Origin of the sequence: Rubrilithobacter danxiaensis, assembly GCF_047272945.1 — a bacterium.
GTDB lineage: Bacteria > Bacteroidota > Bacteroidia > Sphingobacteriales > Sphingobacteriaceae > Rubrolithibacter > Rubrolithibacter danxiaensis.
The window spans coordinates 1-51,122 of record NZ_JBKOPS010000018.1; the positions used below are offsets into that span (position 1 = coordinate 1).

A 51,122-nucleotide genomic window follows, 5' to 3' on the forward strand; every position below is an offset into this window, starting at 1 on the left:
TGTCCTTTTAAATAAGACTTATGTTTAAGAAATTTTCTGACTTCATATTCTCTCGCCCATAATAAAGTACTTTCAAATTTGCTTCAAAAGGTCCTATTAACTCTCCATTGTAAGATACTTTCATTAATCCAAATTTTCCTGGTGGAATAGGCTTTTTGGTCCAAGCAGGCACCGTACAATAAATTGACGAACCAATAGTTCTAATCCGAATACTTTTATCTGTATTATTGTAGATTCTAAAGATTTTAGCAACTGGAACATCTTTAGATATAATTCCAAAATCATAAAAAACAGTTGTAGAAGTATCACAACTAGACTTTTGTTGAATTGATGCAATTTGTTCAATATCAACTTTACTTAGCAAGAGAATTCCCACTAAAGACAATATTTTAATCATAGTAGTAGATATAACTTTGAAAAGAAGAATTAGAAAAGAAAATTATAATTACCTAATCTATTTTATAACTCATCTATATGCTTCCTATATTTTCAAAATTTACTTTGGTTGTTAATGCACAATCCAAATGTTCAATTACCATCAGGATTTTTTTCCCTTCAATTTTTACAACTTCCCCTAACTGGTCTGAAAACACGCCTTCTTTTATTTTTACTCTATCACCTATTTTTATATTTTGAATGCTGGTAGTTTCCAGATCAGGATATAAGTTTAAATATTTTTGAATATCATCAATTACATTTTCCCTCACTACTGCAGGTTTGCCGCAGTAATATATAAAATTGATTACTCCTAACGTTTCTCTAACAGATAGTTCCTCCTTGTGATTGACCTTAACAAAAATATAAGAGTTAAAAAGTGGAAACTCTACTGTTTTTTTCCTATCAGCCCATTGTCGTTCCTTCTTCACTGTAGGACAGAAAGACTGAATGCCTTTTTCATGCAACAATTGGTCAACTTTCTTTTCCCATTTAGACCTGGTGTAGATCACACGCCAGTTTTTTATTTTCGGGTTACTATAAACTATATTATCCATTCAGATATAATTTAAATTCTTTTTTATACAGCTTCGCCACTCCACTTACAGTAGCTTTTTAAAACGTATTATAAAACATCCAGCGCACTTATAGCTTCGCCACTCCACTTACAGTAGCACTCTTCACCGTCAATCAACCTGCACTTATAAATAAACTTGATACTCCTTTTTAATAAAATGTTGTATCAGGTTCTCGCTTACATTTAATTTTTGATGTAACTTCCCTGCATCACTAATAATTCAGTGATAAGTAGAAATTATAATCATCCGGCTAGATAGAGATCAGGTAGAGATCTCCTCTCTTTTAAAACTTACCCGATCAGTTTAAGTCTCTTACTATTATTACTGTTCCCGTATCCATACTCATAACCATAGCCCTTATAATTATTTATTTCTGCATCATTAAGCACCAGCATTGGGTTCTTTAAACGCTCAGAAATATCTTCAAGAATATTGAGTTGTGTTTTCAACGTATAATTATATCTTACAAGAAATATACTTGTATCACTGTATGGAACTAATGAATAAGCATCAGCAACTTGCCCTATAGGAGATGTATCAAGAATAATGTAATCAAACTCTTTTTTAAGAGCACTTATAAGTTCCCCGATTTTGTCATTCAGCAATAGTTCGCTTGGAGATGAAAAAACACTTCCTGCTCCTATCATAAACAAGTTATTGAACTCGGTAGATGGCCTCAGTAAATCATTAACAGAAACTCCTGATTCTGTTAGATAATTAACTATTCCTTTAGTGTATTTTACACCTAACCCTTCCAGTAATTTGGGGTTTCTAAGGTCAAATTCAATAAGGACAACCTTTTTCCCGGCTAAAGCAAGCGTAGATCCCAGGTTGGAACTAAAAAAAGTTTTTCCTTCGCCACTCATGCTTGAGGTTACTAATATTACTTTATTATCAATATTGGATGTATAAAATAGAAGATTAGTTCGAATGAGCCTGAAAAGTTCAGAAATAGTAGTTCTGCTATCCTGTTTAATTACCAGATTTCCTTTAATATCACTGTGACTAAGTTCACCAAGAATTCTTAAATTACTTATTGAGGATACATCCTGAATAGTTTGTACTCTGTTATTCAACAAATCTTTAGTATAAATACCCGCCACAGGAAATCCAATTCCCAAAATAAATGCACACAGATAAACGAGCTGCTTTTTAGGTGAAACAGGAATAGGATTAAAGTTAACATTATCAATGACCCTGAAATTAGAAACTGTTGCAGCAAGAGCCAAAGCAGTTTCTTCTCTTTTTTGTAAAAGGTATAAATACTGCCCCTGTTTAACACTTTGCTGTCTTTGAATTTGCTGCAATTCTCTTTCTACAGATGGGACGCTTTTTATCTTTGATTCAAATTCAGAAGAGTTTGATTTGTAACTGTTTCTTGTTATTGTCAAGCCTCTTTTAATATTATTTAAACTTTCAATAATATTTCTTCTTATACCGGCCAATTGCTCATCAATATTTATTACAACGGGATTATCAGATTGTGCTGTACGCAATAAACGTTGTTTTTCCAGTTGAAGTTCGTTAAACTTCCCTATAAGGCTTGTTAAAGTAGCATCTTCAATTCCCAATGAGCTTGGAACAAGACCCAATTTATTTGCAGGCTGTTTCACATAACGTTCTATAGATTCCAGGACACTTAACTGAACCTCGGCGTTACCAAGTTGCTGGTTATATTGCCCGGATTGATCTAAATAAGCTTTGGCATCTGAAGCAACATCCGTGAGATTATTTTGCTGTTTTAATTGCTCTACCCCTTTTTCAACTTCAGAAAGATCACTTGTTAGATACTTTAGTCGATCGTCAATAAACTTAATAGTGTTAACGGCAATTTTATTTTTATCTTCTAAATCTTCTTTGTTTGCAACCTCAATAAGTTTATTTAAAATATCTACTCCTTTCTTAGGTACTGAAGTATTGTATTTTATGGTAACTACATCTGCTTTTTCACTCGCTGAAGCAATTGAAAGATTATTTAAACATTGTTGCGCCAATATTGCGAGATTTTTAAACTTAACTTTTATGGGCGATGGTGTAACAGTAAAATTAGAAGTAGGTTCTACAGAAAAAACCCCATAACTCCTATGTACTTTTTGTCCAAACTTGTAAGTTGTCAATCCTCCATCGTCACTTAAATCAAAGGTTTCCTTATCCCTGATTTTTATAGTTGGCTCTTTTTCATAGGCTGTAGGGTCAAGGCTATTTATAACAACATGAATAGGAAGAGATTTACCATATAACTCTGTTTCGCGGAAAGAGCCATCAACAAAATAACTTGTTTCTAACGAAAGCTCTTTAATGACCCGCTCTAATAAAGTAATAGATTTTAATTCTTGGATTTTATTATCAACACTTTGTGAAGTCTTAACTAATTCCAAATCACCGTATGATGTAGTTTCTGATTTTGAAGATTTTGAATCTTCAGCCTTTATAAGTAATGAACTACTTACTTCGTACATCGGTGTAGCATAACGTAAGTATAAAAACGCTACAATTAAACTCAAAATTATACCTGCAACTATCCAATACCAGTATTTTAAATATTTATTTAATACCTCCTGAAAATTATCCTGATGTATTGCAGACGATGAATTTTTATCTGACATGTTATTAAACTGTTATAGTAGATTAATTTATTACCAATCTCGATATTACTAATGTTGCAACTGAAGTTAACCCTACAATTACCGAAATAAATCTATTAGAATTAGTCGCCTGATCAGCTCTGGCCTTTACAGGTTCTACATACACTACATCATTTTGCTGTAAATAGAAATATGGAGAATTTATGATATCCTTATTATTTAGATTTAAACGAGCCATTACTCTTCTTCCTTCTTTTTCACGTATAAGAAGAACATTTTCCCGTTTCCCAAATGGAGTCATATCACCTGCCATTCCTAATGCTTCGAGTAAATTTATTTTCTCATCTGATACTGTAAATGAGGATGGACGGGCTACTTCTCCGATAACAGTAACTTTAAAGTTTGCTAAACGTAAATTTACAATTGGGTCTTTTACATATTTCAAAAGTTCTTTAGTCATTTTTTCTCTCGCTTGCTCATTTGTTAAATCTGCAAGTTTAATTCGGCCAGCTATAGGAAAATTTATATATCCATCTTTATCTACTAAATATCCGACCGTGTTTGATTCTTGCCTATTTAAATTAGCGGTAGGGCCATTGAAAATAGCGTTAGATTCCGCATTTAAGCTACTTACCCGAATATTTAATATATCTCCTGATTGAATTTTTGGTTCTGTAAGATTTAAAATATTTGATGTATATGTACTTTGCTGGGGCAAGTCATTAAAATATACAAGATTTCTTCTACTACATGAACTGAATGCAAGAAAGCCAAAAAGGATAATAATGAGACCTGGTAGATGTTTTTTATTACTCATATTTTTTTTATTACTGCACTATAAACAATCAAACTCAAAAAAGTTTTCACAGAGTGAGAAAAAATTTAAAAAAACTCATTTACTTTAACTCTTGCACAAAGGTAGGAAGCCTCGGGTTAACTTAATATTAAGGGAAAGACTTGTATAATGAAGAGTGAAATAAGAGAAAAAAGTGAGAAAAAACAAAGGAAGTCTTCTCGAATAGAAGGCTTCCTTTCTCGTTTCAAATAAAAGCTATTTAAATGTAATGATTGTAATGATTATTTAAGATTCACGCTTTACCCTTATTTAGCGGCATATGGTAAAAAATCCGTTTAACCTTATTTTCTAAAATACACTTTTTCTATTTATAATATCCTTCGTTCATTTATGTATTAGCATAAATGAACGTCCTAATTTTTTTTAAGATAGTCCATTATGTCTTCATGAATTTATAAAGCAAGAATATATGGAATACTAACACTTTTCAAACCATATTTTAATTGTTTTTCTATGCTGGTGTATTTATATACTGCAGTTCCAGGAGCAGGTGCAATTTGGGGCCTTGTGATGTATACTTTTAATTCCGGATCCGTTTGAGACATCCATAAAGGACAACTTGTACTTAAGTTCCATTTTGGATCTATTGTTTTTATTACTCCAGCCAAATGGCCTCCGGTACTTTTCATTAAATTTGACACTTTAAAAGCATAAAAGGAACCAATATCAGTATGTTTAGTAATGGTAATGTCTATTTCTTTATTTGATGAACCATACAACTTGTCTATAGTAAGTTGTATTCCATGTCCTTCATTATATTCAGTAAGAGGACTAATAATATTAATATTTTTTAATTCCTCTGTAGAATTATTAGGTTCAAGATTGATACCGCAAGCAGGACGAGTTCCATTAGTATAACCGGCATACATTCTGTCTAATGTTAATCCATCAGCCGCAATTACAGAGATACCGTCTCTTCTGTTATTTCTCAAATAAGCATTGGTAATTACTATCGCTTTGCTAACTATTGAATTTTTCCCAATATATATTCCGTCTCCCCAACAATCAAATACACGTGCATTAGCTATACTAACATTTGTTGAAGAATAAATACCAATGCCATTTCCCCATTCACCTGTTGTTCCTAAATGTTTGTTCCTGTCTCCTATAATCTTAGGACCAATAAGTTGCACATTAGAAACTCTATCAATCTTAATTATGTTATATGAAGACTTGGAACTCGGTTTTAATCTCAATTCTGAACCTTCCAGAAAGGTAATCTTTCTGTTAGACGGAATTATGAGGCCCTTATCATTAATTAAAATGGGAAATCCAGGAAATTTCAACTCACTATATTTATTAATAGCGGATTGTATATATGTTGTATAATCTACTGAACCATCCTTAACAAATCCTTTTGGAAGATCATCCTGAATATTATGAGCAATAAAAGGACTGGGCGGAGGAGTTATAACAACAGGAACTGAAGGAGCTGGATTTACAGGTGTTGTTGGGGTTACAGGTGAAGGAGTAGTATTTACCTCTGCAGGAGTTTGGGTAGCTGGTGCAGGAGTTAAAACTACTGGTTTTTCGGGCGCAGGTGGTGCTGCAGGTAGTTGATTTGAAGGAATTTCGGTAGCAGGTGAAGGCGCCTTGGTAACTGGTGCAGTAGCCTCAGGTGTTTTGGTTGCAGGTGCTGGTGTTGATACCACAGGTTTCTCGGTTAAAGGAGATGTAGTTACTGGCGCAGTCTCTGGTGTTTTCGTAGGTGCAGGAGTTAATACAACTGGTTTTTCGGGCGCAGGTGGAGCTGCAGGTAGTTGATTTGAAGGAATTTCGGTAGCAGATGAAGGAGATTTGGTTACTGGTGCAGAAATTTCAGGTGTTTCGGTTGAAGGAGGCGTAGTTACTGGTGTAGAAGTTTCGGGTGTTTTCGTAGGTGCAGGAGTTAAAACTACTGGCTTTTCGGGCGCAGGTGGTGCTGTTGGTAGTTGATTTGAAGGAATTTCAGGTACTGTTTCCGGGGGTGTATTATTTGTTTCTAACTGCGGGTTAGTATCTATTTCCCCTGATGAGGGTACATTTATCGAATCTACCGGAACAGCTATTACTGAATCTATATCCGGAACTTTTATTGAATCTATAATTATTATTAAACTGTCGGGTTTTAAGTTTGTGCTGTCAGCTTGAACAATAGAAGTGTCAGGTAAAAAACTATTGTTTGGCGAATCAAGAACAGGATCATCTTTATCACAACTTAAAAAGAAAGCAAAAAGAAAAAGGAGAAAAAATAAGGGCAGATCATGAATGCGTAACTTGTTTTTAATCTTCATAATTTTTTTATGAGATTCTTACGCAACAGATTTACAATAAGTTACTAAAATTTCTTACAAGATTTTATACTTTCACACATAACAAAAAGCTTTCTTAACAGAAGAATAAGTCTGAACTTCAATAAAATTTAACTATTAAACTCTTCTGATTACCTAACCCAATCTATATCCTTTTTTAATAATTGTAACGTTTTTTCTTCTTCACTACCCGGCTCTGGTTTGTAATCATAAACCCAGTTGGCTTGGGGAGGCAGACTCATTAAAATAGATTCGATACGACCATTTGTTTCCAAGCCAAATTTGGTTCCGGCATCGTAAACAAGGTTAAACTCTACATAACGGCTGCGCCGCTGGTATTGCCAGTCCTTGTGCAATTTGTCAAATTCTTTTCCTTTATTCCTATTAATCAGCTCAGCATAAATCGGAACAAATGAACGGCCAACTGCTTTGGAAAACTCCAATATTTCCTCCCACCCTATTTTAGCAGAAGCAGGATTTAACCGGTCGTAAAAGATACCGCCTATTCCACGGGTTTCGTTTCTGTGTTTTATAAAAAAGTAATTATCTGCCCAGGATTTAAATTTCGGATAAAAGTCTGCCGAGTACCGGTCGCATACATTTTTAATATAAGTATGAAAGAATTTCGCATCTTCTTCTATAATATAATGAGGTGTTACATCAATACCCCCGCCAAACCATCGCAATTCATCATTCATCTCAAAATACCGGATGTTCATATGAATAATGGGAATAAAAGGATGGTTGGGATGAATTACAATCGAAACGCCTGTGGCAAAAAATTCATCATCAGTTACATTAAACGAATGCTTAATTTGCTGAGGCAGCTTTCCGTGAACTGCTGAAAAGTTAACCCCTCCTTTTTCAATTATCGATCCGTTCTGCAGCACACGGCTTCTTCCTCCTCCGCCTCCTTCCCGATCCCACAATTCCTCCTGAAACTTACCGGTGCCGTCTGCCTGTTCCAAACCGGTGCAAATCTCATCCTGAATCTGGCGGTACTCCGCTGCAATTTGTTCTTTACTGATCATGCTGCAAAAATGAAATAATCTTTGTTAAAGATCGCATCCTTAGTTAAGAAAGTACATTATACTGACCTGTACTTTCTTCTTCTACGTAATTCAAATCTTTGCTGAAACTTTCCTTTAACCTGCTTAATGAAAACAAAGCAACAGCACTCAACAGAAATATCATGATATACCCTGCAGTGAGTATGCCAAAACCTTTAACAAAAAGCTCGAACAAAAAAGTGATGGGGATTAAAGAACCTCTTACAAAATTAGGGACTGTAGTAGTTACCGTAGAGCGGATGTTGGTACCAAACTGCTCTGAAGCTATTGTGACAAAATTAGCCCAATAACCTACTGAAAATCCCATAAATAAACAAAGCCAGGTGAATTTCTCTTCGCTGATCCCCTGCGAACTCAGATAAAGGATTACGCTAAAAATTGATAATACCTGAAAAATCAGCATGGTTAAACGGCGTGATTTGGTCAACTGTGCAAGCAAACCCGCAAAAACATCGCCAATGGCAATTCCCAGGTAAGTGAAAAGTATTCCGGTTCCTGCATTTAATGGTTCTGTAGCGTTTAAAGCCTTACCAAATTCAGGTGACTGTGTAACCAATATACCCACTACATACCACAATGGTACTCCTATTAGTATGCAATGTAAATATTTAACAAATCGTTTTCTGTCGGTAAAAAGCAGGCTGATATTTCCTCTTGATACTTTAGTACCTGCCATCTCCTTAAACATTCCTGACTCAAAAGTGCCAATTCGCATCAATAAAAGCACAAAGCCCATTCCTCCTCCAACAAAATAAGCTGTTTGCCAGGAAAATTCTTTAGCTACTGTTGCTGCTGCGGCAGCACCAAAAAGTCCAACTCCTGCAACTATCATCGTTCCGTAGCCTCGCTTTTCCGTACTCATGCTTTCACTCACTAAGGTTATTCCTGCACCCAGTTCACCGGCAAGGCCAATACCGGCAACAAAACGAATGATCGCATATGCATTTATATCGGTAACCAATCCGTTTAAACAATTAGCGACGGAGTATACAAGAATAGATCCGAAAAGAACTTTTACCCTGCCAAATTTATCGCCGATTACTCCCCATAAAATGCCGCCTAAAAGCAATCCCGCCATTTGCATATTTAATACATACTCTCCGTCTACACGCATCTCCGATTCAGGAACCCCGATATCTCTAAAACTTTGAATACGTACCACAGAAAAAAGCACAAGATCGTAGATATCAACAAAATAGCCGAGTGCAGCTACAATAACCAGTAAGGTGAGATTTTTTCGGGAAGAAGCATTTGCGTTCATGCAGTAATTTTTAACTGCTGAAACTACAAATAAAAAAAGATTAAGTGCAAGATGAGATATTAAGATTTCCGTTCGATTTTTTAAACGGAAATCTTCGTGGAGCTTTTTATGGAAAACTACCTGGGGCTTGCTGGAGTTCCTCCTGTAGCACTGCCCCCTTCAGATCCCGCAGATCCAGTACCTGAATTATTGCTTTCGGTAGCGCCCGATCCGGAACTATTGCTGCCGGTGCCGCCATCTGTAGAACCACTGGTTCCTGTGCCGCCAGTGCCACTACCTGTTCCTGCACCTCCGGCTCCGGTGCCGGTTCCAGTACCACCCGTTCCGGTACCAATTGAATCAGTTCCAGTACCGGTTCCGTCAACACCTGTACCCATTGTTGTGTCCGTCGTCATTCCGGTATCAGTCGTCATACTCGAATCAGAACTTTCACTGGAATTGTTGTTGGAATTACAAGCGCCTAAAGCAAAGGTTAAACAGGCTGCCGTAAAAACGATTTTCAAAGTGCTCTTTTTCATAAAAATATGTTTAAATAGATAAGATGTACTTTTCTAACCCCCCCTATTTTGATTTGTTTAGTAAAGTTTAAAGTATCCTTGTAAAAAGATTTTTTTCTTGATACAACTTTCTGATATTCGTTTATGATGATTTCCGAAAGGATTTTAAAATGGGGAATGCGATTTTATCCTCCCTTATTTTTTCAACGGATATGGGTACAGACAATCGAAAAGAACTTCACAGGAGTTCGCGTAAAAATTATAAAGAGCCTCTTTAATATTAACTACAACAAATCGATTTTCGGTGGTACAATTTTCAGTGCTACAGATCCTTTTTATCCGGTCTGTTTTTATCAGATCTTAACAAAAAAAGGCTATAAGGTACTCCTTTGGACAAAAAGTTCTGAAATTAATTTCATTAAGCCCGGCAACTCCAGTTTATATTTTTCTATCAGTATTACAGAAACGGAAATAAATGAAGTTTGTAAAGAGCTTGAAGAATCAGGAAAATTTATAAAATCTTATTCCATCGAAATTGTTAACTCAAAGAAAGAGCTTTGCGCTTCAGTAATGAACGAAGTTTACATTCGTAAACTGCTGTAACTTTCTCTTGTAAAGAGATACTAATTTTAGCACGACAAAATGAATCTTTTAAAACCTTACAATATCAGACAACTTATTTTTGAAGGAGAAGGTGTAAACCTCGATTTTAAGAAAACCATTACCTCGTGCGAAAAAATTGCCAAAACACTGGTGGCCTTTGCAAATAATAAAGGTGGCCGCTTATTGGTAGGTGTTGCCGACGACGGAACTATAAAAGGCGTAAAATCTGAAGATGAAGAAAAATTTATGCTCACAAAGGCAGCGCATTTCTTTTGTAAACCTGCAATAGAGCCTCTTTTTCAGGAAGTGTATATGGATGATAAAATTGTTCTGGTGGCAGAAATAAAAGAAAGCGACTTAAAACCGCACTATTCCTTAGGGGAAGATAAAAAATGGTGGGTGTATATACGGGTTAAAGACAAAAGTTTGCTTGCCAGTAAGATTGTAGTTGATGTATTAAAAGGCAGCAACAAAGAAGAAGGGGTATTTATTGAATATTCATCTAAAGAAAAGGCACTGCTTGAATACCTGGAAATAAACGAACGAATAACGGCACGTGAATACAGTAAAATGCTTAATCTTTCAAGAAGACGGGCACAGAAAATTCTTGTAAATCTGGTACTATCAGGAGTTATAAGGCTTCATACCACAGAAAAAGAGGAATTTTATACAGCTTCCTGATTTAGACCCGAACGAACACATCTTATATTCTATTTGTGAAACAGCTCTACATCAAATACAAAAATCATTATACCAGCAATTTAAAACTTGCCGTTCCGGTAATGATCTCTCAGCTTGGACACACCTTAGTACATACCGCAGACAGTATTGTTGTAGGGCATTTTGCCGGCACCATTCCTCTTGCAGCTGTTTCGCTTGTAAATAGTGTTTTTACCATTGTAATGATGATCGGTATAGGAATAGCTTATGGCCTTACACCCCTTATTGCACAATCGAACGGGCGAAATGAAAGTAAAGAATGCGGCGTACTACTGTTAAACAGCCTGATTATAAATCTTGTTGTTGCCGCACTTTTATTCCTTCTTATCTACTTTGGCCTTTTGTTATTTATTGACCATCTGGACCAAGCTCCTGAAGTAGTAGTGCAGGCCAAACCATATCTCGGACTTCTGAGCCTTTCGCTGATCCCATTAATGATCTTCAATACCTTTAAGCAATTTGCTGAAGGTTTAGGATTCACTAAACAAGCCATGAGGATTTCCATAATCGGCAATATCCTTAACATTTGCCTGGGTATTATTTTCGTAAAAGGAATGTTCGGAATACAACCGATGGGAGTAAGAGGTGTGGGTTTAAGCACATTGATTGACCGGACATTAATGGCAGTAGTAATGTCTTTTTATGTATTTAAGTCAGAAAAGTTTAAAAACTACCTCCGGGGTTTTAAATTGAGCAGCGTCAACAAACTAAAATCGATGGGAATTTTAAAAATCGGAGCTCCGGTTGCTTTACAATATACTTTTGAGATCAGTGCCTTTAGCGGCGCTGCAATTTTAATGGGAACCATCGGACCGGTACCGCAGGCAGCCCACCAGGTGGCTATTGCTATGGCTTCTATGACCTATATGATGGCTAGCGGAATTTCTGCAGCTGCCACAATTCAAACCGGCCATAACTTCGGTAGAGAAGATTATGCAGAACTGCGAAAATCTGCAATTTCAAATTATCATATTGTGCTGGCGTTTATGAGTGTTACAGCTATTATTTTTATAGCCTTAAATTCATATCTACCGTGGATATACACTTCCGACAGGGCCGTTATTTCCATTGCTTCACACCTGTTAATTATAGCAGGAATTTTTCAATTATTTGATGGCGCACAGGTAGTAGGTCTTGGAATTTTACGGGGGATTGGCGATGTGAATATACCTACATTTATTACTTTCCTCGCTTATTGGGTTGTGGGAATACCCATTGCGTATATTTTAGGAATTATACTTAAGGCCGGGCCGGTGGGTATTTGGTTTGGACTAACTTTTGGCCTGTTGGTTTCGGCGGGATTGCTTTTTATACGCTTCCATCGTTTGTCAAAATCAATGGAAAGAAGCGGCCGATATAGTCAATAAAATAAAAGGCCGAACCATTTTTGATTCAGCCTTTTATTACGTTACCGTATAAAATTAATGGCCCGAATTGCCATTGCCAGACCCTGAGCCGGTACCGGTTCCCGAACCTGTTCCGCTTCCGGTACTTGTTCCTGAATTAGTTCCATTACCGGTTGTTCCGTTATCTGGTTCTTTCTTAGTACCGGTACTGTTTGTTCCGGAGCCGGAAGTATTTGATCCGGTGCCCATTGTACTTCCTGTACCACTTGTTCCTGACTGATTGGTTCCGCTACCCATGGTGCCTGTTCCATTTTCTGTAGTGCCCACTCCCGATTTCTTTTTGGTAGTTCCTATCACAGTAGTGGTGTCACTTTTGCTCCAGGTACTTTTATTCACGGTATCTGTCCTTGTACCTTGAGTAGTAGTACCGGTGGTTGATTTTTTTGCAGGATCCTGAGTAGTAGTTCCGGTTGTTTGTGCACTTGCATAATCAATTGTCACTGCCGTTAAAAGTACTGCCACTAACAAACTTAACTTTTTCATAATTGTCGTTTTTAATAGATAAATGAATTTTTATTAATCTTCTAACTAACTACAAATGGTTAACAGGTAGGTTTGTCATATTTTCAATTAATAGAATCAGGCCTTAAATTTTAAAATCAGAAATAGATATGGAAAGCTTCCCGAAAAGTATTGCAATGTGCTTCAACAATATCGTTGATGCGGGCAGAATAACCTCCGCCCATGCTTACCTGAACAGGGATATTATGTTTTTTTGCAAGCGACAAAACAAAGCGGTCTCGCTCCTTACATCCTTCTCTGCTAAGAGATAACTTTCCTAATTTATCAGTAGCAAGTACATCAACACCAGATAGGTAAAAAATAAAATCCGGTTGATGCTGCTGTATAACTACAGGTAAATGAATTTTTAGGATAGACAAATACTTTTCATCAGTGATACCATCTTCCAGCCCGATATCTAAATCTGATTTCTCTTTATGAAAAGGAAAGTTTTTTTCTCCGTGCATAGAAAAAGTAAAAACACGAAGTTCCTGTTTAAATATTTCTGCTGTTCCGTTTCCCTGATGAACATCCAGATCTATAATCAGTATTTTTTCAGCCAGTTTAGCATAGAGTAAATAATTTGCAGCTATTGCCTGATCATTCAACAAGCAAAATCCTTCTCCCCAGTTGCTGCCTGCATGGTGCGTGCCGCCTGCCACATTAAAAGCGATACCATATTTTTTTGCAAAAAAGCAGCCGTCGATAGTACCCTGGGCAATGCGAGTTTCTCTTTCAATCAATAAATCAGACAAAGGAAATCCTATACGCCTTTGTTCTTTTGGAGACAGTTTCACATCCCTTAAAGCTTCCCAGTATTCTTTATCATGAGTTAAAAGAATGTTGTCTTCATCCGGCATTCCCGGTGAAAACAAATTCTCTCTTTGAATCAACCCCTCGTGCAATAATTGCTCCGGAATCAGTTCATATTTGAGCATAGGAAAGCGATGTCCTTCTGGCAGAGGATAAATATAAACGGGATCAAACGCTATCTTCAGCATAATATCGTCTGATAAAGATGATATTATTCAGGAATACCAAAAACATGAATAGTAAAATTTACAGATTTATTTTGCCATGTTCGCCTTCATCGTATTTCTCCCCGGTAACCACCGCTTTAAGCATATTAAAAAGTGTGACCATCTTGCTTGAACTGCTGTCCCAGTATTCAGCCTGGTACGGTTTCACTTTCAACAAAACAAGTTTCGCATCTTCCAGCCCCTGGGGGAACCATGCTTTTACAGCCGGGTTCCAAAACTCCTCCATTCTGGTTTTATCATCCACCAGCTGCGCCTTACCAAGCACACTTACATAGCTATTTTTGGATGGACTTGAATATGCCAGGCAAACTTCAGGATCATCCTCCACCTGTTCTGCTTTACAGGAATATTCATTGGTAAAAAACCAGATACTACCGTCCTCATCCACTTTGGCGGTAGACATGGGACGTGCCTGCAGCTTATTTTCATATTTTGTACATAGCATAGCTATTTGTACCTCTTCAATAAGTTCCTTTAATTTTTCTAACTCAGTACTACTATTATTTTCCATTTTAATGCTTCTTTTGAAGCAAAACAGGAAGATACCCAGGATGTTTCTGTAAAGATTTTTTATCAGTTAGTCAGGCTATTCTGGGTTTGCTGACAAACTTATTACGTTTTATATAAAAGCGCCAGGGAATACTTTTGTACGGCCCTTCAAAATTCATTCCCACTCTGGGTGATCTGATAATTTGATCGGGCGTAATTTTATTTCCAACCTCCTCAATCCATACTTCTTCTCCGGATAAAGAACAACCGTTTTGTTTTTTACTTAATCCAAGCGCTTTTGCAAGTGCTCCGGGGCCCTGGCATAAACGCTCGTCGTTGTTAAAAAGAGCTCGCCTCTGCCGCATAAGTTCTACTCCAACAGCAGGTTGCATGGCTCTGATTAAGATCGCATGTGAAGTATTTTCTTTTCCTGTTACAATATTTAACATGTCGTGTATGCCATAGCAGATATACATATACACCACGCCTCCCGCAGCATACATCATTTCATTCCTGGGTGTTCTTTTATTGTTCCAGGCATGAGATCCTCTGTCTTCAGGTCCTTTATATGCTTCGGTTTCAACAATAGTACCACCTGTTAATTCACCATCTATATATGTAAATAGTTGTTTTCCCAAAAGGTCTTCAGCTATAAAAACAACATCTTCCTGCTGATAATATTCCTGCGAAAGTTTCATTAATATATAAGCGATTAAAAAATCAGTAATGAAACAATCTCTTCCAGGTATTTTTTATCTGTCTCATCAAAATCGTTAAGCTTTTCACTGTCTACGTCCAACACCGCAACAACTTCTTCGTTTACTATAATCGGTACAACTATTTCCGATTGTGAAAACGAGCTGCAGGCAATATGACCGGGAAAATCAGCTACATCCGGAACAATAAGCGTTTGTTTCTGCTGCCAGGATGTTCCGCAAACGCCCTTTCCTTTTTGTATCCGGGTACAAGCTACCGGACCCTGAAAAGGCCCCAGCACCAGTTCATTCTTCTTAACAAGATAAAAACCTACCCAGAAAAAGTTGAATTGTTCTTTCAATGCAGCGCACACATTTGCCAGATTTGCAATAACATCTTCTTCACAGGCTATCAAAGCCTGGATTTGAGGAATAATCGCGGTGTATTGCTCCTCTTTATTCCCTTTAATAATTTTCAGATCTTCTGCCATGCTTCAAAATTAGTTCGCTTTACTCATCTCTCTTTGTAACAAAAGTTATACAACTAATCCTTTGTAAACTTTTATAGTCAATTACTTAGTTTTCATAATATAGGTTTTAAATAAGGGTAGATTGGCCTTTCGGAAATAATTTTCCGAAAGGCTTTTTTTGAATCTGATTTACGATGTTTGCGTAAAACTTACATCAAATTAAGCTGTAGTAAAATAGAGATAGTATTTCAAAATACAAGCGGGATGAAAGATGTTTACATTATTTCAGCAGTAAGAACACCTATTGGAAGCTTTGGCGGAAATCTTTCTTCGCTTTCTGCCACCCAACTGGGGGCCTTTGCAATACAAGCAGCAGTAGAGCGGGCAAAAATCGCACCTAATGACGTTCAAGAAGTGTATATGGGGAACGTAATGTCTGCTAATCTTGGTCAGGCTCCAGCTACGCAGGCAGCAAAATTTGCAGGATTGCCCGATATTCCCGCAACAACCATAAATAAAGTTTGCGCATCGGGAATGAAAGCTGTAATGCTGGCAACTCAGAGTCTTGCTCTCGGGGATAATGACACAGTTATTGCCGGAGGCATGGAAAGCATGAGTAATGTTCCTTTTTATTTAGACCATGCCAGAAACGGATATAAATTAGGTAACGGACAGCTAATAGACGGACTGGTAAAAGATGGCCTCTGGGATGTGTACAATAACTTTCACATGGGTTCTGCGGCAGAACTTTGTGCTGTAGATTGTAATATCAGCCGGGAAGAACAGGATACTTATGCAATAGAATCGTACAGGCGGTCGCAGCTGGCGCAAAGAGAAGGTAAGTTCAAAAACGAAATTATTCCAATTGAAATAAAAGACCGTAAGGGCTCCCTGACGCTTATTTCAGAAGATGAAGAGCCTGCTACAGTTAAGTTTGATAAAATCCCTGTATTAAAACCTGTTTTTAAGCCTGATGGAACTGTTACCGCTGCAAATGCATCTACTCTTAATGACGGAGCTGCAGCATTGGTATTGATGAGTAAAGAAAAAGCAGAACAGTTAGGTGTAAAACCTTTAGCCCGGATCCTATCTTTTGCAGATGCACAGCAACAGCCGGAAAAATTCACCACTGCTCCTTCCAAAGCTATTCCGATTGCTCTTAAAAAGGCGGGATTAGAATCAAAGGCTATTGATTTTTTTGAAATAAACGAAGCTTTCTCGGTAGTTTCCCTTGCAAACAACAAAGCACTTAATCTTGATCCTGCAAAAGTAAATGTAAACGGAGGAGCTGTTTCTTTAGGCCATCCACTTGGTGCTTCAGGTGCCCGGATTATCGTTACACTCCTCTCGGTTTTACAACAGAATCAAGGCCGTATCGGCTGTGCTGCCATCTGTAATGGCGGTGGCGGTGCAAGTGCCATTATCATAGAGAATTTGAATTAAGATGAAAAGAACAGCATATATTATCTTCTTTCTTACCTGTATTTCACACTCAATTTTTGCCCAGCATTCAGATCCTGCAAAATTTAAGCATCAGTTACAGGTTTATGAAGACAGCCTTCGACGTATCAGTTACCAGGTTATCAATAATGAAAACGAACCGGAACGATACAACAACAATTATAAATTTATAAAAACGCTGATAAGTGCCTTAAAGGTTCCGAATTCATTTAATTATGATTTTGATTCGTTAAAAACCGTTTCTATACTTACTTCTTCCGATATGCGCTTCCGCATATTTACATGGCATGTGCTAAATAATGATGGTAGTTACCGTTATTATGGAACAATCCAAATGAATTATCCGGATGGTAAATTAAAAATGTTTCCACTGGTAGATTATACTTCAACTATAAAAGATCCGGCTGATACCGTTACTTCAAATGAAAACTGGTATGGAGCTCAGTATTACAAAATTATCCCGGTTACTTACAATGTAAAAACACCCTATTATATTTTGCTCGGCTGGAAAGGAAATTCTCCGAAAACCACTAAAAAAGTAATAGAAGCTTTGTATTTTAAAGATGATAAGGCCGTATTTGGGATGCCTGTTTTCGATGCCGGAAAAGAGAAAAAAGACAATAAACGGGTAATTTTTGAATACAGCAGACAGGTTTCCATGTTATTGAACTATCTGCCTAAAGAAGGAATGATTGTTTTTGACCACCTCGCTCCTCCTGATCCTAAAATGAAAGAAAAATTTGATATGTACGGACCGGACATGTCTTATGACGGATTAAAACTCGTTAACGGTCGCTGGAAGCTGGAGGAAGACCTTCGTTTAAAAAACCCTCCCAATAATAACGACGAAAATTTCAATGATCCCAAAAAACCTGCCAACGTAACTAAAAGAAAGCTTTATTAATACACCTCAACTTTATCTTATTTCCCTAAACTAAATGAAGAAAATTTTAATACTCCTCTTATTTGCCGGCTCTGTTTCTGCCCAAACAAAAAAAGATATCACATTAGAAGATATTTTTAAGAAAGGGCTTTTCGCCCAGCAGACAGTAAGTGGCCTGCACTCCATGAAAGACGGTAAAACCTATGTTTCGATAGAAACTGATAACAAAGGAGAAAGTTACGTAGCTAAAAACAATTACAGCGACGGGAAAACTGCAACCGTACTATTTTCTCAAAAGGATTTAAATTATAACGGCAATACCCTTCCCGTAAGTACAGATTTTGATGCAAATGAAAGCAAGGCACTCATTGCCAAAGACGAAGAAGCTATCTATCGTCATTCAACACGTGCTTCTTACTTTGTTTACGATTTAAAAACAAAAGAGATAATTGAAGTATCTGCAAACGGAAAACAAATGTATGCTACCTTCTCTCCCGATGGTTCTAAAGTTGCTTTTGTAAGAGACAATAACATTTTCATTAAAGATTTAAACACCAAAGAAGAAACTCAAATAACCACTGACGGAAAATTCAACGGGATTATAAACGGAGGATCTGATTGGGTTTATGAAGAAGAATTTTCTTTTGCAAAGGCATTTTTCTGGAGTCCAGACAGTAAAAAAATAGCTTTCTATAAATTTGACGAATCGCATGTTCCGGAATTTTCCATGACCTTATACGAGGGCCTCTATCCTACTGAATACCGATATAAATATCCCAAGGCCGGAGAAAACAATTCGGTTGTTAGTATCCATATTTACAACCTTGCTGATAAAACAACCAAAAATGTAAACGTTGGGCCCGAAAAAGATCAATACATTCCAAGAATAAGATGGACAAAAAGTCCGGCAAGCCTTTTCGTACTACGTCTCAACAGGCATCAGAATAAATTGGATTATCTGCTTGTCAATGCTAATTCAGGCGAGTCGAAAGTTATTTTAACAGAAAATGATAAGTATTATATTGATATTGAAAAAGAGCAGCTTCGTTTTTTAGATAATGGAAAGCAGTTCATCAACGTAAGCGAGCGTGATGGATTTAACCATATTTATTTATACGATCTGAGTGGGAAGATTATCAACCAGGTTACAAAAGGCAACTGGGAAGTTACTGACGTTTATGGCATAGATGAAAAAAACAACCGGATTTACTACCAGTCGGCAGAAAGTTCTCCGCTTAAAAGGGACGTGTATTCCATTTCACTTAACGGAACTAACAAAAAGAAGATCAGCACGCTGGAAGGCACAAACAACGCCGTTTTCAGTGAGGATTTCAGTTATTATATTTTAACACACAGCACCAGCAACTCTGCTTCATTAACTACACTGCATGATAAATCGGGAAAACTGATAAGAACACTGGAAGACAACGAAGCGTTAGAGCAAAGATTAAAAGCATACAATATCACCCCTACCGAATTTTTCACCTTTAAAACATCTGAAGGAATTTCGCTGAACGGGTACATGATAAAACCTCCTGCATTTAACGGATCAAAAAAGTACCCGGTTTTAATGTATGTATATGGAGGCCCGGGAAGCCAGAATGTAAGTGACAGCTGGGGCGGTACAAGAAAAGCGTGGTTCAATTATTTAGCCCAATTGGGATATATTGTAGTATGTGTTGATAACCGCGGAACAGGTTTCAGGGGTGCAGAGTTTAAGAAACTGACGTATAAACAACTGGGCAAATACGAAACTATTGATCAGATTGAAGCGGCAAAATGGCTGGCTTCGCAATCCTATGTAGATCCGTCAAGAATCGGGATCTGGGGCTGGAGTTATGGCGGCTACATGTCTTCTTTATGTATCACCAAAGGCGCCGGTGTATTTAAAGCTGCAATAGCTGTAGCTCCTGTTACTACCTGGAGATTTTATGATACCATTTATACCGAACGTTACTTGCAAACCCCACAGGAAAATCCGGAAGGATACGACCAGAACTCTCCCATTAACTTTGCTGATAAATTAAAAGGAAAGTTTCTTCTGGTTCATGGAACCGGCGACGATAATGTTCATTTTCAGAACAGCGTTATGCTTTCAGAAGCCTTAATTCAAGCAAATAAACAATTTGAACAAGCCTATTATCCAAATAAAAATCATGGAATTTACGGGGGCAACACAACCATTCATCTGTATAAAAGAATGACGGATTTTATTGTGGAGAACCTGTAAGCGATTGTAAAATATTTGCTGAAATAGTTTTTGAAAGTTGAATTTGGGGTACTTTGGCCCCTTTATTAAAAAACAAACATGAAAAGTGAGATACAGGAAGATAAATTAAATAAAGGCTCCTACCCGCAAAGTATTCCTTATATTATTGGGAACGAAGCAGCAGAAAGATTCAGTTTTTACGGCATGCGTTCCATCCTTGCTACTTTTCTGGTGGCACAGTTTTTCAATCCCTCCCTTAATCCCGCTATGCAGAACGTGGCCGAAGCCCAGGCCAATGAAGCTACCCATTTTTTTGTTTCTCTGGCTTATACCCTGCCTTTTGTAGGCGCTATTATGGCCGATTGGTTTTTCGGGAAATATAAGGTCATTTTGTATGTATCTGTTATTTACTGTATCGGACATCTTTTTCTCGCATTATTTGATACCAATCTTGAATGGTTCAGGTATGGACTGATACTGATAGCAATAGGTGCAGGGGGAATTAAGTCTTGCGTTTCGGCGAATGTTGGAGATCAGTTCGACAAAAAAAACCAGCATCTGATGTCTAAAGTATATGGCTGGTTTTATTTCAGCATTAATGCCGGATCTGTTATTTCCACTATTCTTATTCCCTGGGTGTACGCGGCATACGGGGCTTCATGGGCTTTTGGAATTCCCGGAATTTTAATGGCATTAGCTACCGTTATTTTCTTTTTGGGACGCAAGCAGTATGTCAGAGTTCCGCCATCTGGTATAAAGAAAGATAATTTTGTTTTTATTTCTCTGTATGCCTTATTCAATGCAGGAAAAAGAAAGAAAGGAATGTCTTTACTGGATGTAGCAAAGGAGAAATTTGATTCAGAAAAAGTAGAAGGTATTAAGGCGGTTTACAGGGTAATGGCTGTTTTTGCATTTATTCCAATATTTTGGGCAATGTGGGATCAAAACCTTTCTGAATGGGTATTGCAGGCAACGAAATTAGATTTACGGATTGCAGGATTTACCTTATTGCCTGAACAGGTACAAACAGTAAATCCGATTTTCCTGCTGCTGTTTATACCAATTTTCAATTACGGAATTTACCCTTTCTTTGATCGTATGGGGCTTAAAACCACTCCCCTTCGCCGCATAGGTGCAGGACTGGTATTAACCGCATTGTCCTTTGTAATTATTGCACTGCTTCAAAACGAAATAGACCACGGCAGGCATCCTTCTGTCTGGTGGCAAATTCTGGCATATATGATCTTATCGGCAGGTGAAGTTCTGGTTTCAATAACCGGATTGGAATATGCTTATACTCAAAGTCCTAAATCAATGAAAAGCACCATGACCGCAATCTGGTTACTTACAGTTGCAGTTGGTAACGTATTTACAGCATTGGTTAACAGCAGTATCTCAAACAATGGTTTTTTCGCTCATTTACAGGGCGCCAGCTATTACTGGTTCTTTGTCGGTTTGATAAGTGTCTTTATTGTGGTTTACCTTTTTGTATCACCACGTTTAAAAGAACGAAGTTATATAGCAGAGCCGGAGGATGAAGTGCTCACTGCCTCCAATGCGCCTCACGGACAATAACATTATTTAGCACAGCAAGGCTGTGCTTTTTTGTTTGTTTCTTATATTCGTCCAAAAATTATCCGTGTTATCTGATAGCCTAGTTATAATTCCCACTTACAACGAAAAGGAGAACATTGAAAAAATCATTCGAAAAGTTTTTTCATTATCTGTTCCTTTTCATATTTTAATTGTGGATGATGGCTCGCCAGACGGAACCGCAGGGATTGTAAAACATTTACAAGGCGAATTTTCTGGTAAACTGCATTTGGAAGAACGAAAAGGGAAACAAGGATTGGGCACAGCTTATATCCACGGCTTTAAATATGCACTTAAAAGAGATTATGAGTATATTTTTGAAATGGATGCCGATTTTTCTCACAATCCCGATGACCTTGTCCGCTTACGGGAATCCTGCAATGCAGGAGCTGATGTTGCAATAGGATCGAGATATGTAAAAGGGGTAAATGTAGTAAACTGGCCGATGAGCCGTGTGCTGATGTCATACTTTGCATCTTCTTATGTCCGGTTTATAACAGGAATCAGTATTCGGGATGCTACTGCCGGTTTTAAATGCTACAGGCGAATTGTTCTTCAAACCATTAATCTGGATAAAATCCGTTTTGTAGGTTATGCTTTCCAGATAGAAATGAAATTTACAGCCATTAAATGCGGTTTTAAAGTGGTAGAAGTTCCTATCATCTTTACCGACAGAACCGAAGGCACCTCGAAGATGAGTACACGCATTTTCCGGGAAGCATTTTTAGGAGTTATCCAGATGAAAATTAATAGCTGGTTTAAAAAATATCCCAAATCAGCATAAAAGCTGTTCTTAAAGATAAATAGTTGCCTTTCAATATAAGTTTTTCATTATATTAGAGCTTTTATAATTTCATTTTTTATTGATGAAAAGGCTGTTCGGTTTTCTATTTTTATTACTCTCCACACAATCCATAACAGCGCAGCAACGCCCTCAGTACACTCAATATATATTTAATAATTATTTACTTAATCCCGCTTTAAGCGGTATTGAAAGTTATATAGATGTAAAAGGCGGCTACCGAAACCAATGGAACGGGCTTGACGGCGCACCTGTAACAACTTATATCTCCGTCAACGCCCCTATCGGAAGAAACTTCATTTACAGCAATGCCAACTCATTTTCCTCTGATGGCAATAACCCAATGAACCGCAGCTACGTGCAAAGTTATATGGCTGCCGAACCTCATCACGGAGTGGGCATGCATGCAGTAATTGATAAAGCCGGGCCAATAAGCCGTACTGACCTAAATATAACCTACGCGTATCACCTGGGATTAAGTGAACAGGTCAATTTTGCAGTAGGAGTTGCAGCCGGAATATCAAAAATCAACCTGGATGTTTCTAAAATAAGCGTTGGAGATCCGGGAAGCATTGATCCTGCTATAACAGGCGAAAGCAGCCAGCTAAAACCGGATCTGGGCGCAGGCATATGGTTGTATGGCCCTCGTTTTTTTGCCGGAATTTCTGGCCAGCAATTATTAGGACAGAAATTGACTTTCGGTGATGAAAGTTCTTCAGATCCGGGTAAACTTAGTCCTCATTTTTTTACTACAGCCGGCTATAAACTCTTTATGGGAGAAAATATTGCAGCTATTCCTTCCCTCATGGTCAAATTTGTATCTCCTGCACCGGTTTCATTTGATACCAATGTCAAACTCGCGTTCCAGGATAAATTCTGGCTAGGCGGCAGTTATCGTGTAAACGATTCTTTTGCAGCTATGGCAGGTTTTAACCTCAGCCATCTTTTCAACTTCAGTTACTCCTATGATTTTACAACCTCAGAGTTAAAATCAGTTAGCCGTGGTTCGCACGAAATTGTTTTAGGCTTATTATTAAACAATCATTATAAGGTTACCTGTCCTCAACACCAGTTCTGATTGGCTTATATCAGGCTATCTTTCTATTCCTTTTCTAATGGGAATTATTATTTTTGATTTCACAATCAGATTCTAACTGTTAATTCCTGTATTTTTTGCTATTAAATTTATTTTAATAGCAACCAAACTGCTTAAACTAATGAATTTTAAACCCGGCTATCCTAAAGTGCTGATCTTATTGCTTTTTATATTTTTCCTTTTTTACGCGGGTATCAATAAAAACAGCCACCCATACGTTCCATCATCTTCCCCAAGAGAATTAAAGCCTACATCAATTGCTCTTACAGATACAAACGAGGTAACCAAAGGCGAGATTTTATTTAAAAACAATTGTGCTGGTTGTCATAATTTTCATCAGAGAGGAATAGGGCCAAACCTAAGCGGAGTAGCACAGGAGGTTCCAACACAATGGTTAAAGAAGTTTATCCACAATGCGCAGCAGGTAATACAAAGCGGAGATACGAGGGGAAAAATGCTTTTTGAACAATATAATCAGTACATGCCTCCTTTTTCTTCATTGAGTAATGCTGACGTAGATGCACTTTTATCATATATAAGTATCCACAAAAGCACTTCTACAGCAGATAATGCTTTTTTAGGGGCAGCAATTAAAGATCCTATACCGGCAAAAATACCACAATCGGGACTAACACTTGAGCTTGAAGAAATTATAAAAGCTCCCGCTACAGCTGAAAAGATTCCTTTGGCAAGAATTAACAAGATGACCGTTCTGCCAGGAAAAAAAGACCGTGTATTTATTCAGGAATTACGTGGTGTAATATATGAAATGGACAACAAAGAGCTGAAAATTTTCATGGACATTCGCAAAGAACGGCCGGGATTTATAGACGCTCCGGGCCTGGCTACCGGGTTTGGAAGTTTTGCTTTTCATCCTGATTTTTATAAAAATGGCTTATTCTATACTTCCCATACAGAAAAGGCAAATGTAGCACCGGCCGATTTCGCTTTTGCCGATTCTATTCCGGTAACCCTGCAATGGGTTCTTACCGAATGGAAGATAACAGATCCGAACGTAGCAACCTTCGCAGGAACAGGCAGGGAAATAATGAGGGTAAACATGGTAAATTTCATTCATGGTATGCAGGAAATAACCTTTAATCCTTTAGCTAAACCCGGTAGTCCTGACTATGGCTTATTATATATTGGAATCGGCGATGGTGGCGCTGCCGAAGCAAAATATCCTTTCATCTGCAACAGTCCCAGAACAATTTGGAGTTCAGTTTTACGCATCGACCCTTTAGGCAGAAACAGCAAAAACAAGCAGTACGGAATTCCTGCATCAAACCCTTTTGCTAAAGATAACAACCCAAACACATTAGCAGAAATTTTTTGCAGAGGTTTCCGCAACCCCAACAGAATTAGCTGGGCAGCGGATGGCAAGATGATAATTTCAGATATCGGCCTTACCAATATTGAAGAACTCAACATCGGGAAAGCCGGTGCCGACTATGGCTGGCCTGCAAGAGAAGGGACTTTTCTTTTAAATTATAAGGGCCAAATGGATAGAGTTTATCCGCTTCCTGAAAACGATAAAAAATTCAACTATACCTATCCTGTTGCACAGTTTGACCACGATGAAGGCAATGCAATTTCGGGAGGCTTTGTTTATAACTCCAGTCGTGTTCCTGTATTAAAGGATAAATATATCTTTGGCGATATTGTGAGCGGACGTGTTTTCTTTGTGGAAAATAGCCAGTTAATACCTGGGAAACAAACACCCGTTAAAGAAGTAAAAATTGAGCTTGATGGCCAGAAAACAACTTTCAGGGAAAGTACCGGAAATAAAAAAACTGACTTGCGTTTTGGACTAGGCCTGAAAAATGACCTGTACATTTTTACAAAGTCGGATGGCAGAATTTATCTCGTCAAAAATTGCAAAACAGGCAGTAAAAATTAAAGACTGAATTAAATTATAAGGCTGGCAGAAAGTAACTACCAGCCCTTTTTAATCTTATTCAGTACAAGGACAATGGAAATTCACTTTATAAATTCCCTTAAGTCCTGACTTGTTATTATAGCTTACGTCTTTCTGAATCTGCTGCCACTTCATCAACTTAGAATCGGCAGAAATTATTTCAAATGTATTTAACTGACTCGGTTTACCTTCGGGGAAAATAGAAATGAAATTTTTTCCATTACTTACCACAAAATAGTAGTTATAGGTTGCTGACCCTACCTGCAGTTTATCATCTTTGAATATGTATTTTGTACCGGTTGGAACTGCATAATGGATACTATCATTTACCACAGATTGATCAGATGAATCAGAATATTGATGCATCTCGTCAAACATATACCAAACAGATCTTTTTTCAATTATTTCTTTATAATCTTCAGCAGGTCCAGGAAGTTTATCTTTTGTACAGGCAGAAATTAAGATCGAAACAGCAAAAAGGGATAGTAAAAATGATTTTTTCATAGAAGAAGAATTAATCGCTAACAAAAAACTAACGCATTCAGGTTAAGAATTGTTTGTTACAGATCCTCTTCTATATCATTTTAAACTACCTTTTTAAAAAAAATTATCTCAGAAAGAAAATATTTAAGGAATTTACCAAGTTTGGAATTCTTGAATCATGCAGAGTACCTCTACCCATCTTCTCCTGAAAAGTCTTTGTTTTCCTGGTTATTTTTAGCCTCAACCTTCTGATCTTTATCCTTTAATATATCTTTAGCCAGGGGTGTAAGCTCTGTATTTTCTCCTATAGTATCGTCATCAGGGCCAGCTGTATCATTCCTTTCCTTGTCATCATCGGGATCTGGAGGCAAATTATTTATCGTATTTTCCATAGTATTAGAATGTAAAAATTGATTATTCTTCCGCCCCTAACAGAGCGGAAGAATAAATACTTAACTCAAAACTAAACCAAAAATTCTTTTAATCGTGGCCTTCAAGTTTCACGAGTTTATTATAAAGACCTAAAAGCAGGAAAGGAGCTGCCCATTGTCCTACAAATAGACTTTTATTTTTTTGCTTTAATAGTTGAAGTGTTAATGAAACTCCCATTGAACCTAATGCCAGCCATAAAAAGGTGTCGGAAGGTAATTTTGCTGTTTGTTCTTCGATAGCTTTTGCTACTGGTCCTTCTGTGTGAGCGGGATTTAAATTAGTTGCCATGTTTTGTCCTCCGTAGATAGATTAATAATTATTTTGATAAATACTCCAATTACCTTGCCAATAATTGTGAAACACACTTCCCGATTTAGCTCCTCTGTGCTGGCATATAATTTCTCAAACTATGATAATGAAATCATTTACGTTAATTCTGAACAAAAAAACTTATCAGGCAAACAGAATGAGGTTATTAAATATTTTATCAAATAAAATAAACCATGATCACAACAGACGAGCAAAGACAGGAAGCTCACGCTTTTTATAGAGAAGCACTTGAATTATTACATGAAAGCGGAGCCGACTTTATGTTAGGTGGAGCTTTCGCCATGTTCAATTACACGGGCATTTATCGGGATACAAAAGACTTGGATGTTTTCTGCAAATCAAGCGAATATCCTAAGATACTAAAGTTCTTTGCAGATAAAGGATTCCGAACCGAACTGACAGATGCCCGCTGGCTGGCTAAAATTTTTAAAGGAGAATATTTTATTGACATCATCTTTGATACAGTAAATAACATTTGCCGTGTAGATGACAGTTGGTATCAGCATGCAACAAATGGTGAATTTGCTGGAGTGGCTGTTAAGTTCATTCCCGCAGAAGAACTTATCTGGTGTAAAATATACGTTCAGAACAGGGAACGGTTTGACGGAGCCGACATCAATCATATTTTGCTGAAATACGGTAAAAATCTTGACTGGAAGCGCTTGCTATTCCGCTTGGATCAGCATTGGCATTTACTGCTGTCACAGATACTCATCTTTCAGTTTGTTTATCCGGCAGATTATCACGAAATAATTCCCAGATGGCTTTTTGATGAATTAATAGAGCGAGCAAAAGAACAATACGATATCCCTGCTGCATTGGAAAAAGTTTCCAGAGGGCCAATTATCGATCAAACCCAATATAAGATTGATATTAAAGAATGGGATTATAAGGTAACTACCATCAAAACCATATAGCTATGACCGAAGAGAATAAAAAGATCAGAATTGCCGCTGTAGGCGATATTCATGTCCGTGAAACTGATAAAGGGAAATGGACAGAATATTTCAAGGAAGCTTCCCGACAGGCTGACGTACTTTTAATTTGCGGTGATTTGACAGACACAGGCGACGAAGGCGAAGCTCAATTGCTTTCTGAAGAATTAAAAGCCTGTTCCATTCCGGTAGTTGGAGTTTTGGGAAACCACGACTACGAAAAAGGAAGGCATAAACTGATCAGACAGATCGTCCAGAACGACAACGTGCATATACTCGACGGAGAAGCCATTGTTATTGCTGGAGTGGGGTTTGCAGGAGTAAAAGGATTTGGGGGCGGGTTTGATCATCATATGCTCTCTATGTTTGGTGAAGGAGCAATGAAAGCATTTGTACAGGAAGCTGTTGATGAAGCACTTCATTTAGACAGGGCACTTGCACGCCTGGATCAGGAATATGAAAATATTAAAAAAATTGCGGTTTTGCATTACTCCCCCATAAAAGCCACAGTTATAGGCGAACCGGAGCAAATATTCCCTTTCCTCGGCTCATCCCGCCTGGCCGAACCTTTAAGCAGAAGGAATGTAGTGGCAGCCTTTCACGGCCATGCACATGTAGGGACTTTAGAAGGCGAAACATCAGGAGGGGTAAGGGTTTTTAACGTCGCAAAACCGATTCTGCAAAAGGCCGGTTACACTACTCCATTCTATTTGCTTGAAGTCTGATATTTTACAGCAAAAAGCTTGAAAAAATAGAAACAATGATGTTTTGTGCATGTTCCCTTTTTAGTATTTACAATTAAAAATCATGCTTATGAAACGTTTATTATTAATCACAGCTTTCTCGGTCGCTATGCTTCCGGCTCTGGCCCAGGTAACTACCACTACCCCACAAACCTCGTCGGCAACAGCGGCAACTTCTATAGCTGCCGGCAACTGGTTGGTTGGTGGAAGTGTAGGCTCTTTAGGTTTCAACTTCTCTACCGAAACCTTTAACATCAATATAGCGCCTCAGGCAGGTTATTTTGTTAATAATCGCACAGCGATAGGCGCTCAGGTTATATTGGGTTTAAGTGCTTACGACGGAGGAAATACAGTAAATTATGGAGTTACTCCTTTTATCCGCTACTACCTTCCGGAAGGTTCAAGTCCTACAGGAAGATGGTTCGGACAGGTAAATGCGGGTATTGCAGGAAGTTCAATGAAAGACAGCCAGCAGGATGAGCCCGTATCACTGCTTTTAGGAGCGCAAGCCGGGTACGCTCATTTTGTTGTAAGAAACGTTGCTTTGGAAGGTACGCTGGGTTACAACTATACAAAAGCGGATATCAATACCGGCGGCGGAATCTCCGGACTAGGAGTTGCTTTAGGTTTTCAGATCTACTTGCCAGGCAGAAGAAACAGATAAAAGAAAATATAGTTATCCGATGAATTGTAATCATCGGATAACTATACAAATCAATAAGCTCTTGCAAACAACACTCTTTGCTTAGAAGGTTTTCCTGAAAACATGCAAACGCCTTCTTCTGCTTTATTATTTAGTGGAATACAACGAATAGTTGCTTTGGTTTCTTCTTTTATTCGTTGTTCCGTTTCCGGTGTCCCGTCCCAGTGCGCTGAAATAAATCCGCCTTTCTCATCCAGAACTTTTTTAAATTCCTCATACGAGTTGACTTCGGTAGTATTTTCCTCCCTGAAATTTAAGGCTTTCTGATAAATATTTTCCTGTATAGACCGAAGAAGATTTTCAATCTGTATATCCAGATTCTCCTGTGAAACGGTCATTTTCTCTCTGGTATCCCGCCGGGCAATTTCCACAGTTCCGTTTTCAACATCCCGCCCTCCTATCGCAATACGTACTGGAACTCCTTTTAATTCATACTCTGCAAATTTAAAACCAGGACGCTGCGTATCACGGTCATCGTATTTTACCGATATATCTTTCTGCTTTAGTTTTTGAATAAGGTCATCTGCTATATCAGAAATCTTTTTCAGCTCTTCATCCGTTTTGTAGATAGGTACAATTACTACCTGCAGTGGCGCTAATTTAGGAGGAAGAACTAACCCGGCATCATCTGAATGAGCCATAATCAACGCTCCCATTAAACGGGTAGAAACTCCCCATGAAGTTGCCCAAACATAATCGAGCTTCCCTTCTTTACTGGTAAATTTCACATCAAATGCTTTCGCAAAGTTTTGGCCGAGAAAATGCGATGTACCTGCCTGTAAGGCTTTGCCATCCTGCATCAATGCTTCTATACAATACGTTTCCAATGCTCCTGCAAAACGCTCGTTGGGCGTTTTTACTCCGCGTATAACCGGTACTGCCAGCCAGTTTTCAGCAAAATCCGCATATACTTCCAGCATGCGCTCAGCTTCTGCAACTGCTTCTTCGGAAGTTGCATGTGCCGTATGGCCTTCCTGCCATAAAAACTCTGCTGTTCTTAAAAATAACCGGGTACGCATCTCCCAGCGCACCACATTAGCCCACTGGTTAATTAACAGAGGCAAATCCCGGTAGGATTGAATCCATCCCCTGTATGTGTTCCAGATAATGGTTTCTGAGGTAGGACGTACAATTAGTTCTTCTTCCAGCTTGGCGTCTTCATCTACGATAATATTCCCTGCCCCATCATTTTTTAGCCGATAATGTGTAACAACAGCACATTCTGTTGCAAATCCTTCCACATGCGAAGCTTCTTTTGAAAAAAACGATTTGGGTATAAATAAAGGAAAATAAGCGTTTGTATGGCCCGTATCTTTAAACATTTTGTCCAAAGCGGCCTGCATCTTTTCCCAGATAGAGTAACCGTATGGCTTAATCACCATACAACCTCTTACAGAAGAATGTTCGGCCAGGTCGGCCTTGGTAACAAGTTCGTTATACCATTGGGAATAATCTTCAGCTCTGCTTGTTAAACCTTTACTCATACGGATTGTCTTATAAATTGGAATTAATTTTGTATATTTATTCGTGTAATTTTACATCCCAAAGGTATAAAATTAACCAAAACAAACTTTACATAAACACGCAACAGTGATGAGAAGGATATTTACATTAGGAGTAGCTTCGATGGTCATATTGGCACTTGGAGCATGTTCTACCAGCAAGCTTGCACAAAATAATACGAACGACGATGTGTATTACACTGAAGCTAAAGCTAAAGAACAACCAGAGTACAGCAAACCTGCGTATTCAGAAAAAGAACAGGATTACAGAACCGACGAGCAATTATATGGTGGTGAACAATATGCAGACGATTACACATCTGACGACTACTATTATGATAGCGACTATGCTACCCGGCTAAACCGGTTTTATTACAATACACCTTGGAGAAGTTATTACGATAATTACTACAATTATAGTTATCGTTACGATCCGTGGCTTGATTATGGATTTAATAGCTGGTATAGGCCAGGAATATCTTTTTCCTTAAGCTTCGGCCCAAGATACTGGAATGATTACTATTATTACAGCTACGGTTACCCATACTACAACCGTTACTGGGGCCCTGTATCTTACTACAGTTATTATCCTGGTTATGGATACGGAGGATATTACAATCCATATTACGGATACGGTAGAGGAACTATTTACAACAGCCCTAACTACAGAAGCCGTCCTAACAGGCAAACTACCGGCTACGGTAATTCGGGTTATTATCCTAACCGTGGCAATGCTGGCATTATTAGCTCAGGCAGGCCTGAAAGGGCAACACCTAATTCTAACGGCCGCATCAATGACAGGACAAGCAGTACACAACCTGCAGGAAATGGCACTTCAAACAGACCATCAAGGCCTACAAGAACCCAGGAAACTCGTGCTCCAAGAGAATCTTCAGCTCCCCGTGAACAACAAAGAAGACCAGAGTATTCACGTCCTGAAAGAACTGAAGTAAGCCGGCCTGCTCCATCTTATCAGCCGTCTAACAGTGGTTCAGGTGGCGGAGGAAGAAGTTCTTCCGGAAGCAGCGGAGGCGGACGACCTTCAAGAGGTGGAAGATAAAAATTAATTTTTAAACAATTTAAACATGAAATTGAAGAATCATATCCTTCTTATAGCCCTTTTATTGCCTGCTTTCAGTGCATCTGCCCAGTACGCTGAGGATGCCCTGAGATTTTCGCAGGCTGAACAGGGTGCAACCGCTCGTTTTAAAGCCTTAGGTAATGCACAAACTGCACTCGGAGGTGATTTAAGCTCCCTGTCCGGAAACCCTGCTGGTTTAGGGCTTTTCACCAAATCAGATATCAGTTTATCTTTAGATTTTAACAACAGCAATCTTACCGGCAGTTACTTTAATCAAAACTCCAGCGCTCAATTAGATAAATTAGGACTTACTCAACTGGGAGCCGTATGGCACAGTGCCGTCAGAAAATCAAGAGGAAGCGATTTAAATACCGGCTGGCTTAGTTTCAATTTTGGAATCGGCTATAACAAGACTAACAATTTTAATACAACGATGAGTTATGCAGGAGTAAATTCCCGAAGCTCCTTCGCAGATTTTCTTGCAGACAATGGCAATATCGTTCCGTTCTCTGAGGGCGACTTAACTGATATGGCTTATCAGAATTACCTTATTGATTACGACGACAGCAATTCTGTGTACAACGGTTACTTTCCTACCGTTGATATAAACGGACAACAAAGTAACGTGGTTTATCGCACAGGATCTCAATCTGAGGTAAACTTTGCTTTTGGTGCAAACTACAGCAATAAATTCTACATAGGCGCTTCCCTTGGGCTTACTTCATTAACCTATAACGCTGACCGGGAATTTATAGAAAGCGGACTTACATTAAGAGAAACGGATTTTCCTGATTATCTAACAATAAGCAACGCGTTGAGGAATTATTTGGATGCCCCTTATTCATTATCCTATCATTCCAGCCAGATAACAGAAGGATCAGGAGTAAATGCTAAACTGGGTTTCATCTATCGTCCCACTGGCAACATCAGAATTGGTGCAACTATTGCAACGCCTACCTGGTATTCAATAGACGACTCTTATGCAGAAGGCCTTAACACGCGTTATACCCTTGGTAATAACAGTCCTTCAAATCCTGCTCCAAATCTTGATGATGCAGTTTACGATTATAATTACAACTTGCGCACCCCTTATAAAATAAACGGAGGCTTAGCATTAATTTTTGGCCAGGGTTTAATTTCCGGCGATGTTGAATACGTTGATTATGCTTCCATGCATTTTTCTTCAAATGAGAATTCAACAACTACCAGTGTAAATGATGACATACGTACTAATTATCAGTCTGCAGTTAATTTCCGTGTAGGTGGAGAGTATAAAGTGAATAACCTGTATCTGAGAGCGGGATACAACACCCAGGGCAATCCTTATAAAAATTCAGATTTTTCCAGCACTGCTGTTTCCGGAGGATTGGGTTATAGAATGAACAACTTCTATATTGATGCCACTTACGTTAACAGCACCAGGAAGTTTACTGATAAACCCTATACCATATCAGAAGACTATCTTTATTTTCAGGATACAGGAAGCGGAGACATTGCTTCAATAAAAAACAATACAAACGGTGTATTTTTAACAATAGGCACCCGTTTTTAAATAAAATAACTTAATAAAAAAGGATCGCCAAGCGATCCTTTTTTATTAACCCTTAAATCACTCCGAATAAAGAACCACCCTTCTCCCCCAGCCTGTCCACTCTTTTTTCTACAGCCGGATCTTTAATTAATTCCGGAGCGTGATGAGGTTTCTTTCTCGCGTCAATAACCAGCGGGCCTGTGCAACCCCAGTGCTTATGTTCAATAAAACTACCAATTCCATGAACATCATGTGAAGGATTGCTTTTAGTAAACGTAACCCATAAAAAATTATTGACCGATGCGGAAGTAAAACCAGCATTATCACAGAGAACAATCAGTGGAAAGCCACTTAAGTCCATGTTTTTCAAATTGTCAGTAAGTGTGGCAATCTCTTTTTTCGTTTGCTCTGCATTGCTGTATACCGCTGTTTCTACAGCAAGGATGCCAGGCATTACAAGTTTAATGTTCGAAACAGAATCAGGCATAGAAAACGCCTCTGGTATGTCCTTCCAAAGTTCCCGTTTCTTTTCTCCTGCTACTGCAAAAGCCACTTTAGAACCTGAATTTAAGTCAGTACCGCTGTAATCAAGCGTATCAATAGTAGCTTTTGTATAAAAATGCAGGTCCCTGGTGAGGTCAATTCGCTCCAGCACATGCTGCAAAAAATCAGGAACATTATAAATATTCAAACCGGGGTTATCTTCTTTAGCAACAATAAAAAGATATTTGGCGAGACTTAACTGGCCTTTACCAAGAATATGATTTGCAATAGTTAATATTTCCTGCGGTCGCCGTTCTTTTATATAAGGAGTGTAACGCTCACTGCCGATAGCAAAAAGAAGGGGATGAACGCCTGCTGCATCTACTGCATGAACTTCGTGTAAACCCGGAATTTCACTTGGTATGGCTGATCCGGTTATCTCATGAATCAATGCTCCGAAACTGGTATCTTCCTGCGGCGGCCTTCCAACCACAGTAAAAGACCATATTGGATTTTTACGGTGATAAACACGGTGCACGTTCATTAAAGGAAAATCATGTTTAAGGCTATAATATCCAAGATGATCGCCAAAAGGTCCTTCCGGCTTAACCTTGTGTGGATAAACAGTACCGGTAATTACAAAATCGGCGTCAGAAGAGATACAAAAGCCTTCTTCATCGTAAAAATACCTGAATCGCCTGTTGCCCAATGCACCGGCAAAGGTTAACTCGGATAAGCCTTCAGGTAAAGGCATTACAGCTGCTAAAGGATGCGACGGCGGCCCTCCTACAAAAATACTTACCTTTAAAGGCTCTCCTTTAGCATTTGCTTTAGACTGGTGTACTCCGATACCCCGGTGAAGCTGGTAGTGCAGTCCTATTTCCTTATTTATTTCATATTCATTACCTGATAGCTGAATGCGATACATACCTAAATTCGCATTCATAATACCCGGTTTATCTGCATCTTCTGTATAAACTTGAGGCATCGTGATAAATGCACCTCCATCTTGTGGCCAGTTTACAATTTGGGGAAGTTCAGAAATGGTAGTACGTCCGAAGTTGATTGGCGCATTCAGCTTACTTTTAAGCGGAAGGGCAGAAAAAGCAGCTAGGCCTGCATTAAAATATTTAAAAGGATTTTTAATTGCTTTAAGCGGATCGTTCTTTAAATCCACTAAAACCTTAATCTTTTCCAACGTATCTCTAAAAATGAACCGGGACCTGTCAATAGTGCCAAATAAATTGGATACAGCAGGAAATCTGCTTCCTTTTATGTTCTCGAAAAAAATTGCCGGCCCCTGGTTTTCAAATACCCGTAAATGTATCGAAGCCATCTCCAGGTATGGATCTACTTCTTCTCTGATTCTGATTAAATGTCCGTTCTTTTCAAGATCAAGAATACAGGATTCTAAACTTTTATAAGCCATTAAGGCAAAGGTATTAAAAGTTTATGCGGAAAGAATGAGAGGAAAGAAATTAGAGAAGATGCCTAAAAATGAATAGTTCAATTATAATCAAAACGAAGTATTGTGACAATTAATATGTTACAATCATTTCATTCTTTCGTAATGACTACTCCTTTTCAGGCATCCTTTATTATTTAGCTTTTACCGCAAAAAGCTCTAAGCATCCAGGTGTTTTTTTCTTTAAATTGCATGAAAGAGTTGATCAGGTCATTTGTTCCGTCATCTCCGTTTGCTGCTGTAGATTCCATTATCTCTCTTTCTATTTCAATCAAAGTAGTAAAATCATCCAGAATTGCAGAAACAAGTGCGGTATCTTCCAAACCAACAGTATTAATTTCTTTTATCTGCGAATGATTGATATACTCCTGGTACGTACTTAAAGGAGGTTTTCCTAAAGTTAAAATACGTTCGGCAAGTTCATCAATAGATGTTATTGCATTAGTATATAGTTCTTCAAATTTTGCATGAAGAGAGAAAAAGTTTCTTCCTTTCACATTCCAGTGGCAGCCTCTCAGCTTTTGATAGTGAATGTGATAATTGGCCAGTAATTCATTTAGCTGGTCAACAACGGGCTTAACTTTTACTTCTTCCAATCCAATTTCTTCAGCTTTCATAGTTCTAATTTTTTATTAATTAAACCTCTTCCCTTTCGTATTGTTTGGCTGCTGTTTCTATAATTACATTTCAATTATTTTAACATTTCTACGCTTTATTGCTCTATTTTTGCAGCAGTTTAATGAAGCTATGGTATTGAGAACCCTTGCGGAAAAATTCAATGGTATAATATGGAAAATCGAAACGGATGCAAGCAGCAGCCATATCGCCATTGAAACCCGCGATGCGGCTTCAAAAGCTGTACACTTTTCTGCTTTTAATTATGCGACCGGCAAAACACTAATCAGGGAAGTGACTACCGAACACGGGTTTTGGTGGAGTTTAGACAGAATCTATAACAATACGGTATTCCTTCATGGATATATGTCTGAAAGTTCACCCGAACATAAAGGAATAATTGCACTTGATATTCATACAGGAGCAATAAAATGGCAGGTTTTTCACCTCTCATTACACGATATTTCCGAAGAGGGCTTAATTGCGTATAATCCGCTTCTTCAGTTAAAAAAACTACAACTATTGGATTTTGAAACAGGAGAATATATAAATTCGCCCGATAAACACTATTTACCAGTTACTCGTAACATTGTATTCCCCGATATTGTGAATGGCACTTCACCTTTGCCGGCGTTTATTCCTGAAAACATAGCCGGTCCTTTATTTTATACTAAGATCAGTGAAAAGGAATGCTGGTCATTTCATATGCAAGAAGGCGGTTCATTTTCACAGGTATTATTAATTTCGTCTGGCGCTGAAATATTGCAGGAGGATATTTTAGCATCCGGAATACAAAAATTAAACCCGGAAGCGTTCTTCATACAACCTGATTATCTTTTTGCCGTAAAAGGCAGTAATCACGAAATTGTTTGTTATTTATTATAATTATATATATTAACCAGATTTAAATGCAGATACGTTTATTACTTTTTCTTTTAACATTCTTATCACTAAAGTCAGTTGCCGCTACCCGTATCGACTCTATCGGAACAGAAAGCAACAATGGAAAAAAAATTATTATTCATAAAATCGAAGCAAAGGAAACCTATTATTCTTTAGGCAGGAAATACCATGTTTCCCCCAAGGATATAATCAGTTTTAATAACAATACCGCCTTACATATCGGCACCATTATAAAAGTCCCTACCGAGCGTCCGTATACCGCAGCTTCTTCATCTGTTCCGGCCAACATTCCTTCGCAAATAGCCGAAGATCCTCTGATTGATTATAAAGTAGGTCCTAAAGAAACATTGTTTGCTATTGCAAAAAGATTTGGCACCACCATAGAAGAAATAAAAAAATTAAATCATCTTAAAAGTAATTCTTTAAGCATAGGGCAGCTTATTAAAGTTCCGGGAAAAAGTTCGGATACACCTCCTAAAAAAGAAGAAAGTAAACCTACCGTAGTTTACGTACCAACCACTACCGTGCAGGACAATACCGTTGTAGCCGATAATGACAGTACAGATTCTGACAAACAGCGGGTGCACACAAACCGTTATGGACTACGTGAAATTGATGAACGCGGAGTAGCCGTATGGATTGCAGACGAAAATCTGGACAGTACTAAAATGCTTGTGCTGCATCGTACGGCACCTGTGGGCACTATCATTAAAATTACAAATCCAATGACCGACAGAAGTACTTTTGCAAAAGTGGTAGGACGGTTTACTGAAAATGAAACTACAAAAGATGTTGTAATCGTTGTTACAAAAGCCACTGCCGATCTTTTAGGTGCTTTAGATAAAAGATTTCAGGTGAGCTTAGTGTACGGCGTTCCAAATGAATAAACCTTTTATTATTGGCATTACAGGGGGAAGCGGTTCAGGAAAAACATTTTTCCTGAATTGCTTCCTTCATCATTTTAAAAAATCAGAAATAACTCTTATTTCACAGGATGACTATTATATTCCGGTAGGAGACTTAAGTGCAGAAGAAAATAAACTTTATAATTTCGACCTTCCTTCCGCTATTGACCAGGAGCATTTCATTGCAGACGTATTGAAGTTAATAAAAGGAGAAAAAGTTCAAAAACAACAGTATACCTTTAATAATCCTGCGGCAAAATCTAAAACGCTTGAAATATTTCCTGCACCAATTCTAATAATAGAAGGATTATTTATTCTTTATATTGAAAAAATCGCTTCTCTTCTTGACCTTACTATTTTTATTGATGCTGATAACGACATTGCATTACAACGACGTTTAGAACGGGATAAAACAGAAAGAGGTTATTCCCATGAAGATATTTTGTACAAATGGATAAACCATGTTGTCCCCGCCTATGAAGAATTTCTGCTTCCCTATAAAAGTACCTGTCATACGGTAATTCAGAACAATGCACAATCGGAGCAGTATCTTATAGAATTATCGGAAAATATCTCTAAAGAGCTTAAAAAGCGGATTACGTCATTGTAAGACAGAGATTGATGAGTTCGGAGTGTCGAAACATCTCTACGTTTCTTGCTTAAGTTTTAAGGTCTGTATGATAAGGATTGCTTCGCTGCGCTCGTGATGACGGATAAAGCTAATTTATACAAGACGAATCTGTCCCGTCATTGCGAGACAGGGATGGATTGAGTTGGAGGTGTCGAAGCAATCTCTATGTTTCTTCTTTGATTGTATAATAGAGATTGCTTCGCTGCGCTCACAATGAGGGGATAAAATCAGTTAATTCAAAAAATGAACATACTGCGGAAATAACAGGGTTCTATAATTCATGAAATAAATCTTTCCATTCAGGATTAAGCGAATAAATTAGCTCAACTTTCTTTTTTCTGCTTCCTGACTTAATTTGCTTTTCACCTGCGATAGCTTCTTCAATAGTAGAATAAAACCGATAATATACTAATAAGGTACAATTATACTTTGCAGTAAAACTATTAGAATAGAAATGAGCTTTATGTTGAGATACTCTTGATAATAAATCAGATGTAACCCCTGTATAAAGAGTTGTCCGATTTTTATTAGTCATAATGTAAACACATCCTCCCCTTTCCATAAACGAATATATAAATTAGCTCAATATTATACGTATACTCTTAGTTGAACTGAAATTACTACCTACGGCTACGAACCAATCACGTTATTTCGAGACAGAAAGATGGACTAAGCTTAGGTGTCGAAGCAACCTCTTCGTTTCTTTTTTTAGTTCTCCCTTTACGATACAGATTGCTTCGCTAGCTCGCAATGACGAAGAAAGCGAATTCCGGCAACCTAACCTACGATAAAAATCCGTTATAAATTACTGCAAATAAACATACGTAATTCCATCGCCGCCCCTATCCGCATGTTCGTCTTCCATCCTGCTTACCTGCGAATATTTCCTCAGATAATCCCGAATAAGTTTCCGCAGTATTCCATCTCCTTTACCGTGAATTATTTTCAAACTCGGAAAGCCCATCATAATTGCCTTATCCAAATATTTTTCTATTTCATACAAGGCTTCCTCTCCACGCATGCCTCGCACATCCAGTTCAGGTTTAAATTGAGCAATACTATCTGAAATAGCGGATGAATATGATTTTCTGATCTCTTTAGGCACTTCCTGTCTGCTTATTTTTTGTACCCGTTTCCGTTTTACTACTGACCGAAGATCACCCATTGCAAGTATAACATTGTCTTTTGCAACATCTATAACCTGGCCAATAGTATTCGAATCAGAAAGTTTAACCCAATCGCCGGCAGCGAGTTCATCTGTTTCAGGCTTTACTGTAGCTTTCTTTTCTTCTTTCACCTCATTTCTACGCAATTCCTGCTGCAAATTCTGCCTTAGTTGCTGTGTTTTTACTTTATCAGCTTTGCTTTCTTTTATTTCTGATATCGTATTTTCAACCAGCTTATTTGCGTTCAGAATAATACTTTGAGCCTGTTGTTTGGCCTCTTTCAGTATTGATTTTTTGTTTTCTTCCAGGTACACGTTCAGCTTTTCGTTTTGTTCAAGCAGTGTCTTCACTTTTCTTTCCTGCTTTTCGAGTGCTATCCGGTTTTCCAGTAAAGCCTTTTTATCACGTTCCAGATCTACAAGTAGCGTATCTACCCGCTTTTGATGCTCTCCAATCTTATTTTTTGCTGATTGAACAACGTATTGCGGCAACCCTATCTTTTGTGCTATCTCAAAAGCATATGAACTGCCCGGTTTTCCTGTTTCCAGAATATATAGCGGGCGCATTTCAAGGTTATCGAAAAGCATCGAAGCATTTTCCAGTCCTTCTGTCGCATTTGCAAAAATCTTAAGATTGGAATAATGGGTGGTAATCACTCCCCTGATCTTTTTCCGGTTCAATGCTTCCAGAACTGCTTCTGCGATAGGCCCGCCAAACTGAGGATCAGTACCTGTTCCGAATTCATCTATGAGTACCAGTGTTTTGCCATTTGAATTTTCAGTAAAGTGCTTCATTTTAGAAAGATGGGCGCTGTACGTGCTTAGATCGCTCTCAATGGATTGGTCGTCTCCTATGTCTGCAAAAATTTGCTTAAAAATTCCAACTTTAGAATGCCCGTCTGCGGGAATTAACAATCCTGCCTGCACCATAATCTGTAAAAGCCCCACCGTTTTCATAGCCACAGACTTCCCTCCCGCATTGGGGCCCGAAACTACAACTACCCTTTGTTTTTCATTAATACTGATATTTAAAGGAACAACAGTATGATTTTCTTTTTTAAAATTCAGAAGCAATATCGGATGTCGTGCATTTACAAGTTCAATTGAAGCCTCATTAAGCAGTTCAGGAAGTTCGGCTTCCACATCAATTGAAAATAAGGATTTAGCCCGAACAAAATCCAGTTTGGTAAGCAAACTATGGTACGAAAGAAGTAGCGGAACATACGGCCGCAGTTCATCTGTAAGGGCCGTGAGTATTTTCACAATCTCCCGCCTTTTATCAAACTCCAGATCGCGTACCTTGTTGTTTAAATGAAAAACTTCTTCGGGTTCTACATAAACTGTTTGCCCCGAAGCTGATTCATCGTGAACAAAGCCTTTTAACTTTCGTTTATTCTCTGCAAGTAAGGGAATACATAAACGCCCGTCACGAATGGTTAAATTTCCATCGGCTGTCCAGCCGCTATTCTGAGCACTTTTAAAAATAAATTCTATCCGTTTTCTTGCTTCAAGTTCGGCTTTTGCAATACCTGAAGTTATTTCCTGAAGTTCTTTTGAAGCGTTCGTCTTTATCTTTCCTTTCTGATCGATAATTGCTTCTATTTTACGAATTATACCTTTCTCTATTGGAAGATGTTCAAAAAGCGCCTCCAGGTTCGGATACTGCCCTTCCCGTTCATTAAAATAATGAATAACAGAAAATACAGTAGTTAATGAAAGCAAAACATGAAAAAATTCCTCTTCGGTAAGAAAAACACCTTCTATCCGTGCTTTCTCAGCTAAATTTCGGATATTATAAAAATGATGAATTGGCAAGGGGGCATCATTTAACAAAATATCTCTGAATTCTGAAGTCTGGCGAAGAAACTTATTAATCTGATCAAAATTGCTCATCGGTTGAATTTTGTCAACCATCCGCTGGCCCATTTCACTAAGGCAATGCCCTTTAATCAGTTCTTTTATCTCTGTAAATCCTAATTTATCTTTTGCGTTTTCGGGGTAAATCATTTCTACTTTTTAGCTCCTGGCTTCTTTGCTGAATCCTGCGACATGATTTTCTTTTTATTAAAAATTTTCTGCAGTCTTTTCTGCTCCTTATCTTTCTTTATCGAATCTGCTTTTCTTTTAGCATCCTGTTCTGCTTTTTTCTGTTTTTCTTTTTCCTCTTTTTCGAGTTTCAAACGCATTTTCTCTGCTTCCTTTTCTTCTTTCTTTTGAAGCGAATCCAGTTTTTTTTGCACTATCAGATACATATCTTTTAACTCGTTCGATTTTGTATAATACTTTAGACTTTGTGCAAATCCAGCCGAATCTGTGTTATATTTCTTATAAATAGACTGGTATAAAACAGGTGTTACATTTCTCGCCGAATCTGGCGGCACCGAATTTACATAGCCATCTGCCAAATGAATATCTGTTAAAGCATTTACCATCTTCTCTTTTGCAATTATTCCATTAGGGACGGTATCTGAACAGCTTTGAAAAAAAAACAACAGTAAAAGCAAGGGTATTAAACGGTTCATTCGTAATTTAGTCGGCTATTAATAAGATGTAAAATTAAGCATAAATGAGCATAGCAGCCAATTTATTAGCAGTTAAGAAAGAAGCAGAAGCAGCAAAGGTAAAATTGATTGCTGTATCTAAAACAAAACCTGTCGAGGAGATTATGGAAGCCTACAATGCTGGGCAACGGGTGTTTGGCGAAAACATGGTTCAGGAATTAGCGGAAAAGCAGGAGAAATTACCCCAGGACATAGAATGGCATTTAATAGGCCATCTGCAAACTAATAAGGTTAAATACATTGCTCCTTTTGTTCATCTTATCCATTCTGTAGATAGCTTAAAATTGTTACAGGAGGTAGATAAACAGGCAGCTAAAAATAAACGTATTATTGATTGCCTGTTGCAAATTCACATTGCCGACGAAGAAACAAAATTTGGTCTTGACTTTGATGAGGCTGTAGAACTGCTCCGCTCGGAAGAATTTGCTGTGTTAAAAAACATACGGATAACCGGGCTTATGGGAATAGCAACAAATACCGACAATGAAAAGCAGATCAGGGATGAGTTTTATGAATTAAAAACTTTTTTTGAGGGAATAAAGCAAAGTTTTTTCCGTAAAAACGACTACTTCAGAGAAATCTCGATGGGAATGTCGGCAGATTACAAAATTGCGATAGAACAGGGAAGCACCATGATCAGGTTAGGAAGTACTATTTTCGGTAAACGAGTAATTCCGCACTGGAAGAACAATTAAAATATAATCATCCTACGAATGCAGATAAAAATCCGCGAAGCGAAAAAAGAAGACTGTTCGCGTTTGCTTGAGCTAATTCGTGAACTTGCAGAATATGAACGTGCTCCTCAGGAAGTAACAGTTACTTTAGAAGAATTTGAAACTGCCGGCTTTGGAGAAAATCCCGTCTGGAAAGCTTATGTAGCAGAAGCAAATACTAAAATAGAAGGCTTTGCTTTGTATTACATACGATACTCTACCTGGAAAGGCTGCCGGCTATACCTGGAAGATTTTATTGTTACAGAAGAACTTAGAGGAAGAGGTATTGGCAAAAAGCTTTTTGAAATTATGATAGCGGAGGCAAAAGAAAAAGGATTTAATGGAATGAGCTGGCAGGTGCTCGACTGGAATGAGCCTGCTATAAACTTCTATAATAAATACGAGGCTGCTATGGAAGCGGGCTGGTTGAATGCAAGTTTGTCTAAAGAGCAGTTACAGGATTTCGATATACCAGAATACATTTCCAATGACAGAAGTATTTAAGTTTGGCGGAGCATCTGTTAAGGATGCCGAAGGAATAAAAAACCTAGCTCAGATAGTAAAGCTAAACAGCAATAAGAACCTGCTGATAGTTGTTTCGGCAATGGGAAAAACCACCAATGCTTTAGAAGAACTTACCAAATCTTATATCAATCAGGACGAAAACGTAAATGAAATATTTAGTGCAGTAAAAGATTACCACTTTCACATTCTTGAAAATCTTTTCGCCCACAACCACAAAGTTTTCGACGAAGTAGCTAATACTTTTGTAGAGATTGACTGGATTATAGAAGAAGAACCAGCAGAAAACCATGATTTTGTGTACGATCAGATTGTTTCTCTCGGCGAACTTGTGTCCAGTAAAATTGTTGCCGCCTATTTAGAACAGGAGGGAATACAAACAAGGTGGCTGGATGCCCGCAGCTATATTCACACAGATAATACGTACCGCGAGGGACAGGTAGACTGGGATAAAACACGATCTGCCATTCAAAAACTCAACGAAAATATCTCAAAAAGCTGCTGCGTAACACAAGGATTCATCGGCGGAACTTCGGAAAATTACACAACAACACTGGGGCGGGAAGGCTCTGATTATACCGCCGCCATTTTTGCATCCTGCTTTAACGCAGAGGCAGTAACTATCTGGAAAGATGTTCCCGGAGTGTTAAACGCTGACCCTAAACTTTTTAATAATACCCTCAAATACGAGGAACTCAGCTATACTGAGGCGCTTGAAATGACTTACTACGGCGCTACGGTTATTCATCCCAAAACAATAAAGCCTTTAAAAGCTGCTAACATTCCACTATACGTAAAGCCTTTTATGTTCCCCGAGCAAAAAGGAACCGTTGTTAAAAACGTTACTGATTCAGTTATTAAAACTCCTGCCATCATAGTTAAAAATGAACAAGTATTAATTTCGCTTACCACAAAGGATTCCTCATTTATTACAGAAAATCATTTAAGCGATATTTTTAAAGTCTTTGCAGAGATGAACATTAAAATAAACATGATCCAGAATTCGGCAATCAGTTTTTCTGCATGTTTTGATTTTAACGACTTACGGTTTGAAAAAATACAGGAACAGTTAAAAGATTATTATAATTTCAAATACAATACAGGCCTTAAACTCCTTACAGTTCGTCATCCAAAGCAAAATTTAATAGACGAACTATCTGAAGGAAAAACAATATTAATGGAGCAAATAAGCAGAAATACAGCGCAATTAGTTATAAAAGATTGAATCCTTCTATTTTAGATCGTGAAGTACAGGAATTTATCAGGCAACACACTGCTTCTGATGTTAACCCGATTCTGCTAAAAAAAAGTCCTTTTGCAACTGTAAGCTCAAAAGAAATTGCTGAGCAGATTGATAGCCGGAACAGATGCGAAAAAAAATTGCCCACCTGGTTTAATACGCCTCAAATTTATTATCCCCCAAAGCTCGCTGTTGAACAGTCTTCGTCGGAGGCTACGGCTGTTTATAAATCACAACTGGCAATAGGAGGCTGTCTGATTGATCTTACAGGAGGATTCGGCGTAGATTCATATTTCTTTTCCTCTAAAGTCAATGAGCTTATTCATTGTGAATTAAATCCTGATCTATCAGATATTGCACAATATAACTCCAAAATTTTAGATGCAAAAAACATCCGGTTTATAAACGGCAACGGAATTAATTATCTACAAAATACAGATACAATTTTTGATACGATTTATATTGATCCTGCACGGAGAGTTGAAAACCGAAAAGTATTTTTATTAAAAGATTGTGAACCGGATGTGGTTAGCAATTTTAAACTTTTACTTTCCAAAACCAGGCGATTAATTATAAAAACCTCTCCTTTAATTGATCTGCAATCCGGATTAAAAGAACTCGCTAATGTAAGTGAAATACATATTATCAGCGTAAAAAATGATTGTAAAGAAGTTTTATGGGTTATTGATAAAGATTTTGAAGGAGAAGCAGCAGTAAAATGTGTATTACTGAACGAGCAGCAAAAACAAAGCTTTTCTTTTAACTTTTCGGAAGAAAAATCAATTGCACAGGTAGATTACAGCAAACCTGAAAGGTTTTTGTATGAACCCGATGTAGCCCTGTTAAAAGCAGGATGCTTTAAACTGATAACAAAGCGGCTCGAAATAAAAAAACTTCATCCCAATACTCATTTATACACTTCAGAAAACCTGGAAAACTCCTTTCCAGGAAGAAAATTTAAAATTGTTTCTGCAGGCAGCTACAAAGATTTTATCAAATACTCCCGAATAAAAAAAGCGAATATTATTACCAGAAATTTCCCTTCGAGCCCCGAACAGTTAAAAAAGAAACACAAATTAGCTGATGGTGGCACCGATTATTTAATTTTTTGTACAGGTTCTGAATCTGAGCTGTTAACACTACATGCAGAAAGGATATAAAAAAAGCCCCGGTAATTCCGAAGCTTTTTTTGTATGGTATATAACAACTTATACTTTTCTCACATTTACAGCCTGCAAGCCTTTGCGGCCTTCGGCAACTTCAAATTGTACATCATCGTTATCACGTAAGCTATTTACTCCGCCTTGTACATCTTTAAAATGAACGAAGATTTCTTTACCATCTTCTCCAGTTATAAAACCATAACCTTTTTGGGTGTTAAACCATTTTACTTTTCCAGTTTTCATAAATTATTGTATTAAATTCTGCCTAATCAGCCGTTTAAGAATTCCTGAAAAAGAAAGGTTTATTAATCAGATAGACTTGAAAACAGTGATAAACGTATTCAAATATAAAGATTTATTCTAATTCAAGTATATCAGCACTACTTATTAGGTTGTGGTGTCATACGTAAATATGGTTTAACTTCGCGATATCCTTTTGGAAATTTGGAAGGAATATCTTCTGTTTTAATAGACGGAACTATTACTACTTCCTCTCCTTCTTTCCAATCGGCCGGAGTTGCTACGCTGTAATTTGCCGTTAATTGCAATGAATCAATAACGCGTAAGATTTCCTGGAAATTACGGCCTGTTGATGCAGGATAAGTAATCATCAGTTTAATGGTTTTATCGGGGGCGATAATGTATAATGAACGCACTGTAGCCGTTGCAGATGCATTGGGATGGATCATATCGTAAAGCTCTGCCACTTTTCTGTCAGGGTCAGCAATTAACGGAAAGTTAACCTCTACATTTTGTGTTTCATTAATATCGTTAATCCATCCGTGATGTTTATCTACGGGATCAACACTTAATGCAAGTACTTTTACGTTCCTTTTCTTAAATTCATCACCCAATGCGGCAGTTCTGCCTAATTCAGTTGTACATACCGGCGTATAATCTGCAGGATGCGAAAATAAAACTCCCCAGCTATCTCCAAGGAATTCATAGAAATCAATTTCTCCCGCAGATGAATCTGCTTTAAAATTTGGGGCGACATCGCCTAATCGTAAGCTCATAGTATTTAATTTATAGGTTAAACATTATATCTACTAAGTTAGTAGGTTTTGTATGATATAAAATAATTGCAGTGTAAGATTTTCAGGAGGTTTTAATAAACTTCGGACTTTCTAACGAAATATTCAACAATTCGTTAACTGTCTGTACCGTATAGTCTGCCAGTATAGGGGTGTCCTTTTCATCGTGCTGATGCAGGAAAAAGTACACGCTTTCCAATCCCTGCTCAACCCATACTTTTATTCTTGCAGCCCACTCATCAATGCGGGCATAATCGGTAAGATGAAGGCTATTACCTACAAAACGAATAAATGCTTTTGGAATCGGAAGTTCCATGTGTAAACAATCTCTACGGCCGCTGGCATCGGTTATTACCGCTCCTTTTTGCACAGATCTCAACATTTCAAATAGCTCTTTTCGCACAACTACATCAGAAAACCAATCTCTATGCCGGACCTCTACAAAAACTTCAAAGTCTTGCGGTAAATATTCAAGATAGCTTTTTAAAATATCGAAATTTTTAGGTCCAAAATTATCGCTCAGTTGTAAAAAACAAGGTCCCAGAAATTGGCCAAATTCAGACACGGCAGCTAAAAACTGATCGGTAGCTTCTTCAGCATTTTTTAAACGTTTTATATGACTGATTGTCTGCGTAAATTTAGGGCAGAACTTGAAATTCTTCTGCTCTTTTTCTGCCTTTTCTTTCCATTTCCTAATCTGTTCCTTTGCCGGCATCATATAAAACAGCGCATTCAACTCAATACTATTGAAATGTTTTACATACTCATCCAGAAACTGCGCATCCTTAGTTTTTTCAGGATAGATCATTCCTACCCATTCTTTCCTCCCCCATTTTGCACAACCAATATATACTTCCGTTTTAACGTTAACCCGTTTTCCTGGCAAAACCCGTTTGGTAAGTTCTGAATCTGCAGGTAATTTAAAATTCACCTGATCTAACTGATGGGGGGGAATAAAACCAAAATCCATAGTAAATAATTTGAAACATAAAGAAACAAAAAAGGGAGCTATGTTTGTAGCTCCCTTTTAATTTTACTGTTGGTTCTTTTTATTTTACTGCATCAATTATTGCTTTGAATGCTTCCGGTTCGTTCATTGCTAAATCTGCAAGAACTTTACGGTTTAAACCAATATTATTTGCTGCAAGCTTACCCATTAGCTGAGAGTAAGAAATTCCGTGGTGGCGTGCTCCCGCGTTAATACGCTGGATCCATAAGGCTCTGAATTCTCTTTTTTTGGTTTTACGATCGCGGTATGCGTATTGTAAACCTTTTTCAACTGTGTTTTTTGCAATGGTATAAACCTTGCTTCTTGATCCCCAATAGCCTTTGGCTAAACCTAAGATCTTTTTTCTTCTTCTTCTTGACGCAACTGCGTTAACCGAACGTGGCATGTTGTTTGTTTTTTGGCAGACGGCGTCGCATTTGCGAGCTTATCCCAACTACTATCGGGACCGCAGGCCTGGTTAAAAAATTAATTATTACTTTCCGATTGCAAGCATTCTTTTTACGTTTCCAAGGTCAGCGTCAGATACTAAGCTGCTGTGTCCTAAGTTACGCTTGCGCTTTGTAGACATCTTGGTTAAGATGTGGCTCATAAATGCGTGCTGTCTTTTAACTTTACCTGTTCCAGTAAGCTTAAAACGCTTTTTAGCACTGGAATTGGTTTTCATTTTTGGCATAATAAATCTATTTACGAATTACGATTTTATTTAAATAACTACTGCACATTTACTTGTGCACCTTCAATTATTGTTTTTTACTTGCCGCCTTTGGAGCAACCGTTAAAAACATTCTTTTACCTTCTAACTTAGGTAACTGTTCTACTTTACCCACTTCTTCCAGAGCCTGAGCAAATTTTAAAAGTAAAATTTCACCCTGTTCTTTGTAAACGATGGCTCTACCTTTAAAATGAACGTACGCTCTTACTTTTTCACCATTTTCAAGGAAACTAATGGCATGTTTCAACTTAAATTGAAAATCATGCTCGTTGGTATTAGGCCCGAAACGGATCTCTTTAATTACCGTTTGTTTTGCATTGGCCTTAATTTCCTTTAACTTCTTTTTTTGCTCGTATATAAACTTGTTGTAATCAACAACCTTACATACAGGCGGATTTGCATTTGGGGAGATTTCTACCAGATCCAGTTCTTGTTCTTCCGCAATAGCACGGGCTTCTGCTAAAGAAAAAATCCCCTGCTCTACATTATCACCTACAAGACGGACCTGAGGAGATCTGATGAACTCATTAATATTATGTTCCGCTTCTTTTTTCTTAAACGGAGGTCTTGGCCCCCGGGGACCACTGAAACCTGGTTTTCCTAATGCCAAATTAACTTATTTATTAAACTGTTATTTCTTTAATTAACTGATCTTTAAATGCTTGTATCGTCATGCTTCCTAAATCCCCCTGGCCATGTTTTCTTACAGAAACCATACCTTCGTTCATTTCCTTCTCTCCTATGATAAGCATGAAAGGTATTTTCTTCACCTCAGCATCGCGAATTTTGCGACCGATCTTTTCGTCTCTCAAATCAATCAAGCCGCGAATATCGGAATTATTCAAGGATTCTAAAACTTTTTTTGCATAATCTTCAAATTTTTCCGAGATAGGCAAAATGATAAATTGCTCTGGAGTAAGCCATAATGGGAAGTTACCGGCGCAATGTTCAATCAAAACGGCAACAAACCGTTCCAACGATCCGAAAGGTGCCCGGTGAATCATTACAGGACGGTGTTTTGTGTTATCGCTTCCGGTATATTCAAGCTCAAATCTTTCCGGCAAATTGTAATCTATCTGAATAGTTCCCAATTGCCATTTTCTTCCAAGCGCATCCTTTACCATAAAATCAAGCTTCGGCCCATAGAAAGCTGCTTCTCCTAACTCTACTACTGTTGGTAGGCCTTTTTCTTCTGCTGCTTCAACAATTGCCTGTTCTGCCAGTTTCCAGTTTTCATCGGATCCAATGTATTTTGTTTTATTTTCAGGATCGCGTAAAGATATCTGAGCAGTATAATTATCAAAACCCAGCGCTTTAAATACATACAATACCAGGTCGATAACTTTTTTAAATTCTTCCTTTACCTGTTCAGGGCGACAAAACAAATGCGCATCATCCTGGGTAAATCCTCTTACCCTTGTTAAACCATGAAGCTCTCCGCTTTGCTCATAGCGGTAAACAGTTCCAAATTCGGCAAAACGAACAGGAAGATCTTTATAAGATCGTGGTTTTGATTTATATATCTCGCAATGATGCGGGCAATTCATTGGCTTTAGCAGGAATTCTTCGCCCTCCTGGGGAGTTTTTATCGGCTGAAAAGAATCTGCTCCGTATTTCTCGTAATGTCCGGAAGTAATATATAGGTTCTTATGGCCTATGTGCGGTGTTATCACCTGTTCATATCCGGCTTTACCCTGTGCTTTTTGAAGAAAATTAACAAGTCGTTCCCGTAAAGCAGTGCCTTTAGGAAGCCATAAAGGCAATCCCAGTCCGACTTTCTCCGAAAAAGTAAATAATTCGAGCTCTTTGCCCAACTTACGATGATCCCTTTTTTTCGCTTCCTCAATCATGTGAAGATATTCGGTAAGCTCACTTTGCTTTGGATAGGTAACACCATAAATACGGGTAAGCTGCTTTCGGCTTTCATCCCCACGCCAGTATGCTCCGGCAACATTCATTAATTTTACAGCTTTAATAAAGCCGGTATTAGGAATATGCGGACCACGACACAAATCGGTGAAATTGCCTTGGGTATAAAAAGTAATAGAGCCATCAGGAAGATCCTTTATCAGATCCAGCTTGTATTCATCTCCTTTTTCAGTAAAATATTCGATAGCCTCCGCCTTTGAAACCGGCTTTCTGATGTAATCAGCTTTTGTTTTTGCCAGTTCCAGCATTTTATCTTCGATCTTTTTAAAATCGTCTGAAGAAAATTCGGTATCACCGAAATCTACATCATAATAGAAGCCTGTTTCTATAGCAGGTCCAATTCCAAACTTAGTTCCGGGATATAAGGCTTCTAAAGCTTCTGCCATTAAATGAGCTGATGAATGCCAGAATGTTGCTTTGCCTTCCAGGTCATTCCAGGTTAAAAGTTTTACTGTGGCATCCTGTTCAATAGGGCGACTCGCATCCCAAACCTGTCCGTTAACTTCGGCTGCTAAAACGTTACGTGCTAATCCTTCTGAAATTGAAAGCGCAATCTGATAAGAAGATGTTCCGGATTCGTACTGACGAACCGAACCATCGGGAAGTGTAATGTTAATCATCTACAACTATGATTTCTGTTCAAAAAATAATTAATTATAAAATCACATACGCGTGTGATTTTTATTCGAGGAACAAAAATAGTATTATTTAGATGAATAGAGGGGTAAAAGAAGAATTAAGCAAAATGATAAAAATAAAAGGAGGCTGATAAAACTGGACTGCCCCCAAAAGTTTGGACGAATTTAGTTATTAGATTTGTAATAATGAGCTCGATATTCCATCGGGCTCATTCCATTTAAATTCAGTTTTATT

Annotated in this window: 51 protein-coding genes; 22 read left to right on the plus strand and 29 right to left on the minus strand. The window is 38.0% G+C overall.

Annotated features, from left to right (window positions below; translation table 11 throughout):
* Positions 1-7 precede the first annotated feature (7 nt).
* From ACLCDL_RS16920 to ACLCDL_RS16955, 8 genes are all read right to left on the minus strand, one after another.
* A complete protein-coding gene (locus tag ACLCDL_RS16920; RefSeq protein WP_423149596.1) occupies positions 8-397 on the minus strand; it encodes a DUF1573 domain-containing protein in 390 nt (129 codons plus the stop codon).
* A 73-nt stretch (positions 398-470) separates the two neighbouring features.
* A complete protein-coding gene (locus ACLCDL_RS16925) occupies positions 471-992 on the minus strand; it encodes a UpxY family transcription antiterminator (protein ID WP_423149597.1) in 522 nt (173 codons plus the stop codon).
* Between the two features lie 311 nt (positions 993-1,303).
* Entirely contained in the window at positions 1,304-3,619 is a 2,316-nt protein-coding gene (locus ACLCDL_RS16930; protein ID WP_423149598.1) for a GumC family protein, read from the minus strand.
* A gap of 22 nt (positions 3,620-3,641) precedes the next feature.
* On the minus strand, positions 3,642-4,415 hold the full coding sequence (locus ACLCDL_RS16935; protein ID WP_423149599.1) for a polysaccharide biosynthesis/export family protein: 774 nt from the start codon (positions 4,413-4,415) through the stop codon (positions 3,642-3,644).
* A gap of 431 nt (positions 4,416-4,846) precedes the next feature.
* The gene (locus ACLCDL_RS16940; RefSeq protein WP_423149600.1) at positions 4,847-6,727 is read right to left on the minus strand and encodes a right-handed parallel beta-helix repeat-containing protein; all 1,881 of its coding nucleotides are present in this window, start codon (positions 6,725-6,727) and stop codon (positions 4,847-4,849) included.
* Positions 6,728-6,876: 149 nt separating this feature from the next.
* Positions 6,877-7,776 carry an oxygen-dependent coproporphyrinogen oxidase gene (gene hemF, locus ACLCDL_RS16945; protein ID WP_423149601.1) on the minus strand — a complete coding sequence of 300 codons (900 nt, stop codon included), beginning with the start codon at positions 7,774-7,776 and terminating at the stop codon, positions 6,877-6,879.
* Positions 7,777-7,819: 43 nt separating this feature from the next.
* A complete protein-coding gene (locus tag ACLCDL_RS16950) occupies positions 7,820-9,076 on the minus strand; it encodes an MFS transporter (RefSeq protein ID WP_423149602.1) in 1,257 nt (418 codons plus the stop codon).
* A gap of 116 nt (positions 9,077-9,192) precedes the next feature.
* On the minus strand, positions 9,193-9,594 hold the full coding sequence (locus tag ACLCDL_RS16955; RefSeq protein WP_423149603.1) for a hypothetical protein: 402 nt from the start codon (positions 9,592-9,594) through the stop codon (positions 9,193-9,195).
* A 123-nt stretch (positions 9,595-9,717) separates the two neighbouring features.
* Between ACLCDL_RS16955 and ACLCDL_RS16960 the strand changes: the two genes are divergently transcribed.
* From ACLCDL_RS16960 to ACLCDL_RS16970, 3 genes are read left to right on the plus strand one after another with little or no spacing between them, the layout of a single operon-like run.
* Entirely contained in the window at positions 9,718-10,176 is a 459-nt protein-coding gene (locus ACLCDL_RS16960) for a DUF4442 domain-containing protein (RefSeq protein ID WP_423149604.1), read from the plus strand.
* A gap of 39 nt (positions 10,177-10,215) precedes the next feature.
* On the plus strand, positions 10,216-10,857 hold the full coding sequence (locus ACLCDL_RS16965) for an AlbA family DNA-binding domain-containing protein (protein ID WP_423149605.1): 642 nt from the start codon (positions 10,216-10,218) through the stop codon (positions 10,855-10,857).
* A gap of 35 nt (positions 10,858-10,892) precedes the next feature.
* Positions 10,893-12,263, plus strand: coding sequence for an MATE family efflux transporter (locus tag ACLCDL_RS16970; protein WP_423149606.1), 1,371 nt, complete (start codon positions 10,893-10,895; stop codon positions 12,261-12,263).
* A gap of 54 nt (positions 12,264-12,317) precedes the next feature.
* Here the strand turns inward: ACLCDL_RS16970 and ACLCDL_RS16975 are convergent, their stop codons facing one another.
* From ACLCDL_RS16975 to ACLCDL_RS16995, 5 genes are all read right to left on the minus strand, one after another.
* Entirely contained in the window at positions 12,318-12,785 is a 468-nt protein-coding gene (locus tag ACLCDL_RS16975) for a hypothetical protein (RefSeq protein WP_423149607.1), read from the minus strand.
* A 116-nt stretch (positions 12,786-12,901) separates the two neighbouring features.
* Positions 12,902-13,804 (minus strand): histone deacetylase family protein, encoded by a 903-nt coding sequence (locus ACLCDL_RS16980; RefSeq protein ID WP_423149608.1) that lies wholly within the window; start codon positions 13,802-13,804, stop codon positions 12,902-12,904.
* Positions 13,805-13,862: 58 nt separating this feature from the next.
* Positions 13,863-14,354 carry a pyridoxamine 5'-phosphate oxidase family protein gene (locus tag ACLCDL_RS16985; RefSeq protein WP_423149609.1) on the minus strand — a complete coding sequence of 164 codons (492 nt, stop codon included), beginning with the start codon at positions 14,352-14,354 and terminating at the stop codon, positions 13,863-13,865.
* A gap of 70 nt (positions 14,355-14,424) precedes the next feature.
* Complete coding sequence (locus ACLCDL_RS16990) at positions 14,425-15,030, minus strand: DNA-3-methyladenine glycosylase (protein ID WP_423149610.1); 606 nt, start codon at positions 15,028-15,030, stop codon at positions 14,425-14,427.
* 14 nt (positions 15,031-15,044) lie between these two features.
* Positions 15,045-15,518, minus strand: a complete 474-nt coding sequence (locus tag ACLCDL_RS16995) for a GAF domain-containing protein (RefSeq protein WP_423149611.1) — start codon at positions 15,516-15,518, stop codon at positions 15,045-15,047.
* 243 nt (positions 15,519-15,761) lie between these two features.
* Between ACLCDL_RS16995 and ACLCDL_RS17000 the strand changes: the two genes are divergently transcribed.
* From ACLCDL_RS17000 to ACLCDL_RS17030, 7 genes are all read left to right on the plus strand, one after another.
* Complete coding sequence (locus ACLCDL_RS17000) at positions 15,762-16,940, plus strand: acetyl-CoA C-acyltransferase (protein WP_423149612.1); 1,179 nt, start codon at positions 15,762-15,764, stop codon at positions 16,938-16,940.
* Between the two features lies 1 nt (position 16,941).
* Entirely contained in the window at positions 16,942-17,862 is a 921-nt protein-coding gene (locus ACLCDL_RS17005; RefSeq protein WP_423149613.1) for a hypothetical protein, read from the plus strand.
* A gap of 34 nt (positions 17,863-17,896) precedes the next feature.
* On the plus strand, positions 17,897-20,071 hold the full coding sequence (locus tag ACLCDL_RS17010) for a S9 family peptidase (protein ID WP_423149614.1): 2,175 nt from the start codon (positions 17,897-17,899) through the stop codon (positions 20,069-20,071).
* 78 nt (positions 20,072-20,149) lie between these two features.
* The gene (locus ACLCDL_RS17015) at positions 20,150-21,625 is read left to right on the plus strand and encodes a POT family MFS transporter (RefSeq protein WP_423149615.1); all 1,476 of its coding nucleotides are present in this window, start codon (positions 20,150-20,152) and stop codon (positions 21,623-21,625) included.
* A 64-nt stretch (positions 21,626-21,689) separates the two neighbouring features.
* Positions 21,690-22,427 carry a polyprenol monophosphomannose synthase gene (locus tag ACLCDL_RS17020; protein WP_423149616.1) on the plus strand — a complete coding sequence of 246 codons (738 nt, stop codon included), beginning with the start codon at positions 21,690-21,692 and terminating at the stop codon, positions 22,425-22,427.
* An 82-nt stretch (positions 22,428-22,509) separates the two neighbouring features.
* The gene (locus tag ACLCDL_RS17025; RefSeq protein ID WP_423149617.1) at positions 22,510-23,523 is read left to right on the plus strand and encodes a PorP/SprF family type IX secretion system membrane protein; all 1,014 of its coding nucleotides are present in this window, start codon (positions 22,510-22,512) and stop codon (positions 23,521-23,523) included.
* Between the two features lie 139 nt (positions 23,524-23,662).
* Complete coding sequence (locus tag ACLCDL_RS17030) at positions 23,663-25,441, plus strand: PQQ-dependent sugar dehydrogenase (protein WP_423149618.1); 1,779 nt, start codon at positions 23,663-23,665, stop codon at positions 25,439-25,441.
* 54 nt (positions 25,442-25,495) lie between these two features.
* Here the strand turns inward: ACLCDL_RS17030 and ACLCDL_RS17035 are convergent, their stop codons facing one another.
* The 3 genes from ACLCDL_RS17035 to ACLCDL_RS17045 form a co-directional block, all read right to left on the minus strand.
* Positions 25,496-25,963, minus strand: coding sequence for a hypothetical protein (locus ACLCDL_RS17035; protein WP_423149619.1), 468 nt, complete (start codon positions 25,961-25,963; stop codon positions 25,496-25,498).
* Between the two features lie 170 nt (positions 25,964-26,133).
* On the minus strand, positions 26,134-26,334 hold the full coding sequence (locus tag ACLCDL_RS17040) for a hypothetical protein (protein ID WP_423149620.1): 201 nt from the start codon (positions 26,332-26,334) through the stop codon (positions 26,134-26,136).
* A gap of 88 nt (positions 26,335-26,422) precedes the next feature.
* Positions 26,423-26,662 carry a hypothetical protein gene (locus ACLCDL_RS17045; RefSeq protein ID WP_423149621.1) on the minus strand — a complete coding sequence of 80 codons (240 nt, stop codon included), beginning with the start codon at positions 26,660-26,662 and terminating at the stop codon, positions 26,423-26,425.
* A 215-nt stretch (positions 26,663-26,877) separates the two neighbouring features.
* Here ACLCDL_RS17045 and ACLCDL_RS17050 point away from each other — a divergent pair, with 215 nt between their 5' ends.
* The 3 genes from ACLCDL_RS17050 to ACLCDL_RS17060 all read left to right on the plus strand — a co-directional run bounded on the left by ACLCDL_RS17050 (position 26,878) and on the right by ACLCDL_RS17060 (position 29,046).
* Positions 26,878-27,621, plus strand: coding sequence for a nucleotidyltransferase (locus tag ACLCDL_RS17050; protein ID WP_423149622.1), 744 nt, complete (start codon positions 26,878-26,880; stop codon positions 27,619-27,621).
* A 2-nt stretch (positions 27,622-27,623) separates the two neighbouring features.
* A complete protein-coding gene (locus ACLCDL_RS17055) occupies positions 27,624-28,364 on the plus strand; it encodes a metallophosphoesterase family protein (protein ID WP_423149623.1) in 741 nt (246 codons plus the stop codon).
* Positions 28,365-28,452: 88 nt separating this feature from the next.
* A complete protein-coding gene (locus tag ACLCDL_RS17060) occupies positions 28,453-29,046 on the plus strand; it encodes a hypothetical protein (protein WP_423149624.1) in 594 nt (197 codons plus the stop codon).
* A 50-nt stretch (positions 29,047-29,096) separates the two neighbouring features.
* Here ACLCDL_RS17060 and proS read toward each other — a convergent pair whose 3' ends face one another.
* The gene (gene proS / locus ACLCDL_RS17065) at positions 29,097-30,569 is read right to left on the minus strand and encodes a proline--tRNA ligase (protein WP_423149625.1); all 1,473 of its coding nucleotides are present in this window, start codon (positions 30,567-30,569) and stop codon (positions 29,097-29,099) included.
* 109 nt (positions 30,570-30,678) lie between these two features.
* Here proS and ACLCDL_RS17070 point away from each other — a divergent pair, with 109 nt between their 5' ends.
* Together ACLCDL_RS17070 and ACLCDL_RS17075 are read left to right on the plus strand one after the other, a co-directional pair.
* On the plus strand, positions 30,679-31,647 hold the full coding sequence (locus tag ACLCDL_RS17070) for a hypothetical protein (protein WP_423149626.1): 969 nt from the start codon (positions 30,679-30,681) through the stop codon (positions 31,645-31,647).
* Positions 31,648-31,672: 25 nt separating this feature from the next.
* Positions 31,673-33,220, plus strand: a complete 1,548-nt coding sequence (locus ACLCDL_RS17075; protein WP_423149627.1) for an OmpP1/FadL family transporter — start codon at positions 31,673-31,675, stop codon at positions 33,218-33,220.
* A 52-nt stretch (positions 33,221-33,272) separates the two neighbouring features.
* Here the strand turns inward: ACLCDL_RS17075 and ACLCDL_RS17080 are convergent, their stop codons facing one another.
* Positions 33,273-35,111 carry a UbiD family decarboxylase gene (locus ACLCDL_RS17080; RefSeq protein ID WP_423149628.1) on the minus strand — a complete coding sequence of 613 codons (1,839 nt, stop codon included), beginning with the start codon at positions 35,109-35,111 and terminating at the stop codon, positions 33,273-33,275.
* Positions 35,112-35,284: 173 nt separating this feature from the next.
* Positions 35,285-35,764: a Dps family protein gene (locus tag ACLCDL_RS17085; RefSeq protein WP_423149629.1), complete on the minus strand. Its 480-nt coding sequence runs from the start codon at positions 35,762-35,764 to the stop codon at positions 35,285-35,287.
* 130 nt (positions 35,765-35,894) lie between these two features.
* Here ACLCDL_RS17085 and ACLCDL_RS17090 point away from each other — a divergent pair, with 130 nt between their 5' ends.
* Genes ACLCDL_RS17090 through ACLCDL_RS17100 form a run of 3 tightly spaced genes read left to right on the plus strand, consistent with a single transcriptional unit; the run spans position 35,895 to position 38,180 of the window.
* Positions 35,895-36,647, plus strand: coding sequence for a DUF4905 domain-containing protein (locus tag ACLCDL_RS17090; protein ID WP_423149630.1), 753 nt, complete (start codon positions 35,895-35,897; stop codon positions 36,645-36,647).
* 23 nt (positions 36,648-36,670) lie between these two features.
* Positions 36,671-37,552: a septal ring lytic transglycosylase RlpA family protein gene (locus tag ACLCDL_RS17095; RefSeq protein WP_423149631.1), complete on the plus strand. Its 882-nt coding sequence runs from the start codon at positions 36,671-36,673 to the stop codon at positions 37,550-37,552.
* A complete protein-coding gene (locus ACLCDL_RS17100) occupies positions 37,545-38,180 on the plus strand; it encodes a uridine kinase family protein (protein WP_423149632.1) in 636 nt (211 codons plus the stop codon). Before ACLCDL_RS17095 ends, ACLCDL_RS17100 begins: the two co-directional genes overlap by 8 nt.
* Positions 38,181-38,472: 292 nt before the next feature.
* Here ACLCDL_RS17100 and ACLCDL_RS17105 read toward each other — a convergent pair whose 3' ends face one another.
* From ACLCDL_RS17105 to ACLCDL_RS17115, 3 genes are all read right to left on the minus strand, one after another.
* Positions 38,473-38,763, minus strand: coding sequence for a GIY-YIG nuclease family protein (locus ACLCDL_RS17105; RefSeq protein ID WP_423149633.1), 291 nt, complete (start codon positions 38,761-38,763; stop codon positions 38,473-38,475).
* 243 nt (positions 38,764-39,006) lie between these two features.
* Positions 39,007-41,373, minus strand: a complete 2,367-nt coding sequence (locus tag ACLCDL_RS17110) for an endonuclease MutS2 (protein WP_423149634.1) — start codon at positions 41,371-41,373, stop codon at positions 39,007-39,009.
* Between the two features lie 2 nt (positions 41,374-41,375).
* Positions 41,376-41,888 carry a DUF4296 domain-containing protein gene (locus tag ACLCDL_RS17115; protein ID WP_423149635.1) on the minus strand — a complete coding sequence of 171 codons (513 nt, stop codon included), beginning with the start codon at positions 41,886-41,888 and terminating at the stop codon, positions 41,376-41,378.
* 44 nt (positions 41,889-41,932) lie between these two features.
* Between ACLCDL_RS17115 and ACLCDL_RS17120 the strand changes: the two genes are divergently transcribed.
* From ACLCDL_RS17120 to ACLCDL_RS17135, 4 genes are read left to right on the plus strand one after another with little or no spacing between them, the layout of a single operon-like run.
* Entirely contained in the window at positions 41,933-42,622 is a 690-nt protein-coding gene (locus tag ACLCDL_RS17120; RefSeq protein ID WP_423149636.1) for a YggS family pyridoxal phosphate-dependent enzyme, read from the plus strand.
* An 18-nt stretch (positions 42,623-42,640) separates the two neighbouring features.
* Positions 42,641-43,144, plus strand: a complete 504-nt coding sequence (locus ACLCDL_RS17125; RefSeq protein ID WP_423149637.1) for a GNAT family N-acetyltransferase — start codon at positions 42,641-42,643, stop codon at positions 43,142-43,144.
* A complete protein-coding gene (locus ACLCDL_RS17130; protein WP_423149638.1) occupies positions 43,128-44,387 on the plus strand; it encodes an aspartate kinase in 1,260 nt (419 codons plus the stop codon). The genes ACLCDL_RS17125 and ACLCDL_RS17130 overlap by 17 nt, the downstream gene beginning before the upstream one ends.
* Positions 44,384-45,562: a class I SAM-dependent methyltransferase gene (locus ACLCDL_RS17135; RefSeq protein WP_423149639.1), complete on the plus strand. Its 1,179-nt coding sequence runs from the start codon at positions 44,384-44,386 to the stop codon at positions 45,560-45,562. Before ACLCDL_RS17130 ends, ACLCDL_RS17135 begins: the two co-directional genes overlap by 4 nt.
* Before the next feature lie 48 nt (positions 45,563-45,610).
* On the opposite strand, the gene ACLCDL_RS17140 is transcribed toward ACLCDL_RS17135, so the two are convergent.
* From ACLCDL_RS17140 to thrS, 7 genes are all read right to left on the minus strand, one after another.
* Entirely contained in the window at positions 45,611-45,808 is a 198-nt protein-coding gene (locus tag ACLCDL_RS17140) for a cold-shock protein (protein ID WP_423149640.1), read from the minus strand.
* A gap of 137 nt (positions 45,809-45,945) precedes the next feature.
* The gene (locus tag ACLCDL_RS17145) at positions 45,946-46,581 is read right to left on the minus strand and encodes a peroxiredoxin (protein ID WP_423149641.1); all 636 of its coding nucleotides are present in this window, start codon (positions 46,579-46,581) and stop codon (positions 45,946-45,948) included.
* Between the two features lie 82 nt (positions 46,582-46,663).
* Positions 46,664-47,569: a DUF72 domain-containing protein gene (locus ACLCDL_RS17150; protein WP_423149642.1), complete on the minus strand. Its 906-nt coding sequence runs from the start codon at positions 47,567-47,569 to the stop codon at positions 46,664-46,666.
* A gap of 79 nt (positions 47,570-47,648) precedes the next feature.
* Positions 47,649-47,993, minus strand: coding sequence for a 50S ribosomal protein L20 (gene rplT / locus ACLCDL_RS17155; protein ID WP_423149643.1), 345 nt, complete (start codon positions 47,991-47,993; stop codon positions 47,649-47,651).
* Between the two features lie 87 nt (positions 47,994-48,080).
* Positions 48,081-48,281, minus strand: a complete 201-nt coding sequence (gene rpmI / locus ACLCDL_RS17160) for a 50S ribosomal protein L35 (protein WP_423149644.1) — start codon at positions 48,279-48,281, stop codon at positions 48,081-48,083.
* 67 nt (positions 48,282-48,348) lie between these two features.
* A complete protein-coding gene (infC, locus tag ACLCDL_RS17165) occupies positions 48,349-48,930 on the minus strand; it encodes a translation initiation factor IF-3 (protein ID WP_423149645.1) in 582 nt (193 codons plus the stop codon).
* 13 nt (positions 48,931-48,943) lie between these two features.
* Positions 48,944-50,869 carry a threonine--tRNA ligase gene (thrS, locus tag ACLCDL_RS17170; RefSeq protein ID WP_423149646.1) on the minus strand — a complete coding sequence of 642 codons (1,926 nt, stop codon included), beginning with the start codon at positions 50,867-50,869 and terminating at the stop codon, positions 48,944-48,946.
* Positions 50,870-51,122: the final 253 nt, after the last annotated feature.

Excerpts from the sequence above, each read along its gene's own strand:
- ACLCDL_RS16920 (WP_423149596.1), bottom strand. The coding sequence starts at position 397 with ATGATTAAAATATTGTCTTTAGTGGGAATTCTCTTGCTAAGTAAAGTT.
- ACLCDL_RS16925 (WP_423149597.1), bottom strand. The coding sequence starts at position 992 with ATGGATAATATAGTTTATAGTAACCCGAAAATAAAAAACTGGCGTGTG.
- ACLCDL_RS16930 (WP_423149598.1), bottom strand. The coding sequence starts at position 3,619 with ATGTCAGATAAAAATTCATCGTCTGCAATACATCAGGATAATTTTCAG.
- ACLCDL_RS16935 (WP_423149599.1), bottom strand. The coding sequence starts at position 4,415 with ATGAGTAATAAAAAACATCTACCAGGTCTCATTATTATCCTTTTTGGC.
- ACLCDL_RS16940 (WP_423149600.1), bottom strand. The coding sequence starts at position 6,727 with ATGAAGATTAAAAACAAGTTACGCATTCATGATCTGCCCTTATTTTTT.
- hemF (WP_423149601.1), bottom strand. The coding sequence starts at position 7,776 with ATGATCAGTAAAGAACAAATTGCAGCGGAGTACCGCCAGATTCAGGAT.
- ACLCDL_RS16950 (WP_423149602.1), bottom strand. The coding sequence starts at position 9,076 with ATGAACGCAAATGCTTCTTCCCGAAAAAATCTCACCTTACTGGTTATT.
- ACLCDL_RS16955 (WP_423149603.1), bottom strand. The coding sequence starts at position 9,594 with ATGAAAAAGAGCACTTTGAAAATCGTTTTTACGGCAGCCTGTTTAACC.
- ACLCDL_RS16960 (WP_423149604.1), top strand. The coding sequence starts at position 9,718 with ATGATGATTTCCGAAAGGATTTTAAAATGGGGAATGCGATTTTATCCT.
- ACLCDL_RS16965 (WP_423149605.1), top strand. The coding sequence starts at position 10,216 with ATGAATCTTTTAAAACCTTACAATATCAGACAACTTATTTTTGAAGGA.
- ACLCDL_RS16975 (WP_423149607.1), bottom strand. The coding sequence starts at position 12,785 with ATGAAAAAGTTAAGTTTGTTAGTGGCAGTACTTTTAACGGCAGTGACA.
- ACLCDL_RS16980 (WP_423149608.1), bottom strand. The coding sequence starts at position 13,804 with ATGCTGAAGATAGCGTTTGATCCCGTTTATATTTATCCTCTGCCAGAA.
- ACLCDL_RS16985 (WP_423149609.1), bottom strand. The coding sequence starts at position 14,354 with ATGGAAAATAATAGTAGTACTGAGTTAGAAAAATTAAAGGAACTTATT.
- ACLCDL_RS16990 (WP_423149610.1), bottom strand. The coding sequence starts at position 15,030 with ATGAAACTTTCGCAGGAATATTATCAGCAGGAAGATGTTGTTTTTATA.
- ACLCDL_RS16995 (WP_423149611.1), bottom strand. The coding sequence starts at position 15,518 with ATGGCAGAAGATCTGAAAATTATTAAAGGGAATAAAGAGGAGCAATAC.
- ACLCDL_RS17000 (WP_423149612.1), top strand. The coding sequence starts at position 15,762 with ATGAAAGATGTTTACATTATTTCAGCAGTAAGAACACCTATTGGAAGC.
- ACLCDL_RS17005 (WP_423149613.1), top strand. The coding sequence starts at position 16,942 with ATGAAAAGAACAGCATATATTATCTTCTTTCTTACCTGTATTTCACAC.
- ACLCDL_RS17010 (WP_423149614.1), top strand. The coding sequence starts at position 17,897 with ATGAAGAAAATTTTAATACTCCTCTTATTTGCCGGCTCTGTTTCTGCC.
- ACLCDL_RS17015 (WP_423149615.1), top strand. The coding sequence starts at position 20,150 with ATGAAAAGTGAGATACAGGAAGATAAATTAAATAAAGGCTCCTACCCG.
- ACLCDL_RS17025 (WP_423149617.1), top strand. The coding sequence starts at position 22,510 with ATGAAAAGGCTGTTCGGTTTTCTATTTTTATTACTCTCCACACAATCC.
- ACLCDL_RS17030 (WP_423149618.1), top strand. The coding sequence starts at position 23,663 with ATGAATTTTAAACCCGGCTATCCTAAAGTGCTGATCTTATTGCTTTTT.
- ACLCDL_RS17035 (WP_423149619.1), bottom strand. The coding sequence starts at position 25,963 with ATGAAAAAATCATTTTTACTATCCCTTTTTGCTGTTTCGATCTTAATT.
- ACLCDL_RS17040 (WP_423149620.1), bottom strand. The coding sequence starts at position 26,334 with ATGGAAAATACGATAAATAATTTGCCTCCAGATCCCGATGATGACAAG.
- ACLCDL_RS17045 (WP_423149621.1), bottom strand. The coding sequence starts at position 26,662 with ATGGCAACTAATTTAAATCCCGCTCACACAGAAGGACCAGTAGCAAAA.
- ACLCDL_RS17050 (WP_423149622.1), top strand. The coding sequence starts at position 26,878 with ATGATCACAACAGACGAGCAAAGACAGGAAGCTCACGCTTTTTATAGA.
- ACLCDL_RS17055 (WP_423149623.1), top strand. The coding sequence starts at position 27,624 with ATGACCGAAGAGAATAAAAAGATCAGAATTGCCGCTGTAGGCGATATT.
- ACLCDL_RS17060 (WP_423149624.1), top strand. The coding sequence starts at position 28,453 with ATGAAACGTTTATTATTAATCACAGCTTTCTCGGTCGCTATGCTTCCG.
- proS (WP_423149625.1), bottom strand. The coding sequence starts at position 30,569 with ATGAGTAAAGGTTTAACAAGCAGAGCTGAAGATTATTCCCAATGGTAT.
- ACLCDL_RS17070 (WP_423149626.1), top strand. The coding sequence starts at position 30,679 with ATGAGAAGGATATTTACATTAGGAGTAGCTTCGATGGTCATATTGGCA.
- ACLCDL_RS17075 (WP_423149627.1), top strand. The coding sequence starts at position 31,673 with ATGAAATTGAAGAATCATATCCTTCTTATAGCCCTTTTATTGCCTGCT.
- ACLCDL_RS17080 (WP_423149628.1), bottom strand. The coding sequence starts at position 35,111 with ATGGCTTATAAAAGTTTAGAATCCTGTATTCTTGATCTTGAAAAGAAC.
- ACLCDL_RS17085 (WP_423149629.1), bottom strand. The coding sequence starts at position 35,764 with ATGAAAGCTGAAGAAATTGGATTGGAAGAAGTAAAAGTTAAGCCCGTT.
- ACLCDL_RS17090 (WP_423149630.1), top strand. The coding sequence starts at position 35,895 with ATGGTATTGAGAACCCTTGCGGAAAAATTCAATGGTATAATATGGAAA.
- ACLCDL_RS17095 (WP_423149631.1), top strand. The coding sequence starts at position 36,671 with ATGCAGATACGTTTATTACTTTTTCTTTTAACATTCTTATCACTAAAG.
- ACLCDL_RS17100 (WP_423149632.1), top strand. The coding sequence starts at position 37,545 with ATGAATAAACCTTTTATTATTGGCATTACAGGGGGAAGCGGTTCAGGA.
- ACLCDL_RS17105 (WP_423149633.1), bottom strand. The coding sequence starts at position 38,763 with ATGGAAAGGGGAGGATGTGTTTACATTATGACTAATAAAAATCGGACA.
- ACLCDL_RS17110 (WP_423149634.1), bottom strand. The coding sequence starts at position 41,373 with ATGATTTACCCCGAAAACGCAAAAGATAAATTAGGATTTACAGAGATA.
- ACLCDL_RS17115 (WP_423149635.1), bottom strand. The coding sequence starts at position 41,888 with ATGAACCGTTTAATACCCTTGCTTTTACTGTTGTTTTTTTTTCAAAGC.
- ACLCDL_RS17120 (WP_423149636.1), top strand. The coding sequence starts at position 41,933 with ATGAGCATAGCAGCCAATTTATTAGCAGTTAAGAAAGAAGCAGAAGCA.
- ACLCDL_RS17125 (WP_423149637.1), top strand. The coding sequence starts at position 42,641 with ATGCAGATAAAAATCCGCGAAGCGAAAAAAGAAGACTGTTCGCGTTTG.
- ACLCDL_RS17130 (WP_423149638.1), top strand. The coding sequence starts at position 43,128 with ATGACAGAAGTATTTAAGTTTGGCGGAGCATCTGTTAAGGATGCCGAA.
- ACLCDL_RS17140 (WP_423149640.1), bottom strand. The coding sequence starts at position 45,808 with ATGAAAACTGGAAAAGTAAAATGGTTTAACACCCAAAAAGGTTATGGT.
- ACLCDL_RS17145 (WP_423149641.1), bottom strand. The coding sequence starts at position 46,581 with ATGAGCTTACGATTAGGCGATGTCGCCCCAAATTTTAAAGCAGATTCA.
- ACLCDL_RS17150 (WP_423149642.1), bottom strand. The coding sequence starts at position 47,569 with ATGGATTTTGGTTTTATTCCCCCCCATCAGTTAGATCAGGTGAATTTT.
- rplT (WP_423149643.1), bottom strand. The coding sequence starts at position 47,993 with ATGCCACGTTCGGTTAACGCAGTTGCGTCAAGAAGAAGAAGAAAAAAG.
- rpmI (WP_423149644.1), bottom strand. The coding sequence starts at position 48,281 with ATGCCAAAAATGAAAACCAATTCCAGTGCTAAAAAGCGTTTTAAGCTT.
- thrS (WP_423149646.1), bottom strand. The coding sequence starts at position 50,869 with ATGATTAACATTACACTTCCCGATGGTTCGGTTCGTCAGTACGAATCC.